Genomic DNA, 57671 nt, shown 5'->3' on the forward strand with positions numbered 1-57671 from the left:
TCACCAGGAAGTCCTGGAACTGCTGCGCGGTGATGGTGCAGAAGCCGACCATGCCGTCGGCGGTGGGAACGATCGACGGCAGCTCCAAACTGCGTTCGTGTAGCAGCGAATCGGGGCCCAGCACGCTCGCCGACATCGCCGACAGGCCGCCCATGGCGATCACCATGGCCTCGTACGTCGAGACGTCGATGACCCGGCCGCGGCCGCTTCGGGAGGCGTGCCGCGCCGTGGCCGCGGCGGCCGCCGCGGCGAACGTGCCCGCTAGCCATTCCCCGAGCCGCCCGCCGGCTTGCACCGGTTCGTCGTCCGGCCAGCCCCGCCCGGCGATCGATCCGCACAGTGCCTGCAGGATGAATTCGTTGGCCGCGACCTGGTTTTCGGCGTAGGGGCCGGTGGTGCCGAACGGTGTCACGGCCACCACCACCGCCGACGCGGCGGTGTGCGCGGTGATGCCGTCGAGCGTCCATCCGTCGGTCAGGTCGGTGAGCACGAGGTCGGCGCCGGCCAGCAGCGACGCGACCTCTGCCTGGCCGCGGTTGATCACCGACTTCTTGCCCGCGGCGAGATATCCGAACAGCGCCCCCGGTGGCCCGCCCGCCGCCGACCAGGCGCGCAGCGAATCGCCCTGCGGGGATTCGATTTTCACCACCTCGGCCCCGGCGTCGGCGAACATCTTGCCGCAGTAGGACACCGCCAGTCCGTTGCACAACTCCAGCACGCGCCAACCCGCGAACGGCGCCGCACCCGCCACGTTCAGTTACCCAGGGTGGTGGCGCGTCCGGCGATGCCGGCCGCCTCGGCCGTCACGGGCGCGGCCGCTCCGGCCTGCAGGGCGAACTGCGTCATCCGGGTCCACGCGTCCCGGTCGCGCTGGCTGGCTCGGCGGCCGACGTGGGTGACGACGTCGACATCGGTGGCCTGCGCGCGCAGCCGGCCGGCCCTCGCCTGTTCCTTCGGGATGTGTTGGAAGGGGTCGAATGAGTACGCGGCCATGGCGTTTTCGTGGGTGATCTTGTCGATGACCCGGTCGTCGAGGTGGCCCATGGTGGCGATGATGTCCTCCGGCGCGAACGGCCAGTTGCTGTCGGAGTGCGGGAAGTCGGACTCCCAGCACAGCATGTCCTCGTTGAACCACTCCATGTTGTGGACGCCGACCTTGTCACTGATGAAGCAGGTGTAGAAATGCCGCTTGAACACATCGGTGGGACCACTGTAGCCGGGCGGGAACGTCGCCAGCGTCCACCCCGAGTGACGGTTGTACACATGCTCGGCGCGCCAGAGGAAGTATGGTATCCAGCCGACGTCGCCCTCGGTGAGCGAGAACTTCAATTGCGGGAAGTCCGCCCAGAACTCCGCCCAGATCAGTTCGGTGAAGGTGAACATGCTCATCATCGACGACGCCGTCATCTGCACGCTGGGCGGCGCGTCGGTCGACACCTGCGGGGAGCGGGAGGCAGAGCCGACGTGCGTGCACAGCACCGTCTTGTTCTCGCACGCGGCCTCGAACAGCGGATACCAGTACTTGGTGTGAATGCTGGGCATCTGCAACGCTTCCGGATTCTCCGAGAACGTCACCGCGTGACAACCCTTGTCGGCCAGGCGTTTGACTTCCTTGGCGGCCTCGGCCACATCGAACAGCGGCAGGATGCCGCACGGGATGAACCGGCCCGGGTACGCCCCGCACCATTCGTCGACGTGCCAGTCGTTGTAGGCCTTGATCATCACCAGGTTGACCTCGCGGTCGGGGCCCTGGTTGAGGACCTGGCCGGAGAATCCGGTGAAGTTCGGAAAGTTCAACCCCGCCAGCTGCCCGCCGGCGTTCATGTCGCGGACCCGCTCATCGACGTTGAAGCAGCCCGGCCGCATCTCGTCGTAGCGCGAGGCGTCGATGTTGTACATCTCGCGGGGCTTGCCGGCCACGGCGTTCAGGCCCATGTTTCGGCCGCGGACCTCGCCGTAGTACCACTGCTGGACGCCGTCGGGTTCGAGGACCACCCGCGGGGCGCGGTCCTTGTACTTGGCGGGAACGTGGGCGTCGAACATGTCGGCCGGCTCGGCGATGTGATCATCCACGCTGATCAGGATCAGATCGTCCTTGTTCATGCCGGGCTCCTCGGTCAATTTATAGTGACTAGTAGATAATGGTGCCGATCACAGTGTCAACGACGCGCGGTGCGTTGGACACAGCGCGGCGCCCTTGTGTCTTCCGCTGCATCGCAACGAGACAAGGCGCTGGCGGGCTTCGCGTCCTGTTCCTGGCGGCTCGGGCACGACGTTCCCGGCACATGTGGACTAATAGTCCACGTGATGCGGCTCCACCACACGACATCCTGCGGTGCCGGTGGGTCTCGCATGCCACCATGGGGCATGACCGGGCCCGGAAGGTGACGGAAGTTGAGCAGCAATAAGGCGGCGCGTCCGACCACCGCGGACGTGGCCCGGTTGGCCAGCGTGTCGACCGCCACGGTCAGCTACGTGCTGAACAACGCGCAGGGCCGGCGGATCTCCCCCGAAACCCGCGACGCCGTCTACCGCGCCGCCAAACTCCTCGGTTATCGGCCCAACCTCGCCGCCCGCAACCTCGCGCGCGGCAAAAGCGGTGTGGTGCTCTACGTGGTGCCGCACGTGGCCGTGGGCGAGATGCCGATGCAGGCGGGCAGCCGCATGACCACGGCGCTGGCCCGCCAGGGTCTGCTTCAGGTCCAGGTTTTCGAGACCGACGACGATCATCATGTCGTCGATGCGATCGAGAACCTGGACCCGGTCGCGATCACCAGCCTGTTCCCGCTGAGCGCGGCCGCCCGCGAGGCGGTGGCCAAGGCCGGCATCCCGCACATCGAGATCGGGACGCTGCCCGCACTCAACAACCCGCATCTTTCGGTCGGCGAGATGCGAGTCGAGCACCTCGTCGAGCGCGGCCATCGTCGAATCGCCTTCGCGTACACCGGGGTTGACCGCTGGAGGCCGCTGGGCGACTACTGGTTCGAAGGCGTGTCGCGGGCCGCGCGGGCGCGCGACCTGCCACCCGTGCGAGTCGACCAGGTCACCCTGGACAACGCCGCCGACGTGGTCACCGGATGGGTGGGCGACGGGGTCACCGCCGTCTGCGCCCAAAGCGACGAGATCGCCTGCCTCGTCCTCTACGGCATCCATCGGGCGCGGCTGCGCTGTCCGAGCGACCTCGCGGTGATGGGTGTCGACGCGAGTCCCATGGGCATGGTCAGCACCCCACCGCTGACCACCGTTCAGTTCGACCCCTGCGCGGTCGCCGACGCCGCCCTCGCCGCCGTCTTCGAGCGGCTGGGGCAACCCGCCCCGCCCTCCCCCGAGCTGACGGACATCGCCCACCTGGTGGTGCGGGCGTCGACTTAGCATTGTCAACCTGATGAAAGTTCAGCTGGAGCGCACCGCCTGGTGGAATCCTTCGACAGACATTGTCGATGTCCAGTGTGCGGACCGAGGAAGATGCTGGACCCTCCGACGCGATCCAGATTTGGTGGTTCTTGTCGGTGGTGGGCTGCATCCTATTGGTGGGTGGTCACCTGTCATGAGCCCAGGGACGTTGAACTCGGTTCCGCGAGCGTGGTTTCGCTGATAGGTGTACCGCCGATAGGTACACTCGCTCTACGATCTGCCGACCCGGTTGGGGCGTCGACGAACTGGAGGGAGGTCAGCGATGGCGACGAACGACCAACTCAAGGCACTGGTCAAGAGCCACGCTGATCGCGACGATCCCCAATTCTATTCCGTTGCTATGCAGGTGGCGGCGAAAGCAGCCCGAGCTGGACAGGCGAAGTTTGCACAGGAGCTCCGCGACCTCGTTGACGAATTACGCGAGAAGGGCGCAACGCAGTCAAAAGTCGCGTCAGTCGTGCCCGTCGCGCAGCCTCGTGGCGAACTCGGCTCATTGCTGACTGTAAGTTATCCGGATGCTCGTGTTGGGGACCTTGTCCTATCACGCAAGCTAGACGAGCAGTTACGGCAAGTCTTGCTTGAGCAGCGTCAGCGTGATGTCTTGCGGCGCCATGGACTTCATCCCGCGAGCCAGGTCCTACTGATAGGTCCTCCAGGGACCGGAAAGACCTCGACGGCGCGGGTCATTGCAGGCGAACTCGGTCTGCCGTTGTTCGCTATCCGACTCGACATGATTATCACGAAGTACATGGGCGAAACGGCAGCGAAACTGCGTCTGATCTTCGATGCGCTCGTCGAAACGAGAGGTGTGTACCTATTCGATGAGGTCGATGCGCTTGCAGGCGATCGCGCGACCCCGAATGACGTCGGCGAGATCCGCCGTGTCCTGAACTCGTTTCTACAGTTCCTAGAGGAAGAACAATCCGGAAGTCTCGTGGTCGCAGCGACGAATCATCCACAGCTACTAGACAAGGCCATTTTCCGCCGCTTCGACACGGTCATGGACTTCGCGTTACCGGACGACGACGCTGTTAAAGCAGTCATCCGTAACCGGCTTGTTGCCTTTCAGACCGGGAATTTGAGCTGGACTCGGGTAATTGCTGCTGCCCGTGGTTTAAGCCATGCCGAGATTACGACCGCCGCTGAGAACGCCGCGAAGCGCACCGTTCTATCGAAGCGTAAGCGAATCCTGACCGGCGATCTGATTGCGGCTCTCAAGGAGCGACCTCGCACGATTGCGCATCGTGAGTCGCCCGCCTAGGCAGCATGGCTGAACGCGATAGACCGCACATCGTTGTGCGAAACCTCCCCACATCCGAGCCGTTCACCCTCGCGAGCGCTGGCGGCGGAATCGAAAAGGAGCCCTTCGCCGGAGACCGACCGAGTCACGGCCGGCGGCTCACCCGTGAGCTTCAAGATGCAATTTCTCCGCCGACTGATGAAGCCGAGACCGCCGGAGCCTACGTAACTTTCGTGTCATTTCCTGGGCTAGAACTCGCGTTGGAGAGTCTTGACCCGCAGTCCTCTGGCGAACAGCCTGAGCTGCTCGCTGTGCGCCGGATCGCAACCGATGACGGTGACATTCAGATGGCAACCGTATTTATACCTGACGGTAAGAAGCAGTACTTTTTCAAGCGACTGTCCGCCTATGTTGAGACTGCGTCGAACGATAAGGCGCGTCATGCCGCGCTGGTTGAATGCATACAGTCCATCCGTCGGGCAACTATTCGTGAGCTATGGACCGACCCGGATGAGCAATTCCCGGATGACCACACCGAATTACGATGGTGGGAGGTGTGGTTACGAAACCGTGATAGTCACGAGCTCCAGCGGTTCACCGCATTCGCATCTGAGCGACGGCTACGTACAAGTCAGCATTACCTCGGCTTCGGGGATCGGACGGTCGTTCTACTGCGCGCCACTGCCGACCAGCTTTCGCAGACCTTCGAATCGCTGGATGACATCGCGGAACTACGGCGACCGCATGATGTAGCAAGTTTCCTCGCCGAGCTTCCTGCCTCCGAACAGATGCCCTGGGCAGATGATCTGTTGAACCGTCTGCAAGCCGCCGACGGCGATGCACCAGTGGTGTGCGTCCTGGACACCGGCGTTCAGGACAGCCATCCTCTGCTGACTGCGTCACTCGATGCGCTCGATGTCCATCGAGCTGACGCTAGCTGGCAGGTTCAGCCGGTCCATCCACACGGAACAGAAATGGCAGGTCTGGCCCTATACAGAGATCTTCAAAACGCCATCACCGGCGCCCACACTGTCGAACTCCTGCACCGCCTGGAATCCGTGAAGTTCTTACCCGACACGGGCGGCACTGATCGCGATCTCTACGGTGCCATTACTGCCCGCTCAATCGACCGACCCGAGATCCAGGCACCCGACCGTCCCCGCGTTTTCATGCTCGCGGTGACCGCGCCCAGGCCCAACCCCATCGATGGCGAAACCGAGCCGGCCGAAAACTATGAGGCGGGCCGGCCAACATCCTGGTCAGCGGCGATTGACGCGCTAGCCTTCGGCCGCGCTATCGATGACACGGACCTCAAGTTCACCTACCTAGACCGCGACGAACCCCGTCGGCCCCGACTTTTCGTCGTCTCCGCCGGGAACATCAGAGATCTCAACGCCGACGACGACCATCTCGCCCGCAGCGATCTAGAACCGATCGAAGACCCCGCCCAGGCTTGGAATGCCCTTACAGTGGGCGCATACTCAGCACACGACGACATGGCTAACGCACCAACGGGATTCGAAGACTACGTACCAATAGCGCCGCGTGGCGAACTCGCGCCTGTAAGTCGCACCTCTGTTGTGTTTGACAGGAAGAAGTGGCCCTTCAAACCAGATGTGGTCGCAGACGGCGGGAACGTCGCCGCTTCGCCGGACGGCACCGGGGTCGATACGCCTCCGAACCTCGCATTGCTCACAACGCGACTTCAAGGATTAGGACAGGGTCTTTTCACGACTACACGCGATACTTCCGCTGCCACTGCCCAGGTTGCAGCGATCGCCGCTGATATTTGTGCCGCTTACCCAGATCTCAAGCCCGAGACGGTGCGTGGACTTGTAGTCCATTCCGCACAATGGACGGAAGCGATGGAAAATCGCTTCGCGGCAGAGTCCAATAAGACACGACGTGGCAGCTTGCTACGCCGATACGGCATGGGTGTGCCCGACCTCGCGCGGGCATGCCAAAGTGCAATTGACGCGCTCACTCTTGTTGCAGAGGCACGCATACACCCGTACGAGCAAGGAGCCTCGAGCGCCGCAAAAGTTCGCGAGATGAACGTGCACCAGCTCCCATGGCCAACCGCAGCGTTAGAGTCGTTGGGCGACGTTACCGTTCACCTACGGGTCACACTTTCCTACTTCATCGAGCCGAATCCCTCCAGCCGTGGCTGGACGGGCAGGTACGTGTACCCCTCACATGGTTTGAGGTTCGCGACTCGACGCCCGGAGGACAGTATCGAAACGTTCCGTCAGCGGATCAACACGCGAGCGCGCGCTGAAGGTCAGACACCGCCGTCCCTCGAAACCGAAACCGGCTGGCTGTTCGGCGCCAACCAGCAACAGAGCCCCGGATCAATTCACACCGATATCTGGTCAGGGTCAGCCATTGACCTGGCCAGCAAGGGCGCGATCGCCGTATATCCAGTAGCGGGCTGGTGGAAAAATCGCCGCAGCTATGACCAGAGCAATGAAGGCGTTGACTACTCACTGATCGTCAGCATCGAATCACGTGAAGTCGAAATCGATTTGTGGACACCGGTAATGCAGCAGATCGCAGCTGAAGTCCAGATTGAGACGTAAGAGGAGCGAACTGCAGCCTCCGCGTCTCCTTAAGTATCCTGTCCGCATCAGCGCCGGCCCATCGCCGGAAACCTAAGGACCTAAGCATCTGCTTCACCTTCGCAAGCCCATGTTGGTGAACTCCCGTGTCCGGCCCGTATAAGAGTCACTTACTCCGAATTGCCTGATCTCCAAATATGTTTGAGCTTCTACTGAATGAACGTCGTGAGGCAGACGGTTTTATCGCAGCGCTACTAACGACATGTTAATAGATTGCGCTCTATTGACCGCCCACGCCACGGCCATCGGCATCTCCGTCCAGGAGCACATGGAATGCCGGCTGAAGCCCAAAAAGAGCACCAGTCCGCTGTACCTCTTCGGCGTGGATTGCACATCGCCTGGCCCACATTGGTGTGGCCGGGGCGTCGGCATAGTATGCAAAATTCTGCTTGGTCGGTGACCCGCGCGCTTTATGTTGCGGAGGAAAGGTATCAGCAGTCACTGTGAGATCCTTCCATGCTCCAAGCGTCAGTCGGCGGGCTCGTAACGCAGGAGCGTGACGTCGTGTTCCGGGTAGTCGCAGAACACCGGCTTCACCCGCATCCCCACCCGCAGGCGGGCCGGGTCGACCCGATCGCTGGGCAAGACCATCTCGGTGGAAAACCTTGGGCCCTCGTCCCATTCGACGATGGCGAGTAGCTGGGGCACGGCATCGGCGAAGTGCGGGCTGACCGGCCGGTGGGCCACGGTGTAGGAGTACAGCGTCCCCATCCCGGAGATCTCGCGCCATTCCAGGTCGTCGGCCAGGGTGCGCGGCGCGCGCACCCGCGGATAGAACACATACGCCTGCAGCGACGGCGAATACTGGATGACGATGCGGTGCTGCGCGAGCGCGTCCCAAAACGGCGCGCTGGTAGGGGTTTTGACGGGCATCGGCCGCTCGAAGGTGGTCATCGGTGATCAGTCTCCCTCGAGGATGAGCGTGGTCTGCTCGGACAGGATCCCGCCGTTGCCGGACACGAAGGCGCGGTGGCAGTCGGCGACCTGCGCCGCCCCGGCGCGGCCCATGATCTGGCGGGTGGCGTCGCAGACGTGGTGCATGCCGCCGGCCAGACCCGCCTGGCCGAAGCCCAATTGGCCGCCGGCGGTGTTGAGCGGGAAATCGCCGCGGAACGTGAGGTCGTGGCCGGCGACGAACTCCATCCCCTTGCCCTTCTCACAGAACCCGGCGTCTTCGAGGGAGAGCAGCACGGTGATGGTGTAGCAGTCGTAGATCGAAACCATGTCCATCTGCCCCCGGGTCAGGTCCGTCATGGCGAAGGCCGTGTCGGCGGCTGCGGCGATCGGGGTCTGCAGCAGGTCCTGGGCGTAGGTCGGCGTCTTGAACGGCACATGCTCGCCAAATCCCTTGACCCACACCGGCCGATTGCGGGAGCGCCTGGCGACGTCGGCGTTCGCGACCACGACGGCGGCGCCCCCCACACACGGCATCACGATCTCCAGCATGTGCAGCGGGTCGGCGATGACCGGGCTGGCCAGGACGTCATCGACGGTCAGTGGCTTGTCCTTCCAGATCGCGCCCTCGGTGTGGTTGGCGTTGGTGCGCTGGTCGACGACGATCTTGGCCATCGCCCGCTCGTCGTAGCCGTAGATCGCCGCGTAGCGTTGGGCGACCTGGCCATACGGTCCGTTCTGGCCGAGATTTCCGTAGGGGATCTCGAATTCGGCCTGGGGCGAGCCGTATTGGTTGCTCGACGACCCGAAATACAATGCGTCGCCGAGCGATCTGGGTTTCTTCGGCGACATCGGGGTGATGTACCGGGCGGGCAGCGCGCACAAGACGGCGTCGCAGATGCCGAGTTCGACGGCGGCGGCGGCCCGCCACACCATGGCCGCGGCGCTGGCGCCACCCAGGTCCACGTGTTCGGCGAACCTCGCCCCCACTCCGAGGTATTCGGCGATGGTGGAGGGGACGAAGATCTCCGACTCGGCCAGATGTGACGCCACGATGCCGTCGACAACCTCGAAGGGCAGTCCCGCATCGGCGAGCGCGGCGGCGCCGAGTTCGGCCCATTGCTCGATGACGAAGGGGGCGGGCGACGCCTTGGTCATGCGTTCGGGTGGCAGTTCGACGTACCCGACGATCGCGGCCTCGCCACGTAAACCCATGAGCCGTCCTACTTTCGGGGTAGTCCGAGGATCATCTGCGCGATGATGTTGAGCTGAATCTCCCTGGTTCCCCCGCCGATCAGCTCGGCCGGCAGATGCAGATAGGGCTCCACCACCGCGGTGTCGGGGTCGTCGACCATCGCGACCTGCCCGGTGAGCTGCAGCGTGGCCTGGAATGTGCGCCGCAGCAACACATTCATCGCGACCTTGGCGATGCTGGACGCCGGGCCGGACGCCTGACCGTCGAGCAGCCGAATGGTTTCGCGCACCCCGAGTGCCCTGATCGCGTTGGTGTAGGCGTCGAGCTCGCCGAGCTCACGCAACGCGTCGTCACGGTCCGGTCCGGGTTGAGCGGCGAGCCGGCGCAGCGCGACGGCCCGGTCGAACTTGACGTATCCGCTGATGGCCGAACGCTCTTCGGCCATCGTCGCGATCGCCAGGCTCCAACCATCGGTGGGGCCACCCAGCAGCATCTCGTCGGGAATGAACACGTCGTTGAGGAACACCTCGTTGAAATGCGCCTGCCCGGTCGCCGTCTTGATCGGCTGGATCTCCACCCCGGGGGAACGCATATCGAGAATGAAGTAGCCGATGCCGCGGTGCTTGCTGGCTTCGGGGTCGGTGCGCGCAAGGAGCGCACCCAGGTCGGCGTATTGGGCCAACGACGTCCAGATCTTGTGGCCGTTGATCCGCCAGCCGCCATCGACCTTGGTCGCGCGGGTGGTCAGCGACGCGAGGTCGGAGCCGGCTCCCGGTTCGCTGAACAGCTGACACCACAGGATGTCGCCGCGTTGGGTCGCCGGGATCAGCCGCTCCTGCAAGTCTTTTGGCGCGGCAGCCAACACCGAGGGCAGGATCCATTCGGCGATGTTCAGCGAGGGCCGAACCAGGCCGGGTCGCTTGGCGAACTCCTCGTCGATGATGAGCTGTTTCAACGGATCCGCATCGACGCCCCACGGCGCCGGCCAGTGCGGCGCCATGAGGCCGGCGTCGGCGATCAGCGTGCGTTGCGGCCCGGTGGCGAGGTGCTCATAGTCGCCGTGCGGCGCGGGTTTGTCGTTGCGCAACTGCAGAGCCGCATCGAGCCTCTCGGCCACCCAGGAACGGAATTCGGGCTCGGCGTCGCCGAGGTTCACCGACATGTCGCGCGTCTGGGTGCAGGTGAGCTCCCCCAGCCGCCGCGCCCAGCGGTTCGCCGGGCCGATGGATCCCGCCAGGCTGATGGCCCGCCGCCAGTACAGGTGCACGTCGTGCTCCCAGGTGAAACCGATGGCGCCGAGCATCGTCAACGCGTCGAGCACCAGGTCCGGGGTGGGCGAGATCGCGATCACGGCCGCCCCGGCGGCGGCCATCCTGTGCTGATCGAGTGATTCGTCGACGGCGCGCACCGCGTCCCAGGCCGCCGCGGTGGCCAATTCGCTGTTGACCAATAGCATTGCCGCGCTGTGTTGCAACGCCTGGAACGTGCCGATCACCTTGCCGAATTGTTCGCGGCTGCGCAGGTGGGCGGTGACGGCCTGCAGGCACCACTGGACGATGCCGGACGTCGTGGCGGCGACGAGACCCAACAGCACACAACGCGCGCGTTCCGCGTCGATCCCGGTGAGTGCCTCGTCGTCCGTCGCCGTGTAGTCGTCCAGACGCATGATCCCGGCATCGGCGACGAGGTCGGTGCCGCGGACGGGTTCGACTGTCACCGCGCGCTTTTGGGTGTCGACCGGCACCCAGACGACGTCGCCTTCCCGGGTCGGCGCGCCGACCAGGATGATCCGCGCCGCGCACACGCCCGGTGTTACCTCCGACGCCCCGCTGAGGGCCCACCGCCCGTCCACGGCCCGGGCGTGCAGATCCCCGTCGCCCGGAAGCACGACGGCGGCGGTGACGCCGGCCGCGAGGTCACGCACCAGTGATTGCGCGCTCGGTGTCGGATCGGCGAGCAAGGCGACCGCACCCGCGGCCACCGTCGGCAGTAGCGGGCCGGGCAACAGCGACTTGCCCGCCGCCTCCAGCACGCACGCGGCGTCGATCAGCCGTCCGCCCTGGCCGCCGAGGTCCTCCGGCAGGTGCACGGCATGAAACCCGTTGCCGACCAGCGCATCCCACCATCCTGGTGGGCGGCCCGCCGCGAGCTCGTCGAAGCTGGCGCGTGTCGTGGCGATCGGGGCGTTGCGGGCAGCGAACTGCCCGACGGCGTCGCAGAGCTCCTGTTGTTCCGGGCTCAGCCCCAGGGTCATGCGGGCGGCCGCATAGTGACTGACGATGGCCGCACTGATTGCTACCCTTTCGGCTCCGGATGCGAGTCTGACAAGACGGACCGTCTCGTCTTGTGGCAGACTACCGGGGGTAGTCAAGATATGTAAAGCGGGCCAGCGCCGCAGTGAGGACCACCAGATGCCAAGCGATCTCACCGAGGTGGGCACGCCGGCGAACACGCCCCGGCGTCGCAGCGAGAAGTCCCGCACGGCGATCGTCACGGCGACGCGCGAACTGCTCCTCGAGCGCGGGTTCGACGGCCTGTCCATCGAGGCCGTCGCCGCCCGCGCCGGCGTGGGCAAGCAGACCATCTACCGCTGGTGGCCCACCCGACCCGCGCTGGTCGCCGACGTCATGCTGGAAGACGCCGACACGCTGCTCGCGTCGGTCAACCACAGCGGCGATCTGGCAGCCGATCTGGTGAGGTGGGTCGGCAAGCTGTTCGCCAGCCTGACGACGCCGCGGGGTTCGGCCATGCTGCGCACCCTGACCGTCGCCTGCATGGAACACGAGGACACCGCCGTCAAGTTGCGCGCGGGATTCAGTGCGCCGCTGCACGATAGCGTGCGGGCCCGGTTGCTCGCCGACGGCATCGACGAGGCGGTCGCCGAATCGGCCGCGGACGCCATCGTCGGCGGCGTGGTGTATCCGATCCTGTCCGGCGCGCAGCCCTACTCCCGACGGCGGGCGGAACGGACCACCCGGCTCATCGTGGACGCACTCAGCCGGGGCTGACCGCCGCCGCGCGGTCGACCGAGATTGCGGCCAGCCCCCGGCTCACCCGGTCGGGCAACGAGCCGCCGTGGCTGAGCCAGTCGTCGAGGGCGATGCGCACCGCCGCCATCGCCAGCGCGCCGATCAGGCGCGGCCGCGGATCGTGGGCGGCCAGCCCGGCCATCCGCGGCGCGACGAGCTCGGCGATCGCCACCTCGTAGCGGACATAGACGTGCAGCGTCCACGCGTCCAGCGTCTCGGATGACCTTGTCAGCGTGGCCAATTCGCGCACCTGGTTCTCGATCTCGGCGAAGTCGCGGGCGAGTTCGCCGAACGCGCCGATGACCGCCTCGATCGCGCCGAGCTCCGGCGGCTGGCCCGCGAGGGCGGCGGTGATCCGGTCGAGCCAATGGCCATTCATGCCCTCGGCCACGGCGTCTTCCTTGGAGTTGAAGTACCGGAAGAAGGTCGCGCGGCCGATGTCGGCGGCGTCGGCGATGCGGTCCACGGTCGCCCCCGCCAGACCCCGACTGGCGACCAGCCGGGCGGCGGCGGTGGCGATGCGCTGACGCATGGCCGCTCGCTTCCGTTCGGCCAGCGACGTCACCGGCACCGAAGCCGGCGCACAAGCGGACGTAGCAGACATGCCCCCACCCTGTTCTCCCGAATCGACACCACAAGCCTAAGACATAGTCTTAGCATGAGACGATGTCTCAGACTGGTGTTCCGTCCGTCCCGGCCGCCCCGAAGGCCCGCGCCGCGCTGGAGTTCTTCCAGCAGATGCTCACCGACGTCAGCAAGATCGTGGCCGAGGACGCCGAGTCCGAACGCGAACTCGCCGAAGGGTTGCGGGTGGTGGCGCGGGTGTCCTCGCTGTGCGCGCAAATGTCGGTCGAGGCCGACCCGGACCGGCCGTCGTTCTTCGATATGTGTTCGGACAACCGAATGGTGGGCGGCCCCAACCCCGACGGCAACTACTACCTGGCGATGATCCGCGGGGACCGCCGCTACCGGATCACCGGCTCCCGCGGCACCAGCGCCTACCTCGGCTTTCAGATCCTGGCCGGCACCGGGCTGACCCCGCGGCGGATGGCGGGCTACGTCAGCGACACCGACCTGGCACTGAATGAGGGCGACTTCACGCTCGTCCTGTCCGCCGACGAACCGCCCGACCTGGCCGGCGCGCAGTGGGTGAAGATCCCGGCCGACGCGTCGTCGGTGGTCGTGCGGGAGTACACCGGTGACCGGGCCGCCGAGAAACTCGCCGCGCTGCGCATCGAAGCGCTGGACCCGGGCCCGCTGACGGCGCTGACCGACGACGAACTCGCCGATCAGTTCACCGCGATGGCGTGGTCCCTGATGAAGCTCACGACCCTGCACCGCACCATCAAGCCCGAACTCCTGGAAACCCCGAACACCTTGCTGACGGCCCAGGCCGCCGATCTGGGCGCGGCCGACACCACGCCGGACAACCTCTACATGATGGGAACCTTCCGGCTCGAACCCGGCCAGGCCCTCGTACTCGACATCGCACCACCCAACACGCGGTACTGGAACGTCACTCTGGAAAGCATCTGGCACGAATGCCTGGAGCCGCGCCGCCGGCACAGCTCGGTGACCAACCGCGGTGTGCGGCCCGACGCCGGCGGCCGCGTGCGAATCGCGGTCTCCGACGAGGACTTTGGGCTCGGTCATTGGCTCGACACCGGCGGCCGGCAGCGCGGGTTCATCGTCCTGCGCTGGCTGGACAACCCGAGCCCACCCGACGTGACGGTGTCGGTGCACCAGGGACGGCAGCGGTGATGACGTTGCAGGACCGGTTCGCCCCCGAACGGCTGATCGCCGCCGCCTGCGAGGAAGTCGGCAGCGACGACTTCGGCGCCGAGGGCTGGCGTCCCGGGCTGCACCGCGTCACCGACGGGTTGATCAACGATGCGCGGCTATCGGATATCGGCGTCGAGATCGCTCACCTCGACCTCATGCGCGCCCTGAAGAACCGGCTCGGCGTTATCGCTTGGCGCAAGCAACATCCCGAGGTCGCCGCGCAGAAGATCACCGCGCCGATATTCATCGTCGGCCAGCCACGCACCGGCACCACGATCCTCTACGACCTACTCGCCCAGGATCCCGAGCTGCGCGCCCCACTGACCTGGGAGGTCGACGAGCCCTGCCCCGTCCCGCAGCCCGACACCTACCGCGACGATCCGCGTATCGCCCAGATTCAGGCCAGCATCGACATGTCCGAACAGATCATGCCCGGCTTCTTGGCTTTTCATCCGATGGGCGCCCTGGTCGGGCAGGAATGCGTGCGCATCACCGCGGCCCAGTTCGTCAGCATGATCTTCTCGGTGCAGTATCGGCTACCGGGCTATTACCGCTGGCTGCTGTATGAAGCCGACCACGCGGGGGCGTATCGCTTCCATCGAAACTTCCTGCAGCACTTGCAGTCCGGTGTGCCCGGCCAGTGGTTGCTGAAATCGCCAGCGCACCTGTGGCAGCTGGACGCGCTGCTGGCCGAATACCCGGACGCGCTGATCGTGCAGACACACCGCGATCCGGTCAACGTCATCTCGTCGATCGCCGCGCTCACCCATCACCTGCGCCGGATGTGCAGCGACGAATCCAGCATCACCGAGTGTGCGGCCCAGTCCTACGAGGAGATCGTCGTCGGCCTGGACCGGGAGATGGCGTTGCGCGACAGCGGCGCCGTGCCCGCGGGGCGCGTCATCGACGTGCGGTTCGCCGATTTCATGACCGACCCGTGGACCACGATCAAAGACATCTACCGGCGGCTGGACCGCGAGCTGCGGCCCGACACCGAGCAGAAGATGCGCGAGTTCCTCGCCTCCCATCCCTCCGACGGTGGGCACGGCCGTTACACCTGGTCGGACACGGGGCTCGATGCCGGTGAGGTCCGCGAGCGGGTGACCGCGTATCAGGACCGCTACGGGGTACCGGCCGAACCGCTGCGGTGAGGCGTCCGGACGGCATCGAACGCGCCTGCGGTGCATAGCCTCTCCGAGCGGTAGGCTCGCCGCAAGGCGATGGGAGCGGCGGTGGATGAAGATTGTCTGAAGCTCACCACCTATCTGGCGGAGCGCCGGCGGACCGGCGACGGCTTTGTCTCCGATGTGCTGCTCGGCCTTTATGAGCGGCACCGCATCGCTGCCGGCGTGGCGCTGCGCGGCATCAGCGGCTTCGGCACGATGCGCCATTTTCGTACTGATCAGTCGTTGACGCTGTCGGAAGATCCGCCCGTCGTGATCGTCGCGGTCGACACCAGAACGAAGATCGAGGCACTGCTCGACCCCGTGCTGACGATCAAACAACGCGGCCTGGTCACCTTGGAGCGTGCGCGGCTCCTGCACGAGGACATCGGATCCCCGCAGCTGCCCGAGGACTTGCACGAGGCCGTCAAATTGACGATCTACGTCGGCCGCAAGCAACGCGTGAACGGGACGCCGGCCTACATCGCCCTCTGCGACTTGATGCACCGGCGCGGCCTGGCCGGCGCCACGGTGCTGTTGGGCGTGGACGGTGTCGCGCACGGAGAACGCCAGCGCGCCAATTTCTTTGGCCGCAACGCTGACGTTCCGATGATGATCGTCGTCGTCGGCTCCGGTGAGCGCATCGGCCGCGTGTTGCCCGAACTCGCCGGGCTGCTGCGAACGCCGTTGTTCACCCTCGAACGGGTCCGCGTCTGCAAGCGCGACGGACAGTTTTTGGAACGACCGCACGCCCTGCCCGGAACGGACGAACACGGCTTGCCGCTGTGGCAGAAGCTGACGATCTACACCTCCGAGTCGGCGCAGCGCGGCGGCGCGCCGATTCACCGCGCGATCGTCCAGCGGCTACGCCAGGCCGGGACCGCGGACGGCGCCACCGTCCTGCGTGGCGTGTGGGGGTTTCACGGCGATCACCCGCCCCACGGCGACAAGCTGCTCTCGCTGACTCGCCGGGTACCCGTGGTGACCATCGTGATCGACACCCCGGCCAACGTCGCCGAATCCTTCGCTGTCATCGACGAATTGACGAGCGAAGAGGGACTGGTCACCAGTGAAATGGTGCCCGCGTTGGTGTCCGACGAAGGCGACAGCGGGCAGGGGCCGCCGCGCATGGCCCGGCACCGCTATTAGCGGCGATCGCGAGCGCGGCGCAACAGCGGCGATCGCAAGCGCGGCGTCGCCGGGCGCAGCGGGACGCCGCCATCGGAAGCGGTCAGCCGGCGACCGAGGCGTCGTAGATCGACTGGATCGCCTTGTCCAGCGTGGTGTTGAACTGCTCGTCGGTCTGGTCGACCGAAAGCCCCTCGGTGAGCGCGCGGCTGAAGCTGGCGATCAGGCCGGTGTTCTTGGCGAGCAGCTCGTTGGCCTCCTCGCGCGAGTAGCCGCCGGAGAGGGCCACCACCCGCATGACCTTCGGGTGTTCGATCAGCGGACGGTAGTAGTTGGCCTCGGTGGGCAGGCTCAGCTTGAGCATCACGCGCTGCCCGTCGGGCACGCTGTCGAGCTGCTTGGTGATCTCGTCGCGCAGGATGCGCTCGGCCTCGGCCTTGTCCGAGATCGAGATGGTGACCTCGGGCTCGATGATCGGCACCAGGCCGTGCGCGAGCACCTGACGGGCGACCTCGAACTGCTGGGCGACCACGGCGGCGATGCCCTCGGCGTTGGCCCCGCCGATCACCGACCGCTCCTTGGTGCCGAACACGCCCTTGCCCACGGCCCGCTCCAGCAGCTCGTCGAGGCCCGGCATCGGCTTCATCAGCTGGACGTCGTCGGAGGCGTCCGCCAGCCCCTTGTCGATCTTGAGGATCGGCACCACGCCCTTGGTCTCCCAGAGGTAGGTGGTCGACGGCTTGCCCTCGATCTCCCGGTCCATGGTCTGTTCGAACAGGATCGCCGCCAGCACCCGGTCACCGGTGAACGACGGGGCGGTGATGATCCGCGAACGCATCTCGTGGATGAGGTCGAACATCTCCTTGTCGGAGGAGTACGCGCTGTCCTCGATGCCGTACAGGCGCAGCGCCTTCGGCGTCGAGCCGCCGCTCTGGTCGAGCGCAGCGATGAATCCCTTGCCCGACGTCATCCGGTCCGCTTGCTGCTGGTTCGACATTGAACTCTTCACTCCCTCGTAATGGGCGCACCCGGCCGGGGAGGCCGCGCGCGCTCAAGCCTGAATCGTGCCGATCATATTCGGCCAGCCCCGACCGGAAGAGACAGGCCGTCGCGGGACCGCCGGGCGGCGGGAATCGTGCAGCATTTTGAGGCGGGATTGGTGCGTGTCCTACCATTGACCAAACACTTGTAGCTGTATCTGCACTGAGCGGCGCAGATCGACCGGGGTGGATCTCCCGCGTAGGCAAGCGTGTTCCCCGAGGGGTTGAATCAGCAGCCCCCGGATATGGCAGTGGCTGTACCAGAGCTAGCGGTGTCCCGCACGGGACCGAATGTGAGTGATAGACCATGGGCGAACAATCCGGCGATGTCGTCGACCCAACCGCTTTTGAAGTGGGCAAACACCAGGTAGATCAGGCGGTCGTGCTGACCGTCTCGGGTGAAGTGGACATGCTCAGCTCGCCGCAGCTGGCCGACGCCATCCAGACCGCGTTGGCCACCAAGCCCGCGGCGCTGATCGTCGACCTGTCGAACGTCGGTTTCTTGGCGTCGGCCGGGATGACCGTGCTGGTGACCGCGCAGGCCGAGGTCGAACCGCCGACGAAGTTCGCGGTCGTCGCCAACGGCTCGGCCACGAGCAGGCCGATCAAGCTGATGGGGATCGACAGCGTGCTCGCGCTGTACAGCAGCCTGGACGGCGCGCTGAGCGGTATCGCCGGGGAATGAGCCTCGACGGGAGTGCGAACACACCTGGGGGCGATGGGTCGGTTCGATCGGCCGCATAACATGTCGAACCTCGATGACCGCACTCTTTTCGTCCGAACGGGCGTGGCGGCCGACGCACGCAGCGCCGCCCGGACCCGCGTCGAGTTCGGCGCCTGGTTGAACCGGTATTTCTCCCTGTGCACAGACCGCTTCAGCGACCTGCTCCTCGCGGTGAACGAAGCGATCGCCAATGCCGCGGAGTTCGCGTACGTCGACGCGACGCAGCGCGGGACCGTGGATGTGCGCGCGGCCTACGACGCCGACTCCGACACCCTCGCCGTGACCGTCGATGACCGGGGCCGTTGGCGGCAGCAGGTGCCGGCACAGCGCAGCGCCCAGATGCGTGGCCGCGGTATCCCGTTGATGGAGGCCCTCGCCGACGAGGCGGCCATCGCCCGCACTCCGCGGGGCACCCGCGTCACCTTGGTCTGGACCGGCCTGACCCGGTCGGCCTGCACCGCCTGAACGCCTATCCGGACAGCACCTGCGCGATGCGGTCGTCGCGCGGCAGCACCGGCCCGTCGTCGAGGGGTTCGTCGATTCCGAGGTCGGCGAGCCCGGCTCTGGTCAGCAGCGAGGTGCCGTAGGCGGCTAGCACGAGTTTTTGATCGTTGCTGTGGCCGTCCTCGACGAGCATCGCGCCGATGAGGCAGATGACGGCCATCTTGTAGGCGTTGAACGCCCGGTACCAGGGCCGGTTGACAACGCTGATCCCGCTGGCCGATTCGTAGTGCGCCAGCAGGGCGTCGATGGACAGGGCCGCGGGGTGGCTGTTGATCCCGACCGGCTGCATCCACAGCATCTCCAGCCAGCCGATGTCGGTGAGCGGGTCACCGACGGTCGTCATCTCCCAATCGAAGACGGCGCTCACCTCGCCGGCGGTAAAAGCGAAGTTTCCCGGCTTCGCGTCGCCGTGCACCAGCGAAACCGTGGGGCACGGGTCCGGCTTGCCGGCGAGCAGGGCCCCATGGAGGCGCTCCAGGGCGGGCAGGCGGTCGCGCTTGACCCGGTGCATCTCCGCGGCCCAGTGGCCCAGTTCGCGCTCCAGGTGGTCGGCGCCGTCGTCCAGGGTGGCCAGCCCGGTCCGGGTGAGGTCGACGGTGTGGATGGCGGCAAGTTGTTCGACCAGGCTCTGGCACATCCGGACCACCGTGTGGTCGGCCGCACCGGCGGGTGGCTCCATTTCGTACACGTCGCCGGCGACGTGTTCCATCACGAAGAACGGCCGGCCGAGGACCTCGCCGGTCGGTTCGAGCCACAGCGCCGGCGGGACCCGGACCGGCGTGCCGGCCAGGGCGCGCAGGATGGCGAACTGGCGCGCGAGGTCGTAGGGCTCCAGCAGCGCGGGTGGCCGGGGCCGCAGCCGCAACACCACGTCGCGGCGGTCGTCGCGGCCGGCGCGCCGGGTGACGACGCTGAGCGTCATCATCTCCGCCGAGTGCCCGAAGCTCACCCGGTCGATGCCCTCGAGGCGGACGTCGGCGGCGTCGGGCACCTGGGTGCGCACCCAGTCGGTCAACCGCCGTTCCCGATCGGCGTCCAGGGTCATCGCCGAACCCCGTCGCTGTCCTCCTGCAAGCGATCGACCGGGGTCTTGTCCTGGGTGAAGGCGGACATGTCCATCGCGGTCCAGTTGGGGTAGCGGGCATAGCCCTGCCCGCCGAGCAGCAATTCGAAGATGCCCCAACCGGTCTCGCCGTCCCGCTCGAATCGCATCAGCTGGTCGAGCGCCATCGATTTGCTCTCGGTCTCGGACAGCTGGTCGGGATGGCTACTGTCCCAAGCGAAATGGATGAAATAGGCGCCCCCACCGAGGTCTTCGTATTGGCAGTGCGCCATCGGCAGGCCGTAGTAGGCGTTGACCTGCTGGTGGGGTGCCTCGGCGATCACGCGATGGGCGTGGCCGTCTTCGTCGGTGAACACGAGAGCGGCGCCGGTGGGTCGCTTGCGGTCTCCGTCGAATTCGACATCGTGCTCGATCTTGACGAATCGTTTCGACAGCCTCCCATCCGCGTAGGTGATGCCGCCGTCGACGTAATTAACTGTGCCGTCGGCTGATTCGATGATCCACGCTTCGATGGCATGGTCGTCGAAGCCGGCGTCGAGCCACAACCAGAAGTCGATCTTGTCCGAGACCCGCACGCCGAAGGTGCGGTCGCGGCCACCGTGAAAGCCGTCGACGCTGATACGTTCCCCATCGATCGTCACCCAGCCGCTCCATCTCCCGGGTTCTTTCATGTGGTACATGTCGGCGAGCAGCTCGCCGTTTTTGCCGCGCACCTTCATGGGCAACAGCTCCCACATCGGGGCGGTGGGTTCGTAGTAGAGCTCCCACTCGATTCCGGAGTTGTTGGGCTCAACCTCCAGCCGCCACTTCTTCAGCGGCTCGACGCAGGTCCAGCGCATCGGTCCGGCGCTCAGGTCGCCGCGGTCGTCGCCGGTGACGGGCCGCCCGGACAGCAGGTCCCAGTGCCGGCCGTCGGCGAGGCTGACCTTGACATAGCCCAGCCCGGTACCGGTGTTCGGGTTGTTGCCGTAGCCGCTGGCCAGCAGCAGGGTGCCATCCGGCGACGCGGCGAAGAAATAGCAGCGATCCGACCACGTCGGATCGGCATTGTGCACCTGGTCGAACGTGCTGGGGAGCTGGTGGGTGAACGATTCGTCGGCGGCGGAATACGCCATCATTCGGCCTTTCTGGCGAGGTTTGTCGTTGCGCTGCAAGGCGTTTCGGCGAAGGACGGCGGCCGGGGCGAATTGGCATCCGATACCGAAGCAGCACAACGCATCCCGTAACATCGCCGCCATGGAACCGAGCCGGCGGTGGGGCGACGACCGCGCGATCCTCGACGACGAGGAGGCCCGTAGACGGATCCTGGATGCCGCCGGGCGCTGCATCGTCCGGCGCGGCAACACCCAGTTCCGCATGGGCGAAGTCGCCGACGAGGCCGGGGTGTCGCGCTCGACGGTGTACCGCTACTTTCCCGGTCGCGACGACGTCCTGCTGGGACTGATGCTGGCGCGGATCGACACCGCGCTCGGCGAGTTGGTGCGCTCGCTGCCCGCGCCCGACGACCCCGTTCGGTCGGTCCCCGAGATGGTGCTGGCAAGGGTGGAATCGGTGGACGGCAACCCGCTGAACGAAGCGCTGTTCGCGGCCGAGAGCACCGCGGTGGCCTCGGCGCTCGAGAAGGGTTCCGAACCGATCGTCGAACTGCTGTTGCGGCATTACGGGCCGTTGCTCGACCGTTGGAAGGCGGCCGGGCTGCTCTACCCGGATGTCGATTTCCGCTCGATCGTCCAGTGGCTGCACGCCGCGACCCTGTTCCTGCTGGCGCCCTCGTGGCGCTACCGCCCCGCGGCCGACAAACGCGAATTCGTCGAACAGCTCGTGGTGAGGGCCCTGGTTCCACAGATCAGACAATAATCGTATATTGTCTGATGTCCAGACGTTCGATTGGTTTTCTCCGACGGCGTTGGTGTCGCTGGCGCGGCGCCGGCGTCGGGTTGAGAGCCGGGATGGATGGGCATGAAAAACCCTGTGGGACACGCGTTTTCCTTCGTCGGCCTGGCCGCGCACCTGGGCCGGGGCGCGGGTCGGGTGGCGACCGACGCGGTGGTGGGTGGCCGGTTCGGCTTGCCTCGGTCGGCCGACGAGATCACTCCCGCGGTCCTGTCCCGCGTCATGGGAACCACCGTCCGGTCGGTGCGCGTGCTGAGCAGGGACGCGGGCACGTCCTCGCGCGCGCGGCTGGTGCTGACCGGCAAGAACGTCCCGGAGTCGGTGTTCGTCAAGGTCGCGGCGCAGACCGCCGCCACCCGCCTGATGGGTGAGCTCGGCCGGCTCGGGCACACCGAGGTGCGTTTCTACCGCCAGCTCGCGCCGCAGGTCATCGGCGTTCCCTACTGCTACGGCGCGGCGTTCGACCCGTGGACGGGCCGGTACCTGCTGGTGCTGGAGGATCTCCCGGCAGAGTCGTGCGAGTTCCCCGACACCTTGCACCCGCTGTCGACCGACCAGGCCGGCCTCATCGTCGAACTGCTCGCCGAACTGCACGCCACGTTCTGGGGCCGGCTGCCGCGCGACGGGCGCGGGCCGCTGGGCTGGCTGTACACGCCGTCCGGCGACGTGACGTCGTTGTTGACCGGGTCGCTGATGCACACCTCGATCAAGCGCCTTGCCGAGCGCGCTTCTTCAGTCGACGTCCCCGTCGACGCGGGGGCGTTCATCGCCGACAACTACCGTGCCGTCGCCGCGCTCATCGACACTCCCCCGCACACCGTCATGCACGGCGACGCCCATCCCGGCAACATGTACTTCCACGGCGGCAAGGCCGGGCTGCTGGACTGGCAGGCGGTGCGGCGCGGGCACCCCAGCCGCGAGCTCGCCTACACCCTGATCACCAGCCTGACCCCGGAGGACCGGCGGGCCAGCCAACGCGAGCTGCTCGACGACTACCGGCGGGCGCTGGTGGCGGCGGGCGGCCCCGAGCTGGATCGCGACGACCTGTGGCTGCGGTTCCGCCAGGGCGCGCTGTACGCCTATGTCGCCCCGCTGATCACCACCGGGATGGGCGGCATGCAGGTCGACGACATCGCCATGGAAGGCCTGCGCCGGGGCGTCGCCGCGCTCGACGATCTGGAAACCGTCGCCGCGCTGAAGAGTTCTTTGTAGGGCTTGCGAATTCGGCCGAAGCTATTGCCTTCGCCACGCCACGAGTTACGCTACCTACCGTAGCGAAATGCTGTGCGCCTTCCGCTCAGCCCTCCGAGACAGCCCGCGGCGGCGAAGAGGAGTCTCATGTTCGACCTGAAGATCACCGGTGGAACCATTGTCGACGGCACGGGCGCCGAGCGCTACCGCGCCGACATCGGCATCAAGGACGGCAAGATCGTCGACATCGTCCGCCGCTCCGCCGACGGCCCCGAGATGAGCGGGGAGGCGGCCGAAACCATCGACGCCACAGGGCATGTGGTGGCCCCCGGCTTCGTCGACATCCACACGCACTACGACGGTCAGGTGACCTGGGACGGCCTGCTGGAGCCGTCCAGCGGCCACGGCGTCACGACGATCGTGACGGGCAACTGCGGCGTCGGCTTCGCCCCGGTGCGGCCCGGCACCGAGCAGTGGCTGATCGAACTGATGGAGGGCGTCGAAGACATCCCCGGCACCGCGCTGACCGAGGGCATCACCTGGGGCTGGGAAACCTACCCCGAGTACCTCGACGCGATCGACAAGCACAAGTTCTCCGTCGACGTGGGCAGCCAGGTCGCGCACGGCGCGATTCGCGCCTACGCGATGGGCGAGCGGGGGGCGCGCAACGAGCCCGCCACCCCCGACGACATCGAGGCAATGGGCCGGCTGGTCCGCGAGGCGATCGAGGCCGGCGCGCTCGGCTTCTCGACGTCACGCACGATGGGGCACCGCGCGATGGACGGCGAGCCCGTACCCGGCACGTTCGCCGCCGAGGAAGAGCTGTTCGGCCTCGGCCGCGCCATGGCGGCCGGCGGCCAGGCCGTGTTCGAGCTGGCCCCGCAGGGCGCCGCGGGTGAAGACATCATCGGCCCCAAGAAGGAGCTCGATTGGATGCGACGGCTGAGCGGCGAGATCGACCGCCCGGTGTCGTTCGCGCTGATCCAGGTGGACGCCGATCCGAACCTGTGGCGCGAGATGCTGGACCTGTCCGCGGACGCACACGCCGCGGGCGCGCGCCTGTATCCGCAGATCGCGGCGCGCCCGTTCGGCATGATGATCGGTTTCCAGGGCCACCACGGCTTCAGCCACCGGCCCACGTACCGCCGGTTGAAGGCCGAGTGCAGCCGCGAGGAGCTCGCACGGCGGCTCGCCGATCCCGCGGTGAAGGCGGCGATCCTGTCCGAGGACGACCTGCCGGTGGACCCGACCCTGTTGTTCGACGGGATGTTCGCTTTGGTGCAGCACTCGCTGGGGCGGCTCTACTCGCTGGGTAACCCGCCCGACTACGAGCCCACCCCGGACCGCACCGTCGCCGCGATCGCCCAGGCCCGCGGTGAGGACCCGCTGTCCACGCTGTACGACCTCATGCTCGAGTCCGACGCGACCAACATGCTGATGCTGCCGCTGTTCAACTACGCCGACGGAAACTGCGACGCGATCCGCGAGATGATGCTGCACCCCGCCGGCGTGCTCGGGCTGTCCGACGGCGGCGCGCACTGCGGGATGATCTGCGACGCTTCCTATCCGACGTTCCTGCTGACGCACTGGGCGCGGGACCGTAAGCGGGGCGAGAAATTGTCGCTGGAATACGTGATCCGCAAACAGTCCCGTGACACCGCGCATCTGTTCGGCCTCACCGACCGCGGCACCATCGAACCCGGCAAGAAGGCCGACATCAACGTCATCGACATGGACGCGCTGAGGCTGCACCCGGCGGCGATGGCGTTCGACCTGCCGGCCGGGGGAAACCGGATCCTGCAGGGCGCCAGCGGTTATGCGGCGACCATCGTCAGCGGGACCGTCACCCGCCGCAAGGACGTCGACACCGGGGCCCGCCCCGGACGCCTGGTTCGCGGAGCCCGCTGAGAGCTCCGAACCATGGCAACGGCCGCCCGCAACCCGACGCGCACCCGCTCGCACGTCCAGGAGGATGCGATCGGCGCGCCGCCGGAGAACCCGACGCTGGTGCCGGCCGAGCGGTACTACTCCCCGGCCTTCGCCGCACTCGAGGTGGAGCGGATGTGGCCGAGGGTGTGGCAGCTCGCGTGCATGGTCGACCACATCGCGGCGCCCGGTGACTATTTCGAGTACCGCTGCGGGCCGTACGGGGTGCTGATCGTCCGCGACGACGACGGGGAGATCCGCGCGTTCCAGAACGTGTGCCGGCATCGCGGCAATTCGTTGTGCACGGGCTCGGGTTCGGGCCTGCGCGAACTCAAGTGCGGCTATCACGGGTGGACCTGGGACCTGGCCGGCGCGCTGAAACGGGTGCCGAACCGCAAGGGCTTCGGCTCGCTGCGCATGTCCGACTTTCCGCTGATACCGGCCCGGGTAGAGACGTGGGCGGGACTCGTCTTCGTCAACCTCGACCTCGACGCGATGCCCCTGATCGAATACCTGGAGGCGGTGCCCGACGACATCGCCTGGTGCCGGCTGGAGGACTTCCGCTGCTACGCCACGCTCACGGTCGACGTCGACGCCAATTGGAAGACGATCGCGGACGGCTACAGCGAGACCTACCACATCCAGACCCTGCATCCCGAGCTACTGCGTTGCGTCGACGACATCCATGCGCCGCAACGGATTTGGGGCCATACCGGAAAGTCGGATCAGCCCTACGGCGTGCCGAGCCCTCGCCTGGGCGGCGCGCTGACCGACGAAGAGGTGTGGGACGCCTACGTCTACACGCAGGGAGCGCTGATGGGCGCGGCCGAGGGCACGCCCTTTCCCGCCGACGAACGCCGGCCCGGGCAGACGGTGGCCGAACTGATCGCCGAGCGAACCCGGGCCTTCGCCGCGGGCCGCGGCGTCGATCTCAACTGGGCCGACACCGACCGAATGACCCGATTGCACCAGTACAACGTGTTCCCCAACATGACCCTGTTAGCCAACGCCGACCACCTGACCGTCATGTGTTCGCGCCCGGGCGCCGACCCCGATAAGGGCGAGCTGGTGATGTTCTTGACGACCCGGATGCCGCCGGGCGCGCCGCGCGCCAAGCCGGCCGATGTGCGCATGGCCGCCGACGCGGCCGAGCCGGGCGTCGTGCTCACCCAGGACATCGCGGTGCTCCCCGGCCTGCAGCGCGGCATGCACCAACCCGGCTTCACTCACTTGGTGTTGTCCAGCGAGGAACGCCGCGTGATCAACATGCACCGCAACCTGGAGCGCTACCTCGACCTGCCGGCCGCCCAGCAAATGAGCGGCGGCGCGGCGAAATGATCTGTCGCAACATAGTTCGTGTACACAGGGCGAAAGTGCCCTCGAGCGATTTAGAATCCCGCTTGTGATGACCCCGTCTTACCCCTGGGGGGACGATCGAGGGCAACTTGCGCGGCAGCTACGGCTGCCGTATCACACACTCCGCCGCAGGCGGGAGCGACGCCTGTGCCACCGTTTCGCGCGGGTGGGCGTCCGCACGGCGCCGGAGCGGTTGCGGGCAATGCTGGAGGGCGCGCCGCTGGCCGCTCACGAAATGATCAACCTGAATTTTGCGTTGATCGCGATCCGGCTCGACCGCGAGTCTCGCGCCGCCAGGTACAAGCGGCTCCGGCAACGCGGCGCCCGATCGCTGATGTTCGCGGGCCTGGTCATGGTGGTGCTGAACTTCCTGGTGTGCATGGCCTACCTCCTGCTGAACCTCGCGGAGCCGACGGCGCCGCTGTAGCTCCTCAGCGCGGGGCGACGATGCCGTTGTCGTACGCATAGACGATCGCGGCCGCGCGATCGCGCAGGTCGAGCTTGCCGAAGATCCGCCCGATGTGGCTCTTGACGGTGACGCCGGAAATGCAGAGTTTGCCGGCGATTTCGGTATTGGACAGGCCCTGGCCGATCAATGTCAGGACGTCGAGCTCGCGGGTCGTCAGCTCGGCGATCGCCGCGCCGCGCGGGCCGGGAGCCGCCTTGCGGTAGGTGGTGAGCACCCGCGAGGTCACCGCGGGATCCAGGTAACTGTCTCCCCTGGCGACCGCGCGCACCGCGCGGATCAACTCCTCGGCCGAGGAGTCTTTGAGCACGAAACCGGCCGCCCCGGCGCGCAGCGCCCCCGACAGCAGCTCGTCCTCGTTGAAGGTGGTGAGCGCCAGCACCGGCGGCCTGCCGCCCAGCCTGCGGGTCGCCTCGATGCCGTCGACGCGGCGCATCCGCAGATCCATCACGACGACGTCGGGTCGATGCTCGGCCACCGCGGCGGGCACCTCGTCACCGTCGGCGCACTCCGCGACGATGACGAAACCGTCTTTGCGGCGCAGGATTCGGCGCAGACCCGAACGCACCAGGTCTTGGTCGTCCACGAGGAGGACGGTGATCTCGGGCGCCGGGTCGGTCACAGCTTGCACCATCGCGGGCGCCAGGTGGTGTCGCCTTCATGCAGCGGGATCTCGGCGCGCACCGACCACCCGTCCCGGGTCGGGCCGACGTCGAGGGCGCCGCCGAGCAGGTCGGCGCGCTGGCGCATGCCGCGCAAGCCACGCCCCTCCGCCGACTTCGCGGCCAGCACGGCGGCCGGGAGCAGATTGCTGACCGCGAGCCGTGCCGACACCGGCGAAATATCGAGCACCACACTGGCTTTCGACTCCGGCGCGTGCTTGGCGATGTTGGCCAGCGACTCCTGGGTGATGCGGTAGAGCGCGAGGCCCACCGCGGCCGAGACGTGGTCCGTGGGCCCTTCGACGCACAGCGTGACGGCCAGGCCCGCTTGCTGAAAGCCCGCGACGAGCGCCGGGACGTCGTCGATGCCGGGTTCGGGCGTGGTCTGCGCCGTTTTGGTCGGCCAGTTGTCGAGCAGGCCGACGGTGCGGCGGATGTCGGCCATCGCCTGCCGGCCGAGCTTCTCGGCCTGCTCCAGCGCATCGACCGCGTCATCGACGTCGCGATCCTGCTGCAGCGCGCGGCGCGCGCCGGTCACGTGCAACAGGGTGATGCTGAGCGAATGCGCGATGACGTCGTGCACTTCGCGCGCGATGCGGCGGCGTTCGTCGGCGGCGGCGTGCTCGGCCAACAAGTTCTGCGCCTCGATTTGTTCGGCCAGCAGCAGCCGCTGGGCGCGCATCACGTAGCCGAGTAGCCATCCCACCGCGATGAAACCCAGGTACAACGCGATCGCGTCGAGGCGGTGCAGCGCGGACGCCGTGAGCAACAACGCGGCCGCCGAGACGGCCGCCAGCAAGCCGGCCAGAACCGAGGCCAACGTCGCGACGACCAAGACCATCAGGATTAACAACGCCGGTGCGAAATCGGCCTGTATGGGCGTCGACGTGCCGAACAGCGTCAGCGCGGTGGCCGCCGACCAGGTCGCCCACAACGGCCCCGGCGTGATTTTCATGTTGAAAACGAAGAACGCCAGCTCGGTTGACAGGGCCAGGGCGAACGCGGACAGCGACACGGGCAGGTCGGCCGCGGGCCGCTGCAGCGTCCCGATCACGCCGCCGAGCACGAGGCTGACATCGACGGCGATCAGCGACGTCCACGTGATGCCGACGGGAAGCAGCTCGCTGCGTCGGCGAAGCTGCTCCCGCAGGTGATCGGCTGCGGCGCGCAACATCGTCCAATCCTAGAAGAGCTGGGCGCCCCGCCACATCCTGCTGGGGTCGGCGCCGGTCTCCGCCCGTGGTAGGAGACAAAGACTGCACTTCGGCACGACGCGCAGCCAGGGCCCGCATTCCTAACGTCGAGTCATGACATGGACACTGCTGCACGACCGCATGGCCTTCATGGCCGAAGTGATCAAGGCCGCCGACACGGACCCGCAGGCGGCACTTGCGTTGATCGACAACTCATCCGAGGTGCCCGAGCTGTTCGGCGACGAGGAAGGCCTGATGCTCTCGCTCGGCCAGCGCTGGATCACCATGCTGGTGGCCAAGCTGGACCAGGCGGCCTACGAAGGCGCGTCGGCCGAACAGGTGCGGGCCGATCTCGAAGCCGCCGAGCCCGGCCTGCACGCGCTGGTGAAGATCGGCTCGCGCCGGTCGCTGCGGGTGCGGTCGCTGTCTCGCGGCGAACACGTGGCGGTGGGCCTCTTCGGCGGCCCGACGGGCGATCGGCAGACCGTTGCATGACCGCACCGGATTGCTTGCGCGACTGACCGGTCGGTACGCGGTTCTGGTCGTCGGTCTATGGGTGCTGGCGGCCGCCGCCGCCAATCTGGCGGTCCCCCAACTGGAGCGAGTCGTCGACTCCCACGCACGCTCCTTCATGCCGCCCGAGGCACCGAGCGCGGTGGCCGCCGCCCGGGCGGCCCAGCTGTTCAACCAGACCCCCAGCAACAACTTTGTTTACGTTGTGCTGGAACGCGATCAGCGGCTGGCCCCGGGCGACCGCCAGTTCTATGATGCGCTGACGACGAAGCTGGGTTCCGATCACCGTCACGTGTATGCGGTGACCGATCTCTGGTCGCAACCCGCGACCGCCGCCGGCGCGCAGAGCTCCGACGGTCAAGCCGTCAGCGTGATGGTGCGGCTCGCAGGAATGCTCGGCACCTCCCAGGCACGCGACTCGGTGAATTCCGTGCGCGCCGCCATCCAGACCCTGTCGCCGCCGGCCGGCCTCGAAGTCCATGTCACGGGTCCCGGCGCCACGATCGTCGACGAGTTCTCCGCGATCGACCGGCAGATGCTCGGAATCACCGCAGCCACTATCGGTCTCATCCTGCTGCTGTTGCTGATGGTGTACCGCTCGCCGGTAGCCGCCGCGATTCCGCTGATCTCGGTCGGGCTGGCGCTGGCGCTGGCCCGCGCGATCGTCGCCGCGCTGGGTCGGGCCAATGTCGTTGAGGTGTCGCTGTTTTCGGTGGCACTCATGGCGGCGATGACGTTGGGCGCCGGCACCGATTACGCGATCTTCCTGGTCGGGCGCTATCACGAAGCCCGTCGTCGCGGCGTCGCGCCGGAGCGGGCGCTGACGCAGGCCTACCGTTCCATCGCGCCCGTCGTGATCGGATCGGCGCTGACCGTGTCGGTGGCGCTGGCATGCCTGGTGTTCGCCCATGTGGGGGCTTTCCGCAGCGCCGGATTGCCCTGTGCCATCGGGATTCTGGCGACGATGGTGGCCGCGCTGACCCTGACGCCCGCGCTGATGGGTCTGGCCGTGCGACGCGGGTATCTCGAACCGCGCCCATCGAGAACGGCGCGGCGCTGGCGCCGGGTCGGCACCGCCGTGGCCCGCTGGCCCGGGCCGATTCTGGTTGCCGCGCTGGGATTGACCCTGCTGGCCGCGCTGCCGCTGGCCGGGATGCGCGTCGGCTTCAACGAGCCCGCGGCCACGCCGTCGTCCACCGACTCCAACCGCGGCTATGCCAGCGCCGACCGGCATTTCGCGGCGAACGCGCTGTTGCCGGACGTCATCGCGATCCAGGCGGATCACGACCTGCGCAACCCGGCCGGTTTGATCGCGATCGAGCGGATCACCCGCCACATCATGGCCGTCCCGGGTGTGCGCGCGGTCCAGTCCGCCAGCCGCCCCGACGGCAAGGTGCCCGAACAGGCCACGCTCAGCTATCAGGCGGGCGTGCTGGGCCGTCAGTTCGGCGACACCATGGACTCGCTGACCCGTCGCCTGCAGCGGGTCTCCGAGCTGGACGGCGCGCTGGCGCAGACGCAGGCCGCGGTCGACGGTCTCGGCAATGGGTTGCGCGGCGGCAGTGCGGGGCTGGCCGACATGTCGGGGGCCGCCGAAGACATGCGCGCCGGGATGGACGGCTTGCAGCGCAATGTCACGACGGTGTCGGGCTATCTCGACCCGCTGCGCGACATCGTCGGGCGGACCCCCGACTGCGCCGCCAATCCGATCTGCTCGACGGTGGACCGGGTGCTGCAGCCGGTCGACAGCTTGGTGCAGACCTCCGCGCGGCTCGATGCCGGCGCGACGAAACTGACCAGCGGCTCCAGCACGGCCGCCACGGCGATGGCCGGCCTGCCGCAAAGTGTGTCAGCGATGAAAGGGGCGTTGGGGCAGGCGCGTTCGGCCACCCATGACCTGATCGGGCTCACCGATACGCTCGGCCCGCAGATGCGTCAGTTGACCGACTACATGAACGAGATCGCCACGCAATTTCAGGGCAGCGCCGCGGCGGATTTCTACATGCCGCAGCGAGCGCTGACCGATCCGCGCTACACCGCCGTGCTGGGCCATCTGATCTCCGAGAACGGACGCGCCGCTTACCTTCTCGTCTACGGCGACGGGTCGGAGTGGGGCGCCGCCGGCGCCAACCGGGCGGACCAGGTTCGCGCCGCCATCAAGGAGGCCACCAAGGAGGGAACCCTGACGCCGCTGGAGGTCGACCTCGCCGGCGTCGGGCCGGTGACCGCCGATCTGCAGCGCTTCGTCGCCAGTGACACCACCCTGCTGGTCGGCGCCGCGCTGGTGCTCATCTTCTTGATCGTCACCGCGATGCTGCGCAGCCCGGTCGCCGGACTCGTCGTCGTCGGCACCGTCGTGTTGTCCTACGCCTCGGCCGTCGGTGCCAGCGTGCTGATTTGGCAGCACCTGCTTCATCAGGATCTGCATTGGTCCGTCGCCCCGATCGCGTTCATCGCGCTGATCGCCGTCGGCGCGGACTACAACCTGTTGCTCGCCTTGCGCATCAAGCAGGAGGCGGCGGCGGGCCTGCGCACCGGCATCATTCGCGCTTTCGGCGGCACCGGCGGAGTGGTCACGGTCGCGGGCATCGTCTTCGGTCTGACCATGCTGGCCTTGCTGAGCAGCAGCGTGCTCAGCATCGCCCAGATCGGCACGACGATCGCCGTCGGGCTGTTGCTCGACACCCTGGTGGTGCGGGCGTTCGTCGTGCCGTCCATCGTGGCGCTGCTGGGCCGGTGGTTCTGGTGGCCGAGCCGTCCGCCCCGCCGCGCCATGGCCGAGGCGGTGAAAACGCCTGAGCCGCAGCTGCTTACTGCGGCGGGGGTGTGAACGTCGACGGCAGCCCGACCAGCACGCCTTCGACGTCGCCGTCGGCGCTCACCAGCAGGCCGCGTCCCGGTGGGAGCGCCTGGGCGCGCACGTTGCGGTTGATCCGGTTCTGCGGGTCGTTGTCCATGTAGAGCTGGGCGACTTTCGCCGAGTTCTGGAACCTGATCCATGGATCCATTTGCAGCGTCGCCCAGTTCGCGCTGTTGCGGGTGGTGAACACGTGCAGGCCGATCTGGCGGGCCCGTTCCATCAGCTTCCACAACGCGGCTCCCACCGGCGGTTTGGGCGGGTAACTCTGATCCGGGCGCAGGTCTCCGATGTCATCGATGAGCACGAAGTGCCGCGGCCCTTCCCACGGCTTGAGCGCGCGCAGCTCCTCCTGGCTCAGACCCTTGGGGGGGAGCCGGGGCAGCAGCACCTGCTGCGCCAAGGCGGTGATCACCTCGTCGATCTCGTCCTGGTCGTAGGCGTATGCGCGCACGTAGCCCGGCCCGTGCAGATCGCGCAGGCCGTGCGGGGCGGTCTTGGGGTCGATCAGGGTCAGCTGCGCTTCCTCGGGGCTGAAGCGATTCATGATCGCCTCGCCAATTGAGACCAGCGACAACGTCTTTCCGCAACCCTGCCGGCCCAGGATCATCACGCCCGGACTTTCGCGCAGTTTGATCGGCACCGGCCCGAGTTCGTGGCGCTCTCCGATGGCAAACGAGATCGACAGATGGTCGCCGGTCGGGTGGGCGGCCTCGTATTCCAGGATCGCCTTGAGTTCCACCCGCTGCGGCAGCCGCTGCAGGGTTGCGTGCTTGGTGACGCCGGCGACGTCTGCGATGCGGGCTCCGACGTCCACGATGCTGACCATCGCGCCGGTGGTCGGGTCGGACAGGGCCGGCACGCCGACGCGCAGCTCGTGCAGGCTGTCGGTCAGACCGAAGCCGGGGCGGTTCAGTGTCCGGCGGGCCGCGTCGCGCGACTCGAGCGACGAGTGGCCCATCTGGCTTTCGCTCGGGTCGGCCAGGCGCAATTGGATTCGCGCCGTGGCGTTTTGCAGCAGGCTTTGCCGTTGCCCGTGAATCCAGCCGCCGGCGCTGCACATGACGTGCACCCCGTACTCGGGACCGCGGCTGCTCAACGAGATGATGCGGTCACCCAGAACGGTGTCCTTCGAATACAGGTCGTCGTAGTCGTCCACCACCACGAAGACGTCGCCGAACGGGTCGTTCGCGTCGGTGCCGCCCAGCCCGTCGCTGCCGGGCGCGAACCGGCGCTCGCGGAAACCGTCGAGGTCGATCTTGAGCCGCCGGAACGAGTCTTCGCGGGCATCGATCAGCGCGTCCATGCTGCTCAAAATGCGTTCGATGCCCTCGGCGTCCTTCGGCGACACGATGTCGGTGACGTGCGGCAGCGACGCGGCCTGCGCGAGGGTCGCCCCGCCGATGCAGAAGAACGTGACGCGGGCGGGGCTGTACATCGTTGCAGCCGAACACATCAGCGTCATCAAGGTGGTCGTCTTGCCGCGCTGCTTGGCGCCGACCACGATCACGTTGCTGCGCAGCGCGTCGACCGCGTGCACCACCTGCTTGGACTCTTCGGGGATGTCCATGACACCGACCGGGAACATCAGGCCCGGGTTTTGCCCGTAGTCGACGTGCCAGGGCTTGCCCCGGTAGCCCGCGACCAGAACGTCGATCGGCTCCGGATCCTCCAGGGGCTCCAGCCACGGCCGGCGCGGCGAGCGGTGCGGCACGTTGTGCAACGACTCCCGCAGCACGTCCACGATCTTCTTCCGCTTGAAACCGTCGTCGTAGTACAGGAATTCGTCGGGCTCGGCGTCCACGGCGGCGGCGGCTTCCAACGCCGTGGCGTCCGCGGCGTCCAACGGCTGGAACTGCCAGTTGTACAGGCGGGGCTTGGTCAGCGTCATGTCGACCGTCTCCGCGACTTCCTTGGTCTTCGGCACCACGAACGGGGCGGAGAGGTAGAAGCAGCGGAACGGCTCCAGATCGCGCGGCCCCACCTTCAGCAGGCCGAAGCCGTTCTCCTTCGACGGCAGGTGGTAGGCGGCGTCCGAGCCGATCACCTCGCGGCTGTCGTCGCCGGACTCGGCGCGCAGCGCGATGCGGAAGGCGATGTTGGACTTGACCTTTTGCAGCGAGGACAGGTCCAGGCGCTGGCCGCCCAGCATGAAGAACACGTTGGCGCCGCGGCCTTCCTGACCGATGTGGATGATGAGGTTGATCCACTTCTCGTGGTTGGCGAACAGCTCCAGGTACTCGTCGACGATGACGAGCAGCACCGGTACCGGGGGCAGGTCGCGTCCGGCGAGGCGGATCTCCTCGTAGTCGTTCGCGTCGCGGGCGCCCACCGAGGTGAAAAGCTCGTAGCGCTGTTTGATCTCACCATCGATGACCCGGCGCATCCGCTCGGCCAGGTGGCGCTCGTCCTTGCCGAGGTTGGACAGCGCGGCCACCACGTGGGGGATGCCCAGGATGTCCTGGGCCGCCGACTCGAACTTCATGTCGACGAAGATGACGTTGAACGTCTCCGGGGAGTGGGTCAGCGCGATGCCGTAAACCAGCGACAAGAAGAACTCCGACTTGCCCGACCCGCTGGTGCCGATCACCACCGAGTGGAAACCGAAGCCGCCGAAGTCCTTGGCGCGGATGGTGATGTTCTGCAGCTCGCCGTTGGGTTTGGCGCCGACGGGAACCTCGCACCAGCGCTCGTCGCCGCGGCCGCGCCGCTCGGCCCATAGCCGGTCGACGTCAAGGTCGCGCGGGTCGCTGATCCCCAGGGCGCGCAGCAATTCGGTTGCGCCGCTGACGGAATCGGCGATCTCGCTGCGGCTGGTCGGTGACCAGCGTGCCATCGCGCGCGCGTAGCGGTAGGCGCGGTGCACCGAAAGCTGGTCGGCGTGCGCGAAGAACTTGTTGCGCACGCGCAGCAGGGGCGCGGGGCGGCCGTCTTCCCCGTCGGAGTCCGATCCGTTCCGGCGCAGGGCCACTTCGCCGTTGACCGAGCCATTGGGTGAGCTGTGCCGCTCGCTGAGCTCGAACACCTGGTCGGTGGCGAAGCCCACGCCGGTGCCGACGCGTGAGGCGATGCGCAGCAGGGTGATTCCCGCCTTGCCGACCTGGCCGACGACGCTCTCCCAGGCGTCGGGGCTGCCGGTGTTGTCATCGACGATCACCAGGTGCGGTCCCAAATCGACGGTGTCCGTGGCGGTTTCCAGCGCCGAGCCCATGGCGGTGGGGCTGGCCGCGGCCAGCGGAGTCCAGGCGCCGCGCTTGCCCTTCATGTGCAGCTCGGCGCCCAGGGTCTCTTCGAGTTCCTCCGGCGTGGCGAAGACCAGGCGCCGAAAACCGCACGCGTCGAACAGCTCGTCGTGCAGGTTGTGCGGCAGCCACACGATCCACGACCACACCTCGGGGTTGCGGGTCACCACCATCAGCTTGACGTCGCGCGGGTTGTGAAACACCGCCAGCGAGCACAACACGGAGCGCATCAGTGACCGCAGCCGGTCCAGGTCCTCGCCCACGAAGCTGAATCCCGGCGCCGACCGCAGGTTCACCACCTTGGCGATGTCGCGAATCTTGCGCTGCTCCAAGATGAAATCGCGCAGCGCCTGCCCGGTGACGGGTTCGAGCTCCTCGTCGGACGCGATGTCGGGCCAGGTCACCGACAGCACCGAGTCGGGCGCGTGTTGCACGCCCGTGCCGAGCCGCAGCTCCAGGAAATCCGCGTCGGCGCGGCCGCGTTCCCACATGCGTGGGCCGCCGATGATGGCGCCCAGGCCGCGCGGGTCGGAGTGCACGGAGTTCTGCCATTCGCGTTGCGCGCACACGGCGGTCTGGATTTCGTCGCGGTTGCTGTCGAGGTCGCGAAGGTAGCGTCGGCGGCCCTTTTCCATTTCGCCCCAGGTGATCTTGCGGGCTCGGCCGAAGCGCCCGGAGAACGCCAGCATGCTGAAGGCGCCGATGCCCATCAGTGGGAAGAAGCCGGTGGTCAGGCTGCGGACGCCGGAGACATAGAGCATGACGATGGTGCCGATGAGCGCGACGATCAGCGCCGGCACGCCGATCATCACCCAGATGTTGCGGGGCTCGCGTTCCGGCAGCGCGATGGGCGCGCTGGGGGCCACCCGAACCGGTTTCGGCGGCTCGATCTTGACGCGGTTGATGGGGAACGCTTTCTTGGACATTCTCTAGCCTCCCGGCTTCGCCGATGTCGTCACCACAGCCACCTTGCCCAGCGGCGGCACGGTGTCGCGCGCCAAAAGCGCTGCCTCCCTGGACAGCGCGGGACCCGCAGCGAAAGTCCGCAGCAGCGGCCAGGGCGCCTGGACCGCCGAGCCCGGGTCAAGCCCGAGCGCCCGCAGCGTGGTCTCGTCGTTCGCGATCCCGAACCGAACCCCGTTGTCGGACACCCAGAACAGCGATTCGCGCGAGTCCGAGGTGACCACGCCGCTGGTCGATGTCACGAAGTTCGCCGCGCCCGGCAACACCAGCACCTGGTTGGCGACCACCGATGCCGGGTCGTTGTCGTCACGCACCAAATGGACGATGCGGTTGTCCAGGTAAGAGGGTGTCGGCAGACCGCGCCCGTTATAGACCACGACGCGCGCCCGCGGATCCGTCGACGCCTTCTCCCAGCCGACGCAGGTGGTCGGATCAGCCGCCGTGTCAATGAAATTCAGACGCTTGGTCGGGTAGTAGTCGACGGCCAGCGACGTCACCTCGGGGATGTTGACCAGCACGTCGGGGGTCACCACGCGCGGCGCCGTCGACCCGTAGGAGTTGGCGCTGCGCAACAGGTCGGCCACGAAGCTGGTGATCTTTTGCACGCCCTCGGGCAGCAGCACGTAGAACTGCTTGCCGCCGCTGGCGGTTTGGGCCTGCAGCACCGCGCCCACCTGTGATCCCGAGACCCATGTCGACGGGGTCCCCGCCAGGGGCACTTGCGGGACGCCGAGCGGTTCGGTCGCCGGCAGCGCGTCATACAGGGCCCGCGAAATCTCAACCGGCAGCGTCACTCCCGGGTCGAGCCCCAGACTCAGCGTGACCGCCCGGTTGACCGGATCGATCTGGGAGCGTTTGCCGCCCCAGATGACAAAGGTGTTGCCCTCGAACGTGACCAGCAGCCCCGCGTCGTCGCGCAGCGGAGTGGCGCGGTCGTAGGCGTCGAGCTGGCCGGCGATCGAGGTCACGACCGGTCTTTCCGGGCTGCGCGGGCGTCCCGCTGTGTCGCACACCGCCCAGGCCGAGGTGGCGCCCCGATGGACCGGCATCGCCGCCGGCGCGCCGGGGATACCGACCAGCGGCCCGGTCGGATACTTGGCTATCTCAGCGGGTTTCACCCACGTCGGCTGGTTCGCCGTTCCTGTCGCCAGTCGCGCGGACGTCAAATTCAGTGCCGGGTAGAGCCGACCGTCGATCTTGGCGTAGAGCGCCCCGGAGTCGCGGTCGCCGATGATCGCCGAATCACCCACGATGCCAGTGGGTTTCAGCACGTTCAGCAGAAGCATCCAGCCCGACGCGATGGCCACGAGGAGTACGGACAGCACCAGCGCGGCCGTCTGCTTGCGGTCGTCGTGTTTCATGCGGACCGAGAACCGGGTGGTCGCCGCCCGCAGCCGCCGGTTGTAGAACAGGTGCCCGGAGTTCTGGTCGCGATTAGACAAACTCAGCGGCATGCTCAGTACCCCTTGGGTGATCGGCGAGGATCGGCCTGCTGAATCCGATCGGCGAGATTCGACGCGTCGACCGCGACCCCGTAGCGGCCCATCGCGTAGTTGATGAACGCGCATGCCTGCGCGACGAGGTTGTGAATGTCGCGCGAGGTTCCCGGCTGGTGGTAGGCCGCGAACGTGGGCGCGATGAATTGAAAGGCGCCCTTGCTGGGGGTTCCCCGCGCCGCGTTGGAATCCCAGTTGTTGATCGCGTTTGCGTTGTAGTTGGACTCGCGGCGGGCGACCAAGTCCATGCCGCGTTCCCAGCGGGCGCGCGCCGCCGGATCATGAATGCCTTTGATATCCAGCGCTTTACGGATGGCCGCCAAGACTGTTTGGCGGCCGCTGGAGTGATTTCGATGCATCGACCGCCCGTGCGGGTAGTGCAGACGTCGCAGTCGCCGCGCGAGCAGCTTTGCGCGCCGTCGTGCTTTGGTGACATGGCGGTGTTGGGTCCGCAGCCGTGTCGCCGTGCGCGCCATGGCCTCCCGCCGGCCCATAGGCGTATCGGCGGCCGGGGTCACGTCCGATTCGGCGGCGTCGAGCACCGCGCGCGTCGCCGCCCGAGCGTGCGCGTGATCGGCGCGCGCCGCCGCGATGATGTCCCCCACCGTCCGGTCGGCGTGGCTTGAGTGGTTCAGGAGTTTTATCGAGGCGCCCGAGCGTGCGGACGCCGTTTTCGGTAGCCCCGCGGCGTGGCGCGCCATCGCGTGCGTCTGCTCAGCCACGTCACCGATGTGCGGGCTGATCGGGGCGCCCGGAAACAGATTATGGGCGCGGACCAACGCCGCGACCGCTTGCATTCTCAGGGGATCGGTCATCGACGTCCCCGCCCCAATCCACCTGTGCGCCGCCACGGCGCCGCATCCTTGCCGGACACTCGAGCTAGTACTCCCACACCCTCCTGGCCGCGGATTCCGCGGTCGCTGCAGACGTACCTCATAGCATGCACGTATCGACAGTTCTGCTGTCAATAACGGGCAACCCAATATGACTTGGGGCCGGCCGGCCGCGATTACGTAGCGACACTACTGCTGGGCGATCTACCCGACCACTCACCTGTGGGTCGGCTGGTGCTAGTCCTTCGGTTCGTCCTCGGACGGCATGATCACGATCCGGCGGTTGGGCCTGTTGGTGACCACCGTCGGCTTGGCCTCGCCGGATTTGCTGCCCGGCGCGCTCGGCGGGACCGTCAGGCGGCCCTTGACCGGCTGTCCGTTGGGCACGCCCGGGGCGGTCACCCGCTTTTCGACCGGCTTGTCCTTGTTGCCGCCTTCGCCACCGGCGCCCATAGCACCCGGCGGCATCATCGGCATTCCGGTCATTCCCGTCTGTCCGGGCATGGCGGGCATGCCGCCCGTTGGCGGCGCGATCGGTACTTTGGCGCCAGCCGGTGTGGTCGGCGGCGACGATGTCGGCACGGGTGGCGGGCCCAGCGAGCTGGCCGGAACCGTGCCGCCGCCGCCGAGGCCTGCGCCGCCACCGGAGCCGCCGCCCAGTCCGGCGCCGCCGGATCCGACACTGTCGACCAGGTGCGCACTGTCGGCGAGGGAGGCGGCGCCGTGCGCGCCCTGAACGGCGCTCATCAGCGGCTGAAGCGCGCTCTGGCCGGCCTGCATCGCCTGCTGGGGAAGCTGAGTCATCGGCCCCATGACTCCGCCCATTGCGCCGCCCATGGCGCCCGTCACGCTGGACAGCATTTGCTGAATCATCTGCATCTCTTGCTGCCCGTTTGCCTCATTGGCCGGGAACTTCGCCGCGGCATCGGCGGCGTGCGCGCGGCGGTCCGCGTCGGCCGCTTCGGCGTCGGCGGCGTCTTGCGGGACGCCGGCGTTGCCGGCTGCTCCGATTGCCCCTTGCATACCGCCGACCGGCGATGGGTCGCCCGGCGCAGCAGGACCCGGCCTCGGAATCGACGCCGGGGGTCCGCCGACTAGGCCGTTGGTAGAGAACGGGTCACTTCTGATTCCGCCGCCCACGTCTCACCTCCACCCCATTAGGCAGTTTCGACTGCTCGTACCGTCATTTTGGCACAAGACGCCGCGAACGGTATTCACCCAACGATCGAGATGCGCTATGAGCCACCTCGGTGGCTGATCGCCTCAAACCAGGCCAGGTGGTAATTCGCAAGGTATTCGTGGCCGTCGATCAGCGCCTCAATCGCCGCTAAAAGCATCCAATCCCCGACGGCCGCTGGATCGTGATGAGGATATGCAGTCATGACCGAGTGCTGAATGTCGGAGACGCATTCGCGCAACATTTCGATTTCGCTTTCCAGCACACCTGTCTTTCGCACCGCGGGCGCCGCGACGGCCTGCGCAATTCGCGGCAGACCGTCGCGTCGGCGCACCGCTTCGACCAGGGTTGGGCCGAGCTCGTCGACCGGCGGCGCGGCCGACCGAGCCGGCCGATCGCCGCTGAGCGCGGGTTCGTCGGAACCGGGCTCTGCGACATAGGTGTTGGCGTGGTGGGCGGCCGCAACCGTGATAGCGCCGAGCAGGTCGACGACGTTGGCGTCATGGCGCCGCGCCGACGGCTCGAGCAGGGTTACGTGGGCGGGCAACCGGATGTGGGGCGGAATCCACCCGCCTGCGAGGTCGGTGACGAGCAGCGTGGTGGTGCCGTCGTCGCGGAGCCCGGCCGCCCACGACAGGCGCGGCTCCTGGCGGGCGACCGCATCGACGAGCCGCTGGAGGCGCTGTTGTTCGGCAGCCCTTGCGGATGTCGCGCCGGCGGTCGCGCCCGTTGCCGCGGACGCTGCCGATGCGCTGGCCATCGCTGACGAGCCCGTGCCGGCCTGCGCGGCGGCTGCCCCGGATGCCGTGCGCTCCACCGGCGAGACCAGCGGTCCGCCCGCCGACGGGGACGACGCCGGCGACGGTGCTACCGGCGCGCCCGAGATCGGACCAGCCGGGGCGGACGGCACGGACGGCGGTGCCACGACGGGCGGACGTAGGTCAGAGCCGTAGGCGGGCAACGATCCTGATGGGATGGAGGACCCGCCAACTGGCGCCGCGGACGACGACCACGAACTACCGGTCATGACCGCAGGCGTTACCGAAGTGGCTCCGCCAGTTGTCATTGGCGCGGGCGCCGCGGGTGGCTGCGCGTCGACGGGAGGCGTTCCCGCGACGAACGCTCCGGCGCTAGGCACGGTCGGCGCAACTGCCGGTACACCCTGCGCGGTTTGCGGCGCCCCGCCGTCGAAGGCATTTAGCGGACCACCCGAAAGCGCTTGCCCACCAGGGCCTGTCGCTTGGCCGGTCGCGAAGCCGGACGTGAAGGATTGGGCCAGGTTGGGCTGACCGCCTTGGCCGACGCCGGCCGGCGACATGGACATACCGCCGCTTTGTACGCCTGGCATCCCTGACGAAACGGTTCCGCCGCCGCCGGGCATGTGAACACCCGAGGATTGCATGACGCCCGGACCCGGCGACGCTCCTGCCGGCCCCTGCGTATTACCGATTCCTGTGGCCATGGATCCTACCGGCGCCCTGCCCCCCGGCGAAGAACCGGCGGGAGCCTGTCCGCCGCCTATCCCCGATCCCCCGGGTGTAGCGGCTGGTGGTCCCCCGCCCGATGGCGCACCGCCTCCTGGCGCCTGCGCGCTGCCCAAACCTCCTGGGTTGACTGACGTATTCAAGTCGTGCGAGCTGATCGGGCTCGGCGGCGAGGCGTCGCCGACATTGAAGCCGTTCGCGCGTGCCCAACTGCGAGCATCACCACCTACGCCGTCAATATCGAGAATTTTTTGCATCGCCGCCATCATCTTGTCCACCGAGTCCCGGCTGGCGTTTCCTGCATCGGCGTTGCATCGCACCTGCACAGCTTGTACTTCCGCTAATTTCTCCGGAAGCGGTCTTTTCGATGCGAGGATGTCATTGATTTCCTTATTACCTGCATTCGCTATATCCGACAACCGGCTTCGGACGTAGTCCGTAGCGTCAGCAGCCGAATTAAACGCGGATGCCTTTGTTTGGTACTTCTCAGCGAGGTCGAGGTGGAACTTTTCACCCTGCTGAAATCGCTCTATAAGGTCGTCTGCCGTATGGCCCTGATTGTGAGCCGCGAATAATGTCCACTGGGTCCGGAGGGTCTGCGAATAAAGCTGTTGCTCGACGCAAGCCTCGCTCCAATATTGCGCACCGGCCCGCAGAGCTGTCGATGGCGCGGGCCACCAAGGTCCGATTAGTGCTGCTGTCCACGTACCGGGTGGAAGGTCAACCCACACCGCGCACCTTCGGCCTCTCACGCAGGCGAGAGGGCAGGCCACCCACCATCTGCCCTCCCGATTGTTCGCAACATGGTCGTAGCTTTAACCGAATGCCCGTGCCTCTTCGGTTTCAATAGTGAGGTAGGCGGGGGGCCGGCAGCAATTCACCGCGCGGCGACGTCCGTATGTGCCGGCTTCGGTAGACAGTCATATCTACGCGTCACCAACCCCTGCCCGCGTCGGCGTACTCTGACCAAGCTAGCCCTTTGCGTGGGTTGACGTTGGTTGGGTTCATACGTCCATTTGGACGCATTGGAACCCAAAGGTGCTCGGGGCGATGGCATCCCGTCGCGGACCCGGCGCGAGCTCGGCAGTCGAGCAGTCATGGCGCCTCGCTCTTTAGCAGCCCTAGCCGCCGCATACGCTTTTCATCGCAGCATCCCTAGCGTTGGCATCATCTAATGCTGGCTGCCACCGTGAGTTGTCGTTCAAGCTAGCGACGGCTGCGATGTTGTTATAGGCATCGGCTAGCGCTAGGGCAGTCGCGCGGTCATTAGCTGATAACGCGGGAGCCGCATTTACTGCGCGTTCTAGCATCATCGCGCCATTCACCTCTGCAATACCTGCGCGTTCGGGACTCGGCCCATGCGTCTCTATCTCCACTGCGCGTGACGCCAACTTGTATGCATCACATAACTTCTGGTGCGCTACCACCGTTTGCTCCGCAGTGTACGAAGGTGTCGTAGAAGAAGTTGCGGAGGTCGTCGAAGAGTTTCCCACTGGCCGCGTCAGCGCGACAACTAGTGCTGCTGCGCCCAGCAGTGCGGCAATCGCGGCCAGGATAATCGCCGACCATGCCCGCGGGCGTGGTGCCGGCTGAGTGGGGAACGCTGGTGGCCAGTGCATTGGATTCGGTGGCGGGCCCGCGGCTGGCCCCCCACCCGAAGCTGGAGGCAAATCCCCCGCCATACGTCCTCCTCATAATCCCACTCCCCTCCGAGACTGTTTCCCGGAGACTGCTCCAATAGTTGAGCAGCTAACTGACTAATGATCAATCACCCTGGCTTGCTAGGACGTAGGTCGCCCGCACCCGCATACCTTCTTCATAGCGGCATCCTTCATGCCAACATCATTCAGAGCTGCACTCTATTCGCGCTCGCTGAAGGCATCGCTACTACTTTTCGCGGTAAGCGTGCGATACGCCGTGGCTAGTTCACGTGAGTGTTCGTCGTGGAGGCACATAACCTGCGACCGGGCCGTAGCCACAATTAGTGCGACGACAGCCACTATTGTCGCAGCCGCCCGCTATAACAAACGCCCCCACACGATTGCCGGCCAGAACCGGGAGCGTGTTGGTGGCGGAGGCGGATAGCCCGGTACCCACTGCCCGAAGGACCGACCCGCAACCGGATTAGAGCGCTGCTCTTCCGCCACGGCACTTTCCTCAGGCGTTCAGTGCCGACGGGCCCGAACTCGGCCGCACCGCCTTCAGCTCTTCAGCGTTGTTCTGATCCATATTGGTGAACCCGTTAGCCGCGTGGTGTGCCTTCGTTCCGACACTGGTGAGCGTCTCGCTATGGCCCTGCAGGTATTTCACGTGCTGCCCGTGCGCGGTAGTCATGGCGTTGTGGAAGGAGTTGGCCGCTTCGAAGTCACCGAACATCCCCGATTCCAGGGTTCCGCCGGCGAGGTGATCTGCCCCTTCTTGGGCGTGCCCACCAGCGCGGTGGGACTGGTTGCCTCCCGAGTGCAATTGCTCCGTATTGACGAACATTGGCACTCCTTCCGAACTTCGACCGGTACGGCCTCTGATGGCCTAAAGGCCTTTTGACCAGCCTAAACGCAGGCTGGTCAGTGGTCAATTCACCGGGTGTCGGTCCGGCGAATCGCAGCCTCCATCGCCCTAAAAGCCATGCCCGTTGGTGACGGCCCGCCCGGGGCGATCCCATTCCGGGTCGACGGCGATGGGCATCTGAATATCGACGCGGGGTAGCGAGACCGTCCCCCACGGCAGGTGGACCTGGCGAGGAATCGCAATCCGTGCCTGGGCTCGATCGGCCGCCAGCATGCCTTCGGCCGCCAACCGATCGCCGTGCCCGGTGACGATTTGCGTCATGTTGTGCAGCGCTTCGCTGCCCACGTCGTAATAGTGCGCGTGGTCGGTGAACCATGGCGTGAGGCTGTGCGAGCCGGCGACTTCGGCACGGAAGCGCACCGCTCCGAAAGCTTCGTGGGCCGGGTCGGCGCCCAGCCCGGCCCACGGGCCCAGCGGTCCCCCGAGCGTCTTGTTCAGCCCGTTCGGCAGCCCGCTGCCGGACTCCCCGATCCAACTGATCGCATCGGTCGACGCGGCGCCCACATACAAGCTGCCGCCCTCGAGACGAAAGTCCGCGGCGCGGTGCGCCAAATCGGTTCCCGGGCAACCGGTTAGCACGGCATCATTGGCGCGCATACCGCTGTTGACAAAGGCATCGGCCACGGTCGTGGATCCGTAGGAATGCCCGAGGACGGTGACATGACTCGGTGTCGACCCTTCATGGGTTGCTGCCAGGCCGTTGACATCGGCGGCCAGCAGCGCCCCCGCCTGCCGTGCCCTCCATGGAGTGCCGACCTGCTCCAGTTCGGCCGGCTCGGTGAGGGTTCGCTGCCAATGCGGATGGTCGAATTCCGGTGCGTCATAGCCCATCCACGCCAACACCGCGGTGGTGTGGAAAGGGTCGGCCTTCAACGACTGCTGGTAGAGGTTGATGGCGTCGTCGGGGCCGTCGGACATCCACCCTCCTCTGACGCTGCTATTGGTCCCCGGAATCATGACGGCCGTGTTCCGGGACTTGTCCGGGTTGCCGATCGCAATCGCCGCCCTGCCCTTGCCGCCGAACGCCAGCGGGTCGTAGGCCCACAACATGATCGGGAGCCCGTGCTGGGGCGCGGATCCCTCGTCGCGGCTAAGGAAATCGTTGGTCTTCACCGCGTTCTGGTACCTGGTGATGTCGGTGACGCATAGGCCATACTCTGCGGGGTTGGCGAACACATCGGCATCCCGGTTGTTGAGCGCGTTGTCTCGAAGCGCGTCCGGGACTATCCCGCGCTGACGGGCGGCATTTTCGACCCTGCGCAGATCGTCGTTCATCGCCGCCTGGTTCACCGAGTTCCGCACGTCGGCCGGGATCCCGTTGAGGTTGCCCAACTCGGGCGGATGCTGATCGGTCAAAAGCCGCTTCTGGTTAGCGCTCAACGAGTCCCACCACCGTTTGACCCGAGCCGCGCTGGTGTCCGACGGCGGGATCAGGAGCTCGTCGACGCCGCTGACCTCGGCCGGGTCGGCGCCGTCGGTTCGCAGTCCGTCCAGCGCCGCCCGAAGTGCCGCCGCATACCGATCGCGAATCTGGCCGAGCGCGAACACGATCGCCCTCGTCTCGGCGACGGCTTCCCCGCGCAGACCGTCGACGCCGCAGTGGTTCCCGTCGGAAAGTGCTTCGCAAACCTCGTCGTCGATGTCTTCGAGGTCGTATTCCAGCGCGACGATGTACCCCGCGGCCGCCCGTTGGACTTCGGCTAGCGTTGCGGCAATCACCTCCAAATCGATTGCGATCTTTGGTAATTGCGCGGCTTGCAGACCGAGCGACCGGGACACCCGTTTCACTTCATCGGAGTCATTGATCGGGTGCTCGCCGTTGCGGCGGTTCCACGCCGCGTCGAACCGCCGGCGGGCTGCGTCGAACGCGGCGGCGGCCTCGCTAGTGCTGGTCCCGGCGGCACGGAAGGCTCGCGCTAGATCGGAGATCCGTGCGGGGCGGCCGGCCTGCAGGCCGGCGTTGAGCGACCACGGATCACCGCCGGCCTCGGCGACGAGAAACGGGATGCTGATGTGGCGGAGTTCCATCGCGACGGCCATTGAAGCGAAATCGCTACGCCAGCAACCTCATAGGGAGCTCGCGCCGTCGGCGAGACCGTCGCCGTCGCTGTCGGTCAGCCGGACGTTCCACTTGCCGTCGCCGTCGGTGTCGACGTATCCGGTCACACCGGTGTCGTCGGAGCGCAGCACCCGGTCGGCCAGTCCGTCGCCGTCGGTATCGAGGAGCCGATCATCGGGACGCCCGTGGCCGTCGAGATCGACCAGCGGTCCGCCGGTGTGCTCGACGCCGTCGAGGCCGAACCAGCGCAGTTGCCCGCCACGGTCCATCGCCACCGCCCACGTCCCGGATCCGTCGTCGGTGAAGTAGGCCTCGGGCGTGCCGTCGTTGTCGACGTCGAGCACGGCGTGATCGACGACGCCGTCGCCGTCGAGATCGGCGAGCGCGTCGTCGCGCAGCCCGTCATGGTCGAAGTCCATCCCGATCGATTCGAAGCGGCCGTCACCGTCGAGGTCGAGGTCGGGTTGGCCGTGCCAGATCGCCGCCGCGCCATTATCACCAGCCAAGCAGTAGTCCACGACTAGTCGGACGCAACCCCGCCGCTAAGCGTTCCCCCGAGATCGCCACCACGCCAACAGTTCCGCGGTGGCCTCGTCGGTGTTCAACGGGCCGCGTTCCAGGCGCAGCTCCTTCAAGAACCGCCATGCCTCGCCGACCTGGGGGCCCGCGGGGATGCCGAGCAGTTCCATGATCTGGTTGCCGTCCAGGTCGGGGCGCACCCGCGCCAAATCCTCCTGGGCGGCCAGCTCGGCGATACGCGTCTCGAGCCGGTCGTAGCTGGCCTGCAGCCGCGCGGCCCGCCGCTTGTTGCGGGTCGTGCAGTCGGCGCGGACCAGTTTGTGCAGCCGTGGCAGCAGCGGGCCGGCGTCGGTGACGTAGCGGCGCACCGCGGAATCGGTCCACTTCCCATCGCCGTAGCCGTGGAACCGCAGATGCAAATACACCAGCTGCGAGATGTCCTCGACCATCTGCTTGGAATACTTCAAGGCGCGCAACCGCTTTCGGACCATCTTGGCGCCGACAACCTCGTGGTGGTGGAAGCTCACCCCGCCGTTGGCTTCGTGGCGCCGGGTGGCCGGCTTGCCGATGTCGTGCAGCAGCGCGGCCCAGCGCAGCACCAGGTCCGGTCCGTCGTCTTCGAGGGCGATCGCCTGGCGCAGCACGGTCAGCGAGTGCTGGTAGACGTCCTTGTGCTGGTGGTGTTCGTCGATGGCCATCTGCATGCCACCGATCTCGGGGAGTACCACCTCACCCATGCCGGTTTGGACCAGCAGATCGATCCCGGCCGTCGGGTCGTCGCCGAGCACCAGTTTGTCCAACTCGGCGGCTACCCGTTCGGCGCTGATCCGGCCCAGCTGCGAAGCCATCTGTTCGATCGCTGCGCGCACCCGCGGCGCGACGGTGAAGCCGAGCTGGGAGACGAACCGCGCCGCCCTCAGCATCCGCAACGGATCGTCGCCGAAGGACACCTCGGGTGCGGCCGGGGTGTCCAGCACCCTCTCGCGCAGCGCCGCCAAACCGCCTAGCGGATCGAGGAATTCGCCCGGACCCTCCGGCGTGATGCGCACGGCCATCGCGTTGGCCGTGAAGTCGCGGCGCACCAGATCGTCCTCGAGGCGATCGCCGTACTGCACGTCGGGGTTTCGCGACACCTGGTCGTAGGTGTCGGCGCGGAACGTGGTGATCTCCAAGCGATGGTCGCCCTTGCCGACCCCGACCGTGCCGAATTGGATGCCGGTGTCCCACAGGTTGTCGGCCCATCGCCGCAGGATGTTTTGCACCTGCTCGGGGCGCGCGTCGGTGGTGAAGTCGAGGTCGGGACTCAACCTGCCCAGCAAGGCATCCCGCACCGAACCGCCGACGAGGTAGAGCTGGTGGCCCGCGCCCTCGAACGCGGAGCCCAGCTCGGCCAGCATGGGCGCATGCCGATTGAGCGCGACCGCGGCGGCGGTCAGCAGTTCGGCATCCTGGGCGGCGTCAGGCACGTTCGATCAGCCTAGTCGGCAGGAGACGAAAAGCCTGTGTGAGGAGCCTCGCACCCGCCGACGGCGTGGCTGGTGCGCGCCGAAGGTGAGTTGACCTGGCGCTTCGCGGTAGTAGCGTTACGCCCGACAAGAAGGGTGAACGGCGGGGTGATGCAGTGCATCTCCGGTACATAAGCAAGGGCGCACTGATCATGTTCGCGGGTGGCGACCCGTGGAAGGTCAATGGCACATTGCAGAGCGGCCGCCCAGCCCAGATCGCGAGTCTTGCGAAAGCGTTTCACGACGCCGGCCGGTCCACGGCCGAAGCCGAAGCCGCGTTCCGTCAGGCACAGGACCACTTCGAGACGGCGTGGACGCACGAGAACGGTGAGAATCCAATCAACGACGCCGCTGAAGTGCGGCGCGCCAGAACGTCGCTCGGAGTGCAGGCCGCTCAGTTGCCCAAGATCGGGATCGATCTAGAAAACATCGCGGTCATGCTGGCCGAAGCCCAGCGATCGGGAAAGGGTGAGATTTCGGGGCTCGAAGGAGCGCTGCAGGGCCTGGACGATCAGATCGGTGAGGCCGTCGAGCTCGAGAAAACTCCAGACTTAACCGCCTCGGATAGGAGGCTGCTCGACCACTACATCACCGGGCTCGAACAGCATGCGATCGACGACACTAAGGCGTCCTTAAGCAAGCTCAACGATATTCGCAATCAGTATTCGCGGCATCTACAGACCTCGATGAGCAATCTACGAACGCAGGACGGTTACGACCCCGCGCTAATCCAGGGCGTGGACGCCCACCTACCGGAGACGCCTGCAAAGCAGCAGCAAGACGAGCAACGCTTGCACAATCAGATTGCGGCGTTCAAGCAGGCATTCGGGCGCGAGCCCACCTCAGATGCAGATTGGGCGACGGCCGCAGCCCTTGACCCGCAGACCTACGACCCGAAGTTCAAAGGTGCCAAATCGCAGATCGAGGTGGTGAAGATTCGGCCAGTGCCCGGCCAGGGAGTGGTGCGCGTATCGCAGTGGATCGAGCAGCGGGACGTAAGAAGCTTTCCGCCTTGGAAACGAGATCTTGGGAACAACCGCGGTCCCAATTCTAATTTCGACCCAGAGGACACCAAGGTGACCGCATATATCGACTACGAAAACGGCATCGTCGTCTTGAGGCAGAACCCTTCGGTTGAGGAAACCTCGGCCGGTGGGCCGGGTCCGGTGAAGGTCGGCGCGCCTACCGGCAGCGTCACTCAACTGGCCGATGGGTCGGTTCGGATTAAATACGACGCCGGCAATCCTTTCGCGCCAGGCATCTCCGCCGATCCCAAAGGGCCGCTTATGGACCACACGGTGACGGTCAACGGTGACTTGGTCTTCACACCAGGACCCGGCGGTGTGGAGGTAAATGGCACGCGCTCCAATTACCCCTCCCTCGAGGTGTATCAAGACCGACCAGGTGGTACGACCCAGACGGTGCTTATCGACCCGGCGCGATCCGGCAGCTCAGATGGGCCCCTTTTAAATTTGCCCCGACACCATGACGTCGGCCCGCTCGGCGGTGAGGCATTTGCACCGTTCGACAGCGGCGGATGGAACCCAAAGTACGATGTGCTCACCGCTTTACCCCCGACGGAGTTCGGCCCGGTGACGGGCGCGCCGTCGGTTCCTCCGCTGCCGGCCGGTGGCGCAGTTACGGCCTGATCGCAAAGTGAGGACGGTTAGCTATGCGGTCTTCAACTCGCAAGCCATTCTTTGCTGCCGCTGCTTGGCGTACCGCGACCGTATCTGCACCTTTTGTCGTGCAAGGTGTCTTGGCGTTACTGATACTCACCTCATGGCTATTGGGTAAGGGGCCGTTCAAAACGCACAGTGCGTACGCAGGCGAACGCGCTTGGATGGTGACTGCCACGCTTATTGCGACGGTGGTGTCATTGTCGATCAGCGGCGCACTGGTTTGGTCGCCATCGTCGCGAAGTCGCGGTATTTCGCTTAGCCTCGCCAGCTGTTCCGCCCTTGTACTCATCGGCGGGGTGTTTTACGCCTACCTAACGATGCGTTGAATGGGGTGCTGGTGGACCGAACGACTTTTGACCCGACAAATGGCCGTTACGGGCCGGTCAGTTTTCTCGTCACCCTGGCGCATATCCTCGTGATCGACTTTGCCACTTGGCTTTTCATGCCCTGGCTAATCTTGGTTCTTCTTGCGGTACCCGTTCTACTCGTGTATGTGGGGCTTGGTGCTGTTGTTGCACGGGCTGGCGGCACGACGGGCCAGATCGGCCGTGGAATGTTTTGGGGTAGCCTCTCCGCGCCGTTGTCAGTACTCATCTTTGTTCCAATCTGGCTCATCGCCCAAGCGATCGGCCCGATCTGACGCGGCGGAGGCACTATGGCCTTCGCGCCATCGCGCACCCACCCAGCGGCGAGTATGTCCAGGAGAGCATGCCGTGCCAGCTACTATCGCTTGGGTGTCGGACGGCGAACAAGGCAAACCACGTCGGCGCCGGGGACGGCGCCGCGGTCGTGGCGCTGCGGCTTCGTCCGAGAAGCAGACCAACGGTCAAGTAAACGGCGATTCGACAGCCACCAAACCGCGCCGATCGCGCGGGTCCCGCCGCGGGCCGGAGCGATTGCGCACGGTCCACGAGACATCCGCGGGCGGGCTGGTCATCGACGGGCTCGACGGACCGCGCGACTCGCAGGTCGCCGCCCTGATCGGCCGCATCGACCGGCGCGGACGGATGTTGTGGTCGCTGCCCAAGGGCCACATCGAACTCGGTGAGACGGCCGAACAGACAGCAATTAGAGAAGTAGCCGAAGAAACCGGCATCAAGGGCAGCGTGCTGGCCGCGCTCGGGCGCATCGACTACTGGTTCGTCACCGACGGCCGCCGCGTGCACAAGACCGTGCACCACTACTTAATGCGCTTCTCCGGCGGCGAGCTCTCCGACGAGGACCTCGAAGTCGCCGAGGTGGCCTGGGTGCCCATGCAAGAACTGCCATCGCGGCTGGCCTACGCCGACGAACGCCGCCTGGCCCGCGTCGCCGACGAACTGATCGACAAGCTGCAAAGCGACGGCCCGTCCGCGCTCCCCCCGCTGCCGCCCAGCGCGCCGCGGCGCCGCCCGCAGACGCATTCGCGGACCCGGCATTCTGACAAACCGGCCACGGGCCGGAAGAACGGCCACGGACCGGGGCCGTGACGGCGCCGCTTCTCCGTCGGGCCCGCTTGCTGCGCATCGCGGCCGTGCTCGGCATCGTGGCCGGACTCGCGGTACTCGCCGGGCCGGTGGTTCCACCCGCGGCCGCGGGCGAGCCGGGGGTGACGCCGTTCGTGCGAGTTCGCATCGACCAGGTCACCCCGGACGTGGTCACCACGACCAGTCCACCCGTCGTGACGGTCAGCGGCATGGTGATCAACATCGGCGACCGCCCCGTTCGCGACGTGATGGTCCGGCTCGAGCACTCCGGCGCGGTCACCACGTCCGCGGGCTTGCGCACCACTCTGGACGGCGACACCGACCGGTACGAGGCGGCCGCCGATTTCCTCACCGTGGCGCCCGAACTGCAGCGCGGGCAAAAGGTCGGCTTCACCCTGTCGGCCCCGCTACGCGCGCTGACCAAACCGTCGCTGGGAGCCGAAAAGCCCGGCATCTATCCGGTTTTGGTCAACGTCAACGGCACGCCCGACTACGGCGCTCCCGCCCGGCTGGACAACGCGCGCTTCCTGCTGCCGGTGGTCGGGGTGCCGCCCGACCGCGCCGACGACGTGGGCTCCGCCGTCGCGCCCGATACCTCCAAACCCGTGGGAATCACCATGCTGTGGCCGCTGGCCGATCGGCCACGGCTGGCCCCCGGCGTGCCCGGGGGAACCATCCCGGTCCGGCTGGTCGACGACGACCTGGCCACCTCACTGGCCAGCGGCGGCCGACTCGACATCCTCCTGTCGGCGGCCGAGGTCGCGACCAGCCACGACGTCGACCCCGACGGCGCCGTCGGCCGCGCGCTGTGTTTGGCGATCGACCCCGACCTGCTGGTCACCGTCAACGCGATGACCGCGGGTTACGTCGTGTCCAATTCCCCCGACGGCCCGGCTCAAATTCCGGGCACCCCGACCCATCCCGGCACGGGACAGGCCACCGCGACCGAATGGCTGAACCGCCTGCGCGCGCTCGCGCGCCGGACCTGCGTGGCCCCGCTGCCCTACGCACAAACCGACCTGGACGCCTTGCAGCGCGTCAACGATCCCGGCCTCACCGCCACCGCCACCACGACCGGCAACAGCATCGTCGACAAAATCCTGGACGTCTCTTCAACCCGCGGCGCCACGCTGGTGCCCGATGCCCCGCTGACCAACCGCGCGGTCAAGCTGCTCGGCGCCAACGAGAGCACGGTCGCGATCACCGCTGCCGACCTGTCGGCCGCCGACGCGCAGGGCTCCTCGGAGACCGCCGTCGACACCGCGCCCCGGCGATTGTCCCCACAGGTCGCGGTCGCGCCGTTCGATCCGGCCGTCGGGGCCGCGCTGGCGGGCGCGGGATCCAGCCCCGAGGTGCCCACCTACCTGGACCCGTCCCTGACGGTCCGGCTGGCGCACGATTCGGTGACCGCGCGCCGCCAGGACGCCTTGGGCTCGATCTTCTGGCACGCGCTCCGGCCCGACGACGCGCCGCGCACCCAGATCCTGGTCCCGCCGGCCACGTGGAACCTGCAGGCCGACGACGCGCAGGTCATGCTCACCGCGCTGAGCACCTCCATCCGCTCCGGTCTGGCGGTGCCGCGCCCCCTGCCGGCGGTAATCGCCGACGCCTCGTCGCACACCGAACCCCCCGAGGAAGCCGGCGCCTACGCCTCCGCGCGCGGGCAGTTCAACGACGACGTCACCGCCGCGATCGCCGGCCAGGTCGGCCGGCTGTCGGGATTGACGTCCGCACTGATGACCGACGACCGCACCGGGCTGACCGGCGTCCAATACACGGCGCCGCTGCGCGAGGACATGCTGCGCGCGCTGAGTCAGTCCGAACCCCCCGACTCCCGCAACGGGTTGGCGCAAGAGCGCCTGGCCGTGGTCGGTAAGACCATCAACGACCTGTTCGGCGCCGTCACGATCGTCAACCCGGGCGGCTCGTACACGCTGGCCACCGAGCACAGCCCGCTGCCGTTGGCGCTGCACAACGGCCTGAGTGTTCCGATCCGGGTGCGGGTGCACGTGGATGCCCCGCCGGGGATGAACGTCACCGACGTCGGGCAGATCGAACTGCCGCCCGGTTACCTCCCGCTGCGGATTCCGATCGAGGTGAACTTCACCCAACGCGTCGCTGTCGACGTGACCTTGCGGACGTCGGACGGTCTGAGGCTGGGCGAGCCGGTGCGGCTGTCTGTGCATTCCAACGCCTACGGCAAGGTCCTGTTCGCGATCACGCTGTCGGCTGCGGCGGTGCTGGTGCTGCTGGCGGGCCGGCGGCTGTGGCACCGCTTCCGCGGCCAGCCCGATCCCGCCGACCTGGATCGCCCCGACCCACCCCACGCCCGGCACGCGGCCGAATCCGGCGCCACGCACGACGATGCCGACCAACGGGTCGAACAAGAGCACCGAGTATGACCCCCGCCTACCGGCAGGCCCCCTCGCACCACCACCGCCCGCCACAGCCGCCGCGCCGTTCCCCGATGCAGGGCTCGCCGCCGACCGGGCCGCTGCCGCCCGTGCCCGCCGGGATCGATCGTCGACGCCCGGAACTGTCGGACGCCGCGCTGGTGTCGCGGTCCTGGGCGATGGCCTTCGCGACATTGATCAGCCGGCTCACCGGCTTCGCCCGGGTGGTGCTGCTCGCCGCGATCCTGGGCGCCGCGTTGTCCAGCGCGTTCTCGGTGGCCAATCAACTGCCCAACCTGGTGGCGGCGCTCGTCCTGGAGGCGACGTTCACCGCGATCTTCGTGCCGGTGCTCGCGCGCGCCGAGCAGGGCGACCCCGACGGCGGGGCTGCGTTCGTGCGGCGCCTGGTCACGCTGACGACGGCGCTGCTGGTCTTCGCCACCGCGGTCTCGGTGCTGGCCGCCCCGCTGCTGGTGCGGCTGATGCTGGGTCGCGACCCGCAAGTCAACGAGCCCCTGACCGTCGCCTTCGCCTACCTGCTTCTCCCGCAGGTCCTCGCCTACGGACTCACCTCGGTGTTCATGGCGATCCTCAACACCCGCAACGTGTTTGGGCCCACCGCGTGGGCGCCCGTCGTCAACAACGTCGTGGCGCTGGCCACCCTGGCGATCTATGCGGCCGTCCCCGGTGAGCTGTCGGTCGATCCCGTGCGGATGGGCAACGCCAAGCTGCTGGTGCTCGCCATCGGCACCACGCTCGGCGTCTTCGCGCAAACCGGGATGCTGCTGGTCGCGCTGCGCCGGCAACGCATCGACCTGCGCCCGCTGTGGGGCATCGACGCACGCCTCAAACGATTCGGCACCATGGCAGCCGCGATGGTGCTCTACGTGCTGATCAGCCAGCTCGGCCTGGTGGTCGGCAACCAGATCGCCAGCACCGCGGCGGCATCCGGGCCCGCGATCTACAACTACACGTGGATGGTCCTGATGCTGCCGTTCGGCATGATCGGGGTGACGGTGCTGACGGTGGTGATGCCGCGGCTGAGCCGCAACGCGGCCGCCGACGACACCAAAGCCGTGCTCGCCGACCTGTCGCTGGCCACCCGGCTGACGTTGATCACGCTGATCCCGATCGTGGCCTTCATGACCGTCGGCGGCCCCGCGATGGGCAGCGCGCTGTTCGCCTACGGTCATTTCGGCAACGTCGACGCCGGATACCTGGGCGCCGCGATCGCGCTCTCGGCGTTCACGCTCATCCCCTACGGCCTGGTGCTCTTGCAGCTGAGGGTGTTCTACGCGCGCGAACAGCCCTGGACGCCGATCGTGATCATCCTCGTCATCACCGCGGTCAAGATCCTCGGCTCGGTGCTGGCGCCCCACCTCACCGACGACCCCAAGCTGGTAGCCGGTTTCCTGGGGATGGCCAACGGTGTCGGCTTTCTCGCCGGCGCTCTCGTCGGCTACCTGTTGCTGCGACGCGCGCTGTTGCCCGCGGGCGGCCACCTGATCGGCGTCGCCGAGGTGCGCACGATCCTGGTGACCCTCACCGCATCCATGCTGGCCGGCCTGACCGCGCACGTCGCGGATCGGCTGTTCGGGCTCGACGGGCTGACCGAGCACGGCGGCGCCGGCTCTCTGGTCCGCCTCTTCGTGCTGGGGCTCATCATGCTGCCGATCACGGCCACGGTCATGCTCCGCGCGCAGGTCCCCGAAGCGCAGGCCGCGTTGGACGCCCTGCGGTTCCGCATCACCGGCCGGGGGCCGCGGCCCCGCAGACCGAAGCCAGCGGATCGATCGTCTCACCGGCGCCCGGTCACGTACCCTGAGCAGAGGAATTCGTCCCCGCCTGGGGTCAATGCGGTCCAGGAGCCGATCCGGCGCAGGCCTCCGGAGCGGGCAAACCGAGCCCGGCTAGCGAAAGGACCGGAGGTGACCGACCGACCGATGGAGAGCCCCGCATCCAGCGCCGGCCCCGGCACAGGGTCAGGGACTTCGCGGCCGGTCGCCGACGACTTCCAGCCCGGCATCCCCGCCGACGAGCCGCAACGCTCGACGTCCCGCCCGCCCGAACCCGCCAACGGCGACATCGGTGGCGAAACCCGGCGCGGCCCGGCCTCTTTCGACGCGCCCCGCGAGCGCGCCGCGGACTCGCCGGGCGACGACGTCCACCTGGTTCCCGGCGCCCGGATCGCCGGCGGCCGGTACCGGTTGCTGGTGTTCCACGGCGGCGCGCCGCCGCTGCAGTTCTGGCAGGCGCTGGACACCGCGCTGGACCGGCAGGTGGCGCTGACGTTCGTCGACCCGGACGGCGCGCTGCCCGACGAGGTGCTGCAGGAGATCCTGTCCCGCACGCTGCGGCTTAGCCGCATCGACAAACCCGGCATCGCCCGCGTGCTCGACGTGGTGCACACCGGCTCCGGCGGCCTCGTGGTCTCCGAGTGGATCCGGGGCGGCTCGCTGCAGGAGGTCGCCGACACCGCGCCCTCACCGGTGGGCGCGGTGCGGGCCATGCAATCGCTGGCCGCCGCCGCCGACGCGGCACATCGCGCCGGCGTCGCGCTGTCGATCGACCACCCCAGCCGCGTGCGGGTCAGCATCGAAGGCGACGTCGTGCTGGCCTACCCGGCGACCATGCCCGACGCCAACCCCCAAGACGACATCCGCGGCATCGGCGCCGCGCTCTATGCCCTCCTGGTCAATCGGTGGCCCTTGCGGGAGAGCGGGGTGCGCAGCGGGCTCGCGCCGGCCGAACGCGACTCCTCGGGCAATCCCGTCGAACCCATGGCCGTCGACCGCGACATCCCGTTCCAGATCTCCGCGGTCGCCGTCCGGGCGGTCCAGGAGGACGGCGGAATACGCAGCGCCTCAACGCTTTTGAACCTCCTTCAGCAGGCCACCGCGGTCGCCGACCGCACCGAGGTGCTCGGCCCGATCGACGATTCCCCCTCGCCGTCGACGGCGCTCATCTCGCCCGGTCAGGAGCAGGCGACCTTCGCGCGCCGGCGGCGCAACCTGCTCATCGGCGCGGGCGCCGGCCTGGCCGTCATCGTGGTGGCCCTGCTGGTGCTGGCGTCGGTGGTGAGCAAGATCTTCGGCAACGTCGGCGGTGGCCTCAACAAGGACGAACTCGGGCTGAACGGCCCCTCGTCGTCCGCGTCGGCGTCATCGTCGACCACCGCGTCCGCGGCCGCCGGCAGCGTCGTGAAACCCACCCGGGCGAGCGTCTACTCCCCCGACGGCGAGGTCGACAACCCGGGCACGGCCGGACAGGCGATCGACGGCGACCCTTCCACCGCCTGGGCCACCGAGGTCTACACCGACGCCGTGCCCTTCCCCAGTTTCAAGCAGGGCGAGGGCCTGATCCTGCAACTGCCCAATCCCACCGTCGTCGGCCAGGTCACCATCGACACGCCCAGCTCGGGGACCAAGGTCGAGATCCGGGCGGCCTCCTCGTCGGCCCCGGCCTCCCTCAACGACACCAAGCTGCTGGCTCAGGCCTTCACGCTCAAGCCCGGCCACAACGTCATCCCGGTCAGAGCCGGTTCGCCGACGTCGAACCTGCTGGTCTGGATCTCCACGCTGGGAACCACGAACGGCAAGAGCCAGGCCGGCTTTTTCGAGATCACGGTCCAGGCCGCGTCCTGATCCGCGCGCGTTCCACACACTCACACCACCGCTCCCGAGTGAAGTGCCGCCCGATACGGGATTAGTTAATGTCCGCCCGTGGGCTTCGGGGGAAACGTCAAGCGGGACCGCAGTGACGCCGAGCTGCTGGCAGCCCATGTGGCCGGTGACCGCTACGCCTTCAGCGAGCTCTTCCTGCGTCACCAGCGCCACCTGCACCGGCTTGCCCGGCTCACCACTCGCACCCCCGAGGATGCCGAAGACGCGCTGCAAGACGCCATGCTATCCGCGCACCGCGGCGCCGGCGCGTTCCGGCACGACGCCGCCGTCGGCAGCTGGCTGCACCGCATCGTGGTCAACGCCTGCCTGGACCGGCTGCGCCGCACCAAGGCCCACCCGACCGTTCCGCTGGAGGACGTCTACCCGGTCGCGGATCGGACCGCCCAGGTCGAGACGACGATGGCGGTGCAGCGCGCCTTGATGCGCCTTCCCGTCGAGCAACGGGCCGCGGTGGTGGCCGTCGATATGCAGGGCTACTCGGTGGCCGACACCGCCAGGCTGCTCGGCGTCGCCGAGGGCACGATCAAGAGCCGGTGTGCTCGCGGCCGCGGCCGCCTCGCCGAACTACTCGGCTACCTCAACGCCGGTGCCCACGCCGCACCGGAGGGCGCTACCGGCCAGGCCTGACAGGTCGCCGCGCGGGCCTATCCGTGGCCATCCGCCGGCGCATGACGGACACTGGGTCCGATGGATGCGGCGGACAACGACGGGGCGGATCACCGCAGCGCGGAATCGGACCCGCCGCTGACC

43 protein-coding genes (2 of these 43 cut by a window edge) are annotated in these 57671 nt (G+C 67.3%); 23 read left to right on the forward strand and 20 right to left on the reverse strand.

Annotation, left to right across the window (positions count from 1 at the left end; translation table 11 throughout):
- Positions 1-751: the start of a CoA transferase gene (locus tag W7S_RS25420; RefSeq protein WP_014712580.1), read on the reverse strand. Its footprint begins 1586 nt before the window's first position; 751 of the gene's 2337 nt are visible here — the first part of the coding sequence; the start codon lies at positions 749-751; its stop codon lies off the left edge, out of view.
- Positions 752-753: 2 nt separating this feature from the next.
- Entirely contained in the window at positions 754-2103 is a 1350-nt protein-coding gene (locus W7S_RS25425) for an amidohydrolase family protein (protein ID WP_009953152.1), read from the reverse strand.
- A gap of 291 nt (positions 2104-2394) precedes the next feature.
- Here W7S_RS25425 and W7S_RS25430 point away from each other — a divergent pair, with 291 nt between their 5' ends.
- The 3 genes from W7S_RS25430 to W7S_RS26605 all read left to right on the forward strand — a co-directional run bounded on the left by W7S_RS25430 (position 2395) and on the right by W7S_RS26605 (position 7233).
- On the forward strand, positions 2395-3372 hold the full coding sequence (locus W7S_RS25430; RefSeq protein WP_008262393.1) for a LacI family DNA-binding transcriptional regulator: 978 nt from the start codon (positions 2395-2397) through the stop codon (positions 3370-3372).
- Positions 3373-3676: 304 nt separating this feature from the next.
- Positions 3677-4675, forward strand: coding sequence for an AAA family ATPase (locus W7S_RS25435; protein WP_014712581.1), 999 nt, complete (start codon positions 3677-3679; stop codon positions 4673-4675).
- Positions 4676-4680: 5 nt separating this feature from the next.
- A complete protein-coding gene (locus W7S_RS26605) occupies positions 4681-7233 on the forward strand; it encodes a S8 family peptidase (RefSeq protein WP_081490143.1) in 2553 nt (850 codons plus the stop codon).
- Between the two features lie 507 nt (positions 7234-7740).
- Here W7S_RS26605 and W7S_RS25440 read toward each other — a convergent pair.
- The 3 genes from W7S_RS25440 to W7S_RS25450 are packed head-to-tail and all read right to left on the reverse strand — an operon-like array spanning position 7741 to position 11615.
- The gene (locus tag W7S_RS25440) at positions 7741-8166 is read right to left on the reverse strand and encodes a Zn-ribbon domain-containing OB-fold protein (RefSeq protein ID WP_014712583.1); all 426 of its coding nucleotides are present in this window, start codon (positions 8164-8166) and stop codon (positions 7741-7743) included.
- Between the two features lie 6 nt (positions 8167-8172).
- Positions 8173-9381: a thiolase family protein gene (locus W7S_RS25445; protein ID WP_014712584.1), complete on the reverse strand. Its 1209-nt coding sequence runs from the start codon at positions 9379-9381 to the stop codon at positions 8173-8175.
- Between the two features lie 8 nt (positions 9382-9389).
- Positions 9390-11615, reverse strand: coding sequence for an acyl-CoA dehydrogenase (locus W7S_RS25450; protein WP_014712585.1), 2226 nt, complete (start codon positions 11613-11615; stop codon positions 9390-9392).
- Between the two features lie 157 nt (positions 11616-11772).
- Between W7S_RS25450 and W7S_RS25455 the strand changes: the two genes are divergently transcribed.
- Positions 11773-12369 carry a TetR/AcrR family transcriptional regulator gene (locus tag W7S_RS25455; RefSeq protein ID WP_014712586.1) on the forward strand — a complete coding sequence of 199 codons (597 nt, stop codon included), beginning with the start codon at positions 11773-11775 and terminating at the stop codon, positions 12367-12369.
- On the opposite strand, the gene W7S_RS25460 is transcribed toward W7S_RS25455, so the two are convergent.
- A complete protein-coding gene (locus W7S_RS25460; protein WP_050989404.1) occupies positions 12356-12994 on the reverse strand; it encodes a TetR family transcriptional regulator in 639 nt (212 codons plus the stop codon). The two genes, W7S_RS25455 and W7S_RS25460, sit on opposite strands and share 14 nt — an antisense overlap.
- Before the next feature lie 62 nt (positions 12995-13056).
- Between W7S_RS25460 and W7S_RS25465 the strand changes: the two genes are divergently transcribed.
- The 3 genes from W7S_RS25465 (at position 13057) to W7S_RS25475 (ending at position 16484) form a co-directional block, all read left to right on the forward strand.
- The gene (locus tag W7S_RS25465) at positions 13057-14151 is read left to right on the forward strand and encodes a DUF1214 domain-containing protein (RefSeq protein ID WP_014712588.1); all 1095 of its coding nucleotides are present in this window, start codon (positions 13057-13059) and stop codon (positions 14149-14151) included.
- Entirely contained in the window at positions 14151-15323 is a 1173-nt protein-coding gene (locus W7S_RS25470) for a sulfotransferase (RefSeq protein WP_014712589.1), read from the forward strand. The genes W7S_RS25465 and W7S_RS25470 overlap by 1 nt, the downstream gene beginning before the upstream one ends.
- A gap of 81 nt (positions 15324-15404) precedes the next feature.
- The gene (locus W7S_RS25475; protein ID WP_192579428.1) at positions 15405-16484 is read left to right on the forward strand and encodes a DUF190 domain-containing protein; all 1080 of its coding nucleotides are present in this window, start codon (positions 15405-15407) and stop codon (positions 16482-16484) included.
- A gap of 82 nt (positions 16485-16566) precedes the next feature.
- Here the strand turns inward: W7S_RS25475 and W7S_RS25480 are convergent, their stop codons facing one another.
- On the reverse strand, positions 16567-17460 hold the full coding sequence (locus tag W7S_RS25480; protein ID WP_014712591.1) for a fructose bisphosphate aldolase: 894 nt from the start codon (positions 17458-17460) through the stop codon (positions 16567-16569).
- Between the two features lie 350 nt (positions 17461-17810).
- Here W7S_RS25480 and W7S_RS25485 point away from each other — a divergent pair, with 350 nt between their 5' ends.
- On the forward strand, positions 17811-18188 hold the full coding sequence (locus tag W7S_RS25485) for an STAS domain-containing protein (protein WP_014712592.1): 378 nt from the start codon (positions 17811-17813) through the stop codon (positions 18186-18188).
- A 60-nt stretch (positions 18189-18248) separates the two neighbouring features.
- Positions 18249-18692, forward strand: a complete 444-nt coding sequence (locus tag W7S_RS25490; protein ID WP_041298298.1) for an ATP-binding protein — start codon at positions 18249-18251, stop codon at positions 18690-18692.
- Positions 18693-18696: 4 nt separating this feature from the next.
- Here the strand turns inward: W7S_RS25490 and W7S_RS25495 are convergent, their stop codons facing one another.
- The gene (locus W7S_RS25495) at positions 18697-19776 is read right to left on the reverse strand and encodes a phosphotransferase family protein (protein WP_014712594.1); all 1080 of its coding nucleotides are present in this window, start codon (positions 19774-19776) and stop codon (positions 18697-18699) included.
- Positions 19773-20909, reverse strand: a complete 1137-nt coding sequence (locus tag W7S_RS25500) for a hypothetical protein (protein WP_192579508.1) — start codon at positions 20907-20909, stop codon at positions 19773-19775. The genes W7S_RS25495 and W7S_RS25500 overlap by 4 nt, the downstream gene beginning before the upstream one ends.
- Before the next feature lie 121 nt (positions 20910-21030).
- Between W7S_RS25500 and W7S_RS25505 the strand changes: the two genes are divergently transcribed.
- From W7S_RS25505 to W7S_RS25525, 5 genes are all read left to right on the forward strand, one after another.
- Positions 21031-21651 (forward strand): TetR/AcrR family transcriptional regulator, encoded by a 621-nt coding sequence (locus W7S_RS25505; RefSeq protein ID WP_008262421.1) that lies wholly within the window; start codon positions 21031-21033, stop codon positions 21649-21651.
- A 102-nt stretch (positions 21652-21753) separates the two neighbouring features.
- Positions 21754-22899 carry a phosphotransferase gene (locus W7S_RS25510; RefSeq protein ID WP_014712596.1) on the forward strand — a complete coding sequence of 382 codons (1146 nt, stop codon included), beginning with the start codon at positions 21754-21756 and terminating at the stop codon, positions 22897-22899.
- 126 nt (positions 22900-23025) lie between these two features.
- On the forward strand, positions 23026-24786 hold the full coding sequence (locus W7S_RS25515; protein WP_008262425.1) for an amidohydrolase family protein: 1761 nt from the start codon (positions 23026-23028) through the stop codon (positions 24784-24786).
- Between the two features lie 12 nt (positions 24787-24798).
- Positions 24799-26142, forward strand: coding sequence for an SRPBCC family protein (locus W7S_RS25520; protein ID WP_008262426.1), 1344 nt, complete (start codon positions 24799-24801; stop codon positions 26140-26142).
- A 184-nt stretch (positions 26143-26326) separates the two neighbouring features.
- Positions 26327-26587 (forward strand): hypothetical protein, encoded by a 261-nt coding sequence (locus W7S_RS25525; protein WP_014381536.1) that lies wholly within the window; start codon positions 26327-26329, stop codon positions 26585-26587.
- A gap of 4 nt (positions 26588-26591) precedes the next feature.
- Here the strand turns inward: W7S_RS25525 and W7S_RS25530 are convergent, their stop codons facing one another.
- Together W7S_RS25530 and W7S_RS25535 are read right to left on the reverse strand one after the other, a co-directional pair.
- Complete coding sequence (locus W7S_RS25530) at positions 26592-27248, reverse strand: response regulator transcription factor (protein ID WP_008262428.1); 657 nt, start codon at positions 27246-27248, stop codon at positions 26592-26594.
- Positions 27245-28462 carry a sensor histidine kinase gene (locus W7S_RS25535; RefSeq protein WP_008262429.1) on the reverse strand — a complete coding sequence of 406 codons (1218 nt, stop codon included), beginning with the start codon at positions 28460-28462 and terminating at the stop codon, positions 27245-27247. The genes W7S_RS25530 and W7S_RS25535 overlap by 4 nt, the downstream gene beginning before the upstream one ends.
- Positions 28463-28595: 133 nt before the next feature.
- Here W7S_RS25535 and W7S_RS25540 point away from each other — a divergent pair, with 133 nt between their 5' ends.
- Positions 28596-28976 carry a hypothetical protein gene (locus tag W7S_RS25540; protein ID WP_008262430.1) on the forward strand — a complete coding sequence of 127 codons (381 nt, stop codon included), beginning with the start codon at positions 28596-28598 and terminating at the stop codon, positions 28974-28976.
- On the forward strand, positions 28969-31824 hold the full coding sequence (locus tag W7S_RS25545) for an RND family transporter (RefSeq protein WP_014712597.1): 2856 nt from the start codon (positions 28969-28971) through the stop codon (positions 31822-31824). The genes W7S_RS25540 and W7S_RS25545 overlap by 8 nt, the downstream gene beginning before the upstream one ends.
- On the opposite strand, the gene W7S_RS25550 is transcribed toward W7S_RS25545, so the two are convergent.
- From W7S_RS25550 to W7S_RS25590, 9 genes are all read right to left on the reverse strand, one after another.
- The gene (locus W7S_RS25550) at positions 31805-36019 is read right to left on the reverse strand and encodes a type VII secretion protein EccC (protein WP_014712598.1); all 4215 of its coding nucleotides are present in this window, start codon (positions 36017-36019) and stop codon (positions 31805-31807) included. The two genes, W7S_RS25545 and W7S_RS25550, sit on opposite strands and share 20 nt — an antisense overlap.
- 3 nt (positions 36020-36022) lie before the next feature.
- Positions 36023-37510, reverse strand: coding sequence for a type VII secretion protein EccB (gene eccB / locus W7S_RS25555; protein ID WP_014712599.1), 1488 nt, complete (start codon positions 37508-37510; stop codon positions 36023-36025).
- A gap of 2 nt (positions 37511-37512) precedes the next feature.
- Positions 37513-38349: a transglycosylase gene (locus tag W7S_RS25560; RefSeq protein ID WP_008262435.1), complete on the reverse strand. Its 837-nt coding sequence runs from the start codon at positions 38347-38349 to the stop codon at positions 37513-37515.
- A 273-nt stretch (positions 38350-38622) separates the two neighbouring features.
- Complete coding sequence (locus W7S_RS25565) at positions 38623-39408, reverse strand: hypothetical protein (RefSeq protein WP_008262436.1); 786 nt, start codon at positions 39406-39408, stop codon at positions 38623-38625.
- 212 nt (positions 39409-39620) lie between these two features.
- Positions 39621-41777, reverse strand: coding sequence for a DUF5631 domain-containing protein (locus tag W7S_RS27935; RefSeq protein ID WP_168160327.1), 2157 nt, complete (start codon positions 41775-41777; stop codon positions 39621-39623).
- A 1426-nt stretch (positions 41778-43203) separates the two neighbouring features.
- Complete coding sequence (locus tag W7S_RS25575) at positions 43204-43533, reverse strand: DUF2563 family protein (RefSeq protein ID WP_008262442.1); 330 nt, start codon at positions 43531-43533, stop codon at positions 43204-43206.
- Between the two features lie 129 nt (positions 43534-43662).
- Positions 43663-45642, reverse strand: coding sequence for an alpha/beta hydrolase (locus W7S_RS25580; RefSeq protein ID WP_036429859.1), 1980 nt, complete (start codon positions 45640-45642; stop codon positions 43663-43665).
- Positions 45643-45681: 39 nt separating this feature from the next.
- Positions 45682-46191: a hypothetical protein gene (locus tag W7S_RS25585; RefSeq protein WP_008262446.1), complete on the reverse strand. Its 510-nt coding sequence runs from the start codon at positions 46189-46191 to the stop codon at positions 45682-45684.
- Between the two features lie 24 nt (positions 46192-46215).
- Positions 46216-47658 carry a CCA tRNA nucleotidyltransferase gene (locus W7S_RS25590; protein ID WP_008262448.1) on the reverse strand — a complete coding sequence of 481 codons (1443 nt, stop codon included), beginning with the start codon at positions 47656-47658 and terminating at the stop codon, positions 46216-46218.
- 155 nt (positions 47659-47813) lie between these two features.
- Between W7S_RS25590 and W7S_RS25595 the strand changes: the two genes are divergently transcribed.
- From W7S_RS25595 to W7S_RS25625, 7 genes are all read left to right on the forward strand, one after another.
- The gene (locus W7S_RS25595; protein WP_008262451.1) at positions 47814-49346 is read left to right on the forward strand and encodes a hypothetical protein; all 1533 of its coding nucleotides are present in this window, start codon (positions 47814-47816) and stop codon (positions 49344-49346) included.
- 364 nt (positions 49347-49710) lie between these two features.
- Positions 49711-50019, forward strand: coding sequence for a hypothetical protein (locus W7S_RS25600; RefSeq protein ID WP_008262452.1), 309 nt, complete (start codon positions 49711-49713; stop codon positions 50017-50019).
- A gap of 94 nt (positions 50020-50113) precedes the next feature.
- A complete protein-coding gene (locus W7S_RS25605; RefSeq protein ID WP_014386139.1) occupies positions 50114-50848 on the forward strand; it encodes an NUDIX hydrolase in 735 nt (244 codons plus the stop codon).
- Positions 50845-53247 (forward strand): hypothetical protein, encoded by a 2403-nt coding sequence (locus W7S_RS25610; RefSeq protein WP_008262457.1) that lies wholly within the window; start codon positions 50845-50847, stop codon positions 53245-53247. Before W7S_RS25605 ends, W7S_RS25610 begins: the two co-directional genes overlap by 4 nt.
- A gap of 65 nt (positions 53248-53312) precedes the next feature.
- A complete protein-coding gene (locus W7S_RS25615) occupies positions 53313-56882 on the forward strand; it encodes a murein biosynthesis integral membrane protein MurJ (RefSeq protein WP_036429862.1) in 3570 nt (1189 codons plus the stop codon).
- A 78-nt stretch (positions 56883-56960) separates the two neighbouring features.
- Positions 56961-57548 (forward strand): RNA polymerase sigma factor SigM, encoded by a 588-nt coding sequence (gene sigM, locus W7S_RS25620; protein WP_008262466.1) that lies wholly within the window; start codon positions 56961-56963, stop codon positions 57546-57548.
- Positions 57549-57608: 60 nt separating this feature from the next.
- Positions 57609-57671, forward strand: partial view of a hypothetical protein gene (locus W7S_RS25625; protein WP_008262468.1) — the start only. 708 nt of this gene lie beyond the right edge of the window; 63 of the gene's 771 nt are visible here — the first part of the coding sequence; the start codon lies at positions 57609-57611; its stop codon lies beyond the right edge, outside the window.

This window comes from Mycobacterium sp. MOTT36Y (assembly GCF_000262165.1).
Lineage (GTDB): Bacteria > Actinomycetota > Actinomycetes > Mycobacteriales > Mycobacteriaceae > Mycobacterium > Mycobacterium intracellulare.

What these genes read in the sequence shown, in the direction of transcription:
- W7S_RS25425 (WP_009953152.1), bottom strand. Translation starts at nt 2,103, where the DNA reads ATGAACAAGGACGATCTGATCCTGATCAGCGTGGATGATCACATCGCC.
- W7S_RS25435 (WP_014712581.1), top strand. Translation starts at nt 3,677, where the DNA reads ATGGCGACGAACGACCAACTCAAGGCACTGGTCAAGAGCCACGCTGAT.
- W7S_RS26605 (WP_081490143.1), top strand. Translation starts at nt 4,681, where the DNA reads ATGGCTGAACGCGATAGACCGCACATCGTTGTGCGAAACCTCCCCACA.
- W7S_RS25440 (WP_014712583.1), bottom strand. Translation starts at nt 8,166, where the DNA reads ATGACCACCTTCGAGCGGCCGATGCCCGTCAAAACCCCTACCAGCGCG.
- W7S_RS25445 (WP_014712584.1), bottom strand. Translation starts at nt 9,381, where the DNA reads ATGGGTTTACGTGGCGAGGCCGCGATCGTCGGGTACGTCGAACTGCCA.
- W7S_RS25450 (WP_014712585.1), bottom strand. Translation starts at nt 11,615, where the DNA reads ATGACCCTGGGGCTGAGCCCGGAACAACAGGAGCTCTGCGACGCCGTC.
- W7S_RS25455 (WP_014712586.1), top strand. Translation starts at nt 11,773, where the DNA reads ATGCCAAGCGATCTCACCGAGGTGGGCACGCCGGCGAACACGCCCCGG.
- W7S_RS25460 (WP_050989404.1), bottom strand. Translation starts at nt 12,994, where the DNA reads ATGTCTGCTACGTCCGCTTGTGCGCCGGCTTCGGTGCCGGTGACGTCG.
- W7S_RS25465 (WP_014712588.1), top strand. Translation starts at nt 13,057, where the DNA reads ATGTCTCAGACTGGTGTTCCGTCCGTCCCGGCCGCCCCGAAGGCCCGC.
- W7S_RS25470 (WP_014712589.1), top strand. Translation starts at nt 14,151, where the DNA reads ATGACGTTGCAGGACCGGTTCGCCCCCGAACGGCTGATCGCCGCCGCC.
- W7S_RS25480 (WP_014712591.1), bottom strand. Translation starts at nt 17,460, where the DNA reads ATGTCGAACCAGCAGCAAGCGGACCGGATGACGTCGGGCAAGGGATTC.
- W7S_RS25485 (WP_014712592.1), top strand. Translation starts at nt 17,811, where the DNA reads ATGGGCGAACAATCCGGCGATGTCGTCGACCCAACCGCTTTTGAAGTG.
- W7S_RS25490 (WP_041298298.1), top strand. Translation starts at nt 18,249, where the DNA reads ATGTCGAACCTCGATGACCGCACTCTTTTCGTCCGAACGGGCGTGGCG.
- W7S_RS25495 (WP_014712594.1), bottom strand. Translation starts at nt 19,776, where the DNA reads ATGACCCTGGACGCCGATCGGGAACGGCGGTTGACCGACTGGGTGCGC.
- W7S_RS25500 (WP_192579508.1), bottom strand. Translation starts at nt 20,909, where the DNA reads ATGGCGTATTCCGCCGCCGACGAATCGTTCACCCACCAGCTCCCCAGC.
- W7S_RS25505 (WP_008262421.1), top strand. Translation starts at nt 21,031, where the DNA reads ATGGAACCGAGCCGGCGGTGGGGCGACGACCGCGCGATCCTCGACGAC.
- W7S_RS25510 (WP_014712596.1), top strand. Translation starts at nt 21,754, where the DNA reads ATGAAAAACCCTGTGGGACACGCGTTTTCCTTCGTCGGCCTGGCCGCG.
- W7S_RS25515 (WP_008262425.1), top strand. Translation starts at nt 23,026, where the DNA reads ATGTTCGACCTGAAGATCACCGGTGGAACCATTGTCGACGGCACGGGC.
- W7S_RS25520 (WP_008262426.1), top strand. Translation starts at nt 24,799, where the DNA reads ATGGCAACGGCCGCCCGCAACCCGACGCGCACCCGCTCGCACGTCCAG.
- W7S_RS25535 (WP_008262429.1), bottom strand. Translation starts at nt 28,462, where the DNA reads ATGTTGCGCGCCGCAGCCGATCACCTGCGGGAGCAGCTTCGCCGACGC.
- W7S_RS25540 (WP_008262430.1), top strand. Translation starts at nt 28,596, where the DNA reads ATGACATGGACACTGCTGCACGACCGCATGGCCTTCATGGCCGAAGTG.
- W7S_RS25550 (WP_014712598.1), bottom strand. Translation starts at nt 36,019, where the DNA reads ATGTCCAAGAAAGCGTTCCCCATCAACCGCGTCAAGATCGAGCCGCCG.
- eccB (WP_014712599.1), bottom strand. Translation starts at nt 37,510, where the DNA reads ATGCCGCTGAGTTTGTCTAATCGCGACCAGAACTCCGGGCACCTGTTC.
- W7S_RS25560 (WP_008262435.1), bottom strand. Translation starts at nt 38,349, where the DNA reads ATGCAAGCGGTCGCGGCGTTGGTCCGCGCCCATAATCTGTTTCCGGGC.
- W7S_RS25565 (WP_008262436.1), bottom strand. Translation starts at nt 39,408, where the DNA reads ATGCAAGGGGCAATCGGAGCAGCCGGCAACGCCGGCGTCCCGCAAGAC.
- W7S_RS25575 (WP_008262442.1), bottom strand. Translation starts at nt 43,533, where the DNA reads ATGTTCGTCAATACGGAGCAATTGCACTCGGGAGGCAACCAGTCCCAC.
- W7S_RS25580 (WP_036429859.1), bottom strand. Translation starts at nt 45,642, where the DNA reads ATGGAACTCCGCCACATCAGCATCCCGTTTCTCGTCGCCGAGGCCGGC.
- W7S_RS25615 (WP_036429862.1), top strand. Translation starts at nt 53,313, where the DNA reads ATGCAGGGCTCGCCGCCGACCGGGCCGCTGCCGCCCGTGCCCGCCGGG.